Here is a 57,087-nt window from a genome sequence, read left to right as displayed (position 1 = left end):
TCCAGCCCCGCCCCGAGGCGCTGGTCTACGCCCAAGACAAGCTGCTGCAGCGGCGCCACCTCAGCGAGCTGGGCGCACCCGTGCCCGACTTCGCCGCCATCACCAGTATCGCCGACGCCCGAGAGTTCTTCTCCCGCGTCAACGGTGCGGTATGCCTCAAAGCGCGCCGCGGCGGCTATGACGGCAAGGGCGTGTGGTTTGTCGATAGCGAAGAGGAGCTGTGTGAACGCGTGGAGACACTGCTCGGCCAGGGCATTGACCTCATGGCCGAAACCAAGGTGGAGCTGCGCCGCGAGCTCTCGGCCATGGTGGCGCGCCGCCCCTCCGGCGAATGCGTGAGCTGGCCGGTGGTGGAGTCGGTACAAGAAAACGGGGTGTGTGCGCTGGCGGTTGCCCCGGCCCCTGGCCTCGATGAGAGCGTCGAGGCGCGCACCGCCGCGATGGCGCGCCGGGTGGCGGACACACTCGGAGTGACGGGGGTGCTGGCGGTGGAACTCTTTGAAACCACTGCGGGTGAGATTTTTGTCAACGAGTTGGCCATGCGCCCCCATAACACCGGGCACTGGACCCAGGATGGCTGTGTGACTAGCCAATTCGAGCAGCACCTGCGTGCGGTGCTGGATATGCCGCTGGGGGCGACAACCCCCACCGCCGGCTTTACGGTGATGGCCAATATCCTCGGCGGCGAGGAGGATCCCGGGCTCAGCTGGGCCGAGCGCCAGGTCGAGGTGTGGAAGCGCTATCCCCAGGCCAAGATTCATCTGTATGGCAAGGGCTATCGCCCAGGGCGCAAGATCGGGCACGTCAATCTCAGTGGCGAGGGCGATGTGGACGCCCTGCGCGCCGATGCGCGCGCCGCCGCCTATTTCATGGTTCATGCACACTGGCCCTCACAGTCGTGAGCGCCCGCGAGCGGATGATCGAAGGAGAAAAAGAATGCAGCCAGTAGTTGGAATTATCATGGGCTCGGACTCGGACTGGCCCACCGTGGAGCCTGCCGCGGAGATCCTCGCCGAGTTCGGGGTGCCTTTCGAGGTGGGCGTGGTCTCGGCGCACCGCACCCCGGAGCGGATGCTGGACTATGCCCGCGAGGCCCATACCCGCGGCCTGAAGTGCATCATCGCCTGCGCGGGCGGGGCCGCGCACCTGCCCGGCATGGTGGCTGCGGCCACTCCTTTGCCGGTGATCGGCATTCCGCGGGCACTGAAGGATCTCGATGGCATGGATTCGCTGCTGTCGATCGTGCAGATGCCCGGCGGCGTGCCGGTGGCCACCGTTTCTATCGGCGGGGCGAAAAACGCCGGCCTGCTCGCCGTGCGGGTGCTCTCTGCTGGCGATTCCTCCCTGCTGGAGAAGATGGTGGACTACCAGGAGAATATGAAAAACGAGGTCTTGGAAAAAGACCGCGCCCTGCAGAAGAAGCTGCTCGGGTGAGTCCCCAGCCGCGGCCTGTGGTGGTGCTGGGCGCCAGCGTGGAGCAGGCCCAGCCGCGCCGCCCCCTCGAGCGGCGGCTGCGTGCGGCCCTCGTCCCGGGCCGTGCAGCAATCGCCCGCGGGGACGTGGTGGTGGTGACCGGCCGCGATGAGGCGCCGGTGATGGCGCAGTGGCTGGCAGAGCACGGTATCGACCGCGCCTCGATCGTGCTGGAAGACCGTGCGGAATCCACCAATGAGAATCTGGAGCACGTGCGCGAGCTGCTACGGGAGCACTATGGGCGAGAGGACATCCGCTATGTGGTGGTCTCGAATCGCTTCCATCTGCCCCGCATCCGGCTGTGGGCGTGGCATCACGGCTATGCCGTAGAGACGATCGGGGCGCCCACTCCCTTCCCCGAGGTGCTGTGGTTATGCCTGCGGGAAGCGGGGGCGCTGGCGCATTCAGCGCTGCGTATCGTCTGGCGGAAGCTGAAACCTATTCTGGCCGCTGCGCCACAGGGTCACCGTGGCGATAACCAACACGAGGGCCAGTAGCGCCGGCCATACCTCCGGCTCGGGGCGGAGAATATTAGCCACCGCCTGCGCCACGGCGACTGCGGCGAAGGTGCCGCAGAACCCCACGAGCGCCTCCCACACCAATTTCTTGCGCCTCATCTCACTCGACTGCGACACAGCGGCGATCCTTCCTCGAGCAGTGGATGTGTCTATTCTCCGCAGCCCATCTTATCGGCCGGCGGTTTAGCCCTTCACGCCGCCGGCGGTGAGGCCGGCGACGATGCGGCGCTGGAATACCAGCACCATGATCACCAGTGGCACGGTCACCAATGCGCCGGCGGCCATGATGGCCGCGTAAGGGTACTCGAATGCCGAGGGGCCAGAGAAGCGGGCGATGGCGACCGTCACCGGCTCGGTGCTGGTGGTGGAGAGCTGCTTGGACAGCATGAACTCGTTCCAGGTGGCGATGAAGGCAAGGATCGCGGTGGTAAACAGAGCCGGCGCTGCCAGTGGCAAGAGCACGGTGCGGAAGGCCTGGCCGCGGCTGGCGCCGTCGACGCGGGCCGCCTCCTCGAGCTCCCAGGGCAGCTGCTGGAAGAAGGAGACGAGGGTGTAGATGGTCAGCGGCAGCGCAAAGGAGATATTCGGGATGATCAGCGCCCGGTAGGTGCCGATCCAGCCGAGATCGCCGAAGAGTTGGAAGAGCGGGGTCACCAACGCAATACCGGGAAACATGGAGGCGGCCAGCACGATACCGGTGACAAAGCCCTTGGCGGGAAAGTCGAGCCGCGCCAAGGCATAAGCGGTGAACACGCCCACCATCACGGCCAGCACGGTGGTGACGATGCCAATGAGCAAGGAATTGCCGATGGCGCCGAGGAAGTCATTGCCCTTATCGGTGGCTAGGGCGTCGCGGAAGTTATCTAAGGTGACGTGGGTGGGCCACGGGGTGGTGTCGAAGGTGTGGGAGCTATCGCGCAGCGCGGTCACGAGCATCCAGTAGAAGGGGGCCAGCCCCCACACCAGAATCAGGATCACGCCGATATAGTTGCGCAGTGCTTTCATCGCTGGGCCTCCTTCAGCTGCAGCGGGGCATCCACCGCGGGCAGGGCCACGGTAGACGAGGGGAGTGCATCATCGTCATCGGTTGTGCGTTCGTCCTGGGTGGCACTGCGATTGACGTCAGCGCCGAGGAAACGAATCATGATGAACGCGACGGCGAAGATGAGCAGGAAGATCAAGGTGGACAACGCCGAGGCGGAGTTGAAGTTATTTTGCCGCAGGTCCTCCACCACCAGTTGCGAGATCGTCGCGGTGGGGGAGTTGGAGGACGCCGAGATCATAATGACCGGCAGATCGTACATGCGCAGGGTGTCCAGGGTGCGGAAAAGCACCGCCACCATCAGCGCCGGCCGGACCAGCGGTAGGGTGATCTGGCGGAAAATCTGCCAGGAATTCGCGCCATCGACCTTGGCGGCCTCGTAGACCTCCTTCGGGATCATCTGCAGCCCAGCCAGGATCAGCAAGGCCATAAACGGGGTGGTTTTCCACACGTCGGCGACGATCACCGCGAAACGCGCCGCCCAGGGATCAGTGGTCCACGCGACATCGTGGCCCAGCAGGGAGTTAATCACCCCATGCGGGGCGAAGATGAACTGCCACAGCTTCGCGGTGACCGCCGTGGGGATCGCCCACGGGATGAGCACCGCGGCGCGCAGCAGGGCACGGCCCTTGAACTCGCGGTTCATCACGATCGCCATCCACATGCCCAGGACCACCTCGATGCTCACAGCCACCACGGTGAAAAAGAGCGTCACCCACACTGCCGGCCAGAAGTCGGAGGAGATCACGCCGGACGGGCAGGTGCTGATGGTGCCATCAGGCTGCATGCAGCGCTGGGTGAGCCAGTACAGGTAGTGATCGACACCGGCGAAGCCGCCATCAACGAACACGCCCGTGGTGGGATCGAGCTTTTTATCCTGCTGGAACGACAACCAGATGGCGCGCACGATCGGATAACCGATCACGATCGCCAGCACGGTCATGGCCGGCGCGATGAGAAACGCGGCCTGCCGCCGTTGCTTCAACCTTTCCATCAGCTGCTACTCGCTTCCTTGGTATCGGGTGCAGTGGAGCATTCTTTTTGTCTCTTCTCTCAATCTAGCGCCAGCGCTCTCTCAGTGAGGCGTGCTCGCCCCCGCTGGCAGGGAGGGCGGCGTCGATAAGCGCAGAAAACCCACTGCCCCGAGAAATAGGACAGTGGGTGCGCGATGGCGCAGCGCCAAGGACTAACGCGAAGCGTTGGTGATGGCGGCGGACATCGACTCGGTGGCCTCGTCTACCGTGACGTCACCCTTGAGGGCGGCGGTGGCGTTGTTCTGGATGGCCTTAGACACGGCGGTGTAGAAGGGGGTCACCGGGCGCGGCTTGGCGTTTTCCAAGGACTCCTTCAGCGCGGGCAGGTAGGGGAACTCCTCAACCAGGGCCTCGTCATCGTAGATGGAGGCCAGCACCGGCGGGAAGGACTGCGCGGCGAAGCTCTTCTGATTCTCCTCGGAGACGATGAACTCCATGAAGTCCTTCGCGGTGGCCTTGTGCTCGGAGTTGATGTTGATGGCGTTGTTGTAGCCGCCCAGCGCGGACACGCCCACGCCGTCCTTGCCCACCAGGGGCTGGACCTCGAACTTGCCGGAGGTGGCCTCCGAGTCCTCGGCGTTGCGGTACATGTACGGCCAGTTCACCGCGTAGGCGGTGGTGCCCTCGGTGAAGGCCAGGTTGGTCTCCTCCTCGGTGGTGGCCAGGGCGTTCTTGGCAATCACGCCATTCTTATAGGCGTCCACCATGGCCTGCAGGCCGGCGCGGGACTCTTCGGACTCCACTGCCGGGGTGCCGTCCTCGTTGAGCACCTCGCCGCCCCAGCCGTGAATGAACGCGGAGGTATTGACGGTCAGGCCCTCATACTCCTTGAGCTGGATCGTCAGGCACTCCTTGTCCGAGACCTCCTCGCAGGAATTGGCCAGATCCTCCCAGGTTTCCGGGGCGTCCTTGACCAGCTCGGTATTGCGGTAGAGCAGCTGCGCGTTGGTGTTCTGCGGCAAGGCGTAGAGAGTGCCGCCATAGGTGGCGGACTCGACGGTGGCCTCCAAGAGGCCATCGGTGTCTACCTCGAGGTCATCGGTGAGCGGAGCCAGCCACTGATTGGCGGCGAAGTCCGCGGTCCACACCACATCGAGGGCCATCACATCGAAATCCGAGTTGCCGGCTTGCAGCGACTGCACCAGGGTGTCGCGCTGCGCATCGGCCTCACCGGCCAGCTCAGAGAGGGTAACCTGCTCGTCCGGGTGCTCGGCATTCCACGCCTCGATAATGGGCGTGATCTTATCGGTGTCGTTTTTGCCCATCGCGAAGGTGATGGGGCCACGGCCATCGGCGTTGTCCACCTCGGGGGCTTCGGCGCTACCACCGTCGGAGGAACACGCGGTGAAAGCCAGCGCGGTTGCCGCGAGTACCGCGGCGGTGGACATGCGGGAAGTCGACATATAAAACTCCTTGCGTACTATGAACAACTTCCCTCAAATGTAGTGACCCGCAGACACCCTGCGGGAGACTTGTGTAGTCGATCACCCCTAAAGAGGGCTATGTGATGCGACCGCCAGTCTCTACATCGAAGTAGTGGGCCTTGGCGAGGTCGAGTTCCACGGTGATCTGCGTATCGCGGCCGATGGGCTCGCCATCGTGGCGTACCGCGAGCCGCACCTCGGGGCTGGAGATCAGATGCCCGTAGAGATAGGTGCTCGAGCCGAGCACCTCCACCAGATCCACCACGATCTCCACCGGGGCCCAGTGGCCTGGGCGCTGCTCACCCGGCACTGCGACGTGCGCATCCTCGGGGCGAATACCCAACATGACCCGCCCGCGCTGCGGATCGGAGATCTCGATGAGGTTCATTGAGGGCGAGCCAATAAACCCGGCCACAAAAGCATTAGCCGGCTCGCTATAGAGCTCCTGTGGGGTCGCGACCTGCTGCAAGATGCCCTCATTGAGCACCGCCACCCGATCGGCCATGGTCATGGCCTCCACCTGGTCATGGGTGACATACACGGTGGTGGTGCCGAGCGTGCGCTGCAGGGCAGAGAGCTGGCTGCGGGTCTGCACGCGCAGCTTGGCGTCGAGATTCGACAAAGGCTCATCCATGAGAAAGACCTGGGGCTCGCGCACGATGGCGCGGCCCATCGCCACCCGCTGGCGCTGGCCACCGGAGAGATCCTTGGGGCGGCGATCCAGCAGCCCATCCAGATCCAAAAGCTGTGCCGCGCGCTCCACCCGCTCGGTGATCTCCGCCTTGCTGTGCTTGGCGAGCTTCAGCGAAAAGCCCATATTCTCCCGCACGCTCATGGTGGGGTAGAGCGCATAGTTTTGAAAGACCATGGCGATATCGCGTTCCGCCGGATCCATGCTGCTCACATCCTGCTCCCCGATGAGGATGGAGCCGGAGCTAATCGCCTCCAACCCGGCCAAGGCCCGCAGGGTGGTGGACTTACCACAGCCCGAAGGGCCCACGAGCACCAAGAACTCGCCGTCGACGATCTCGAGGTCGAGATGACTCACCGAGGGCCGGGGCGCGCCGGGGTAGGTGATGGAGACATCGTTGAAACGCACAGAAGCCATGGCTTATATCCTAGGGCCTGCGCGCCCCGAAAAGGCAGGGCCTACAGAAGCGGGCCCACACAAGCGGGCCCACACCACGGAGGCTCAGGGCGCCTCGGGGGAATCGAGCAGCGCCTTCTCGGCGGCGGCGATCTCTGCCAGGCGCTCCGCGGGGGCGCCACCCGCTACGACGACGGCGCTGCCCCCGGCACCGATCGCCGCGAGGGCGCGGGCATCCGCAGCGGGGTCCTCGCCGCGCAGCAGGATGCGCGCGGCCGTGCCCTCGGGATAGAGCTGCGCCAAAGGCTGGGTGGGGTGCGGGAAGTGATCGCCGTGCAGGCGCACCTCCGCGCCGAGATCGAGGGCCTCGCCGATATCGATGCCGCATTCGGCGGCGGAGCGGCCGAAGCCATCGATGGTCACGGCAATAAGCTCGCGGTCCTCCGCGCTGTCCAGCCGCGTGGAGTCCTGGAAGAGCACCTCGCTCTCAGCATCTGCCGCATCCGCCACGGTGAGCTGGGCGGCCGCCGCCCCGAGCAGCACCACTAGGCGTTGCCATGAGCTATCGACGTCGATGGCGATGCTCTCTCCAGGGCTGAGATCCAGCTCCTCGATGAGGAAGTTTCCCATCTTGGCGGCCCAGTTATCGAGGGTGAGCGCCGAGAAATCCATGCGGAATCCGCGGGCTTCATCGTAGAAGGTCAATACGGGGGCGCTGGGGGCGTCGCGGTGCGCGTCGAAAAGCGTGAGCATGCACCCTAACCTAGTTGACGCAGCGCGGGCCGTCTCCGCCGGCATCGAGCGTGGGGGAGAGCTGAGAGTCCTCCAGCTCGGTGCCCGGCTCGCCGATGACCTCGGTGGACTCGCTTTCTACAGGGGCGTTTTCATCCTTCGGGCCGATGTAGTCATTGTGCACAACCACCACGACACTGCCCGGGTTGAGGGTGGGGGAGGAGGTCACGGGCACCCCGCCGAGCTTGTCGGCGAGGGCGAGGGCGGCCGGATTCTGCGGATCGGCGGCCACCACCTGGGAGTAGGTGTACAGCCCTGCCGGGGCATTGCCGATTTCGCCCAGGGTGTAGCCGTCATTCTTCAGCGCCCCACCCACCTGCGCGGCGAGGCCGGTGGTGGTGGTGGAGTTGAGGACGGTGACGTCCGTGATCGCGCTGGGGCCGGCGTTATCGGCAGCCGCGCCCTCGCTATCCTCGCGATCCTTCGGGCCGTCCGTGGACTCCTTGCCGTCCTGCTCATCGCGGTTGAGCAGGCGATCAAAGTATTCGTGCACCTCGTTGCGATCCACGGTCACCACCGACTCGCCATAGTCGCCCACACCGTCGATGCTGGTGACCGGGATGGTCTCAAACAGCACATTGCCGCCGGCCAGATCCTGCAGCTGGGTGGCGAAGCTCATGATGTCCCAGTCCTCGTCGATGATCACCGATCGGGTGACGGCATCGCCCATCTGGTTCAACTTGGAGGGGCTGGTAAGAGTGTTGGTTTTCAAAGCGGTCTGCACCAGCGAGGCCATATAGGCCTGCTGGCGCACAATGCGGTCGAGGTCGCCGCGGGGCAGGCCGTGGCGCTGACGCACGAAGGCTAGGGCCTCTTTGCCGCTGAGGGTTTGGCGGCCGGCGGGGAAATCCGCGCCGGAGAACTTGTCATAGGTGGCCTCGTTCAGACACACCTCCACGCCGCCGACAGCGTCGGTGAGCAGCACGAAGCCGAGCAGACCCACCTCCGCGTAGTGGTCGACGGTAATGCCGGTGAGATCCGCGATGGCGTCGATTAGCCCCTTGCGGCCGGCGTCTTTGGATTGGCGGGCAATCTGCTGCTGATCGGTCATGCCCTCGTTGTTAAGGCGGGTGACCTCCTTGGCCTTGTGCGCGGCAAAGACACCATTGATCTTGAGATTGCCGAACTCGTCATCATGAATATAGGTATCGCGCGGAATGGAGATAGCGGTGGCGGAGGAGCCATCGGAGGGCACGCGCACCACCATGATGGTGTCGGTATTGTCATTTTGCTCATCGCCGGCGTGCAGCATCTCGATCTCCTCGGGGGAGAGCGAGTTGCCCTGGGCGTCGGTGCGGGAGTCAGAGCCGACGAGCAAGATATCGGTGGCGCCATCGCTGGGGGCATTCGAGCCGAGGCCGAGCGAGAGATTGCCCGCGCTGGCCACATCCGAGCCGATACGCCCCACCGAGAAGTAGCCGAGGCCAGAAATGGTCAGCACCATCACCGACAGCACCGCAACCATGGCCCGCCACCCTTTGGGGCCGGCCTGCTGCAGCTCGACGCCCGCCTTGGGGGCGGGGCTGATGTCGCGAACATAGCGTTGACGGTTCGAGCCTGACACGGGTGCTACACGCTCCTGACTGTGGCGCAACAAGGATCTGCTCCGCACCCAGCGTGCCGCGTGCGGATTGTGCTGCGGGGCGCTACGGATACCCGCCGCGCCGACAGCATATGAGATTCTAGTGACAAAGCACCAACAATTCCTAGACGCCGCCCGCCAATCCCCAAGGACACTCATGCGTATTACCGTCACCGGCGCCGGGGGCCAGCTTGGCCGCGCCCTCCGTCTGACCTGCCCACCCGAGCGTCGCCAGCATCTCACCTGGCTCAGCCGCAGTGAGCTGGATATCACCTCCCCGCAGCAGTGTGCGCTTATCGACGCCGACCTCATCATCAACACCGCCGCCTTCACCGATGTGGACGGTGCGGAGACACAGCCCGCCGCGGCTGCGGCCAGCAATACCCGCGGCCCCCAGCTGCTCGCCGAGCATGCCGCCCGCACCGGGGCCTTCTTGGTGCATGTGAGCACCGATTATGTCATGGGTGCTGGGGCGGCGCCCGCCCCGCAGCCGGCGCCGGAGGATGCGCCCTGCCACCCAGAGACGGTGTATGGGCGGACCAAGCTCGCCGGGGAGCAGGCCATCGCCGCCAGTGGCGCCGCCGCCACGGTGGTCCGCACCGCGTGGGTGTACTCGGGGCAGGTGCTGCCCGAGGCCCGCGATTTCGTATCGACGATGCTGCGGCTAGAACGCGAGCATGACACGCTGACCGTGGTGGATGACCAATGGGGCAATCCCACCTTCGTTCTTGATCTGGCGCGAGGGCTGTGGGAGATCGTCGATAAGCATGAACAGGGCCAGCCCCTACCGCAGGTGCTGCATTGTGTGGGCGGCGGCGAGGCCGTGACATGGTGCACCCTAGCCCGCGAGATTGTCCGTGCCGTGGGGGCTGATCCGGCGCGGGTGAAGGCCGTGGACTCCAGCGCCTATCCGCGCCCGGCACGCCGGCCCCATAACTCGGCCTTGGGGACGCAGGCGTGGGAGCGCGCCGGGCTGACGCCGCTACCGGAGTGGCGCAGCGGGGTGCACCGTGCGGTGAGCGGTAGCATGGAGTGATTGTGGATACCAATGCTCTAGCCATCATCACCGTGACCTATTCTCCTGGCCGTCACCTGCGGGAGTTTCTCGATTCCCTCCCCGCGGCCACCTCCCGGCCGGTGCGCGTGGTCATGGCAGATAATGGCTCCCGCGATGGCGCGCCTGAGGCGGCCGAGCGGGACTATGACTGTGCGGAATTTCTACCCACCGGCGGCAATGTGGGCTATGGACATGCCATCAATATTGCTGCCCAGCACCTGCACGCCGCGCGGGCGGCGGGGGAGGTGGACCCGCGCTATCTGCTCGTGGTCAATCCCGATGTGGTGTTTGGCCCGGGCAGTATCGATACGCTCCTGAACACCGCGGACACGTGGCAGGGCTCGGTGGGCTCGGTAGGGCCGTATATTAAGGAGCCCGATGGCTCTGCCTATCCTTCCGCCCGCGCCGTGCCCACGCTCGGGCTGGGTATCGGGCACGCGCTACTCGGTGGGGTGTGGAAGAACAACCCGTGGTCCCGCCGCTACCGCAATGATGCGGATATGAGCACCGCCCACACCGCCGGCTGGCTCTCTGGTTCCTGCCTGCTGCTCAATTGGGAGGCCTTCGACGCTATCGGCGGCTTCGATGAACGCTATTTCATGTACATGGAAGATGTGGATCTCGGAGATCGTTTGGGTCGGGCCGGCTATGAGAATGTCTTTGCACCTGCCGCCGTGATCACCCACGCCAAGGGCCATGTGGCCGATCGGGACCCCGGCCGGCTGCTGCCCGCACACCACGAATCCGCCTATCGCTTCCAGGCGGATCGCTATCCCAAGGCCTATCACCTGCCGCTGCGCGTGGCCCTGAAAGTCGGGCTGAAGCTGCGGGAGATTCTCGCCGTGGCGCGGGCGCGCCGCAGCGCAGACTAGCCGCGCATGGCCGGGCGGAGGGCGGTGCCGCGCCCTGTGAACAGCACCACCGATATTTGCCGCGGCGCGTGGGCGTGCCGCGACCGACGCGGGCGCGGGCTGGGATAGATTACAAGGAAAGCACCACTGCTTTGGCTGCGGCTCACCCCTGCGTGCAGCCTGCGCCTCAGACGTGGGCGGGACTATTGAGATAAGTAAGGTACAAGCACTCGATGATGAGCTCACCCCAGACATTCGATCCGGCGTCGACGACCCTGGCCGAGGGTACCGAGGTACCGGCGCGCGAGGTAGATGCTGTGATCTTGGTCGGCGGCAAAGGTACGCGCCTGCGCCCGCTGACGGTGAACACACCGAAGCCCATGCTTCCCACCGCCGGCGTGCCCTTCCTGCAGCACCTGCTCGCCCGCATCAAGGCGGCCGGCATGACCCACATTGTTCTCTCCACCTCCTATAAGGCCGAGGTATTCGAGTCCTACTTCGGCGACGGCTCCGAGTTTGGGGTCGAGATCGACTACGTGGTGGAGGAAGAAGCCCTCGGCACCGGCGGCGGCATTCGTAACGTGCTGGAGAAGCTGCGCTATGACACCGCGCTCGTCTTCAACGGCGATGTGCTCGGCGGTGCGGATCTTGGGGCCCTCTTGGACACCCATGCCGCGAATGAGGCGGATGTGACCCTGCACTTGGTGCGCGTGGCCGATCCCCGCTCCTATGGCTGCGTCACGACCGATAGCGATGGGCGCGTGATGGAGTTTCTGGAAAAGACCCAGGACCCGCCCACTAATCAGATCAATGCCGGCGCCTATGTGTTTTCTCGCCCGGTAATCGAGACCATCCCCGCCAATCGCAATGTCTCCGTGGAGCGCGAAATTTTCCCGCGCCTGCTGGAGGAGGATTGCCGCGTGTTCTCCTATGTGGACAACTCCTATTGGCGCGATATGGGCACCCCGGAGGACTTCGTTCGTGGTTCTTCGGATCTGGTCCGCGGTATTGCCCCCTCGCCGCTGTTGGCAGGGTGCACCGGCGAGTCCGTGGTGGCTCCCTCCGCGGCGGTGCGCGATGGGGTGCTGCTGCTCGGCGGCACGGTGGTGGGCCGCGGCACCGAGATTGGCGCCGGCTCCCGCCTCGACGCCACCGTGGTTTTCGATGGCGCCACCATTGAGCCGGGGGCGATCATCTCCAATTCGATTATCGGTGCGGGGGTGCATATCGGCCCCAATACCCACATTCACGATGCAATCGTGGGCGATGGCGCCACCTTGGGGGCGCGCTGCGAGCTGCGCGGCGGGATGCGCGTGTGGCCGGGGGTGTCCATTCCGGATGGCGGCATTCGCTTTTCGACGGATGCCTAGCGGCCCGCGCTAGGCGCTGCCCGTAGCCGGCGCGCTGGCGGCGCGAGGGACGCGCTGCGGGCCCGTTGGCATATATGGCCGGCGACATCTATATGTAGTACCCCCACGCCTCACCCCCGAGGCTGGGGGTTTGTTAATTCTGTGACGAATGTGGCGATTATCCAGCAAATTCGCACATTTTCATCCAGGGATGGCCGAAGCGGCTTGACGATATCTAGGCCCGCGTGTGTAATCACAAGTGTGTAACTGGCTCGCATTCCCTCTCGCTAGCCGGAGTCAAAAATCCACCCCAGTGGTGGGTGAGGAGCGGACCATTCCTTGGTGAAAATCACACGGAATGTTCCACCCCGAATACTGTCGGACTGATCTAGTGAGAGATAGCAGTGCGGGCTGCGCGCGAGGCGCGCTGAGGAAGTAGCAAGAGATCACGCCGGCAAAGAAAGGGGGCTTGACGTGGAAAATAAGGCCGATCACCTCGTGATCAGCAGCGTCGAGGGTGACTACCCCGATACTGAGGCGCAGGATCACGGCGATGCCACCACCCGTTCCGCTGCGGCGGAATCCTCCTACGGTGAACTCAGTTTTGATGATCTCTTCGGAGCCGTCGAGCAGGAATGGCACGACCAGGCGCTATGCGCCCAGACTGACCCCGAGGCATTCTTTCCTGAAAAGGGCGGCTCCACCCGTGAGGCCAAGCGCATCTGCAAGGCCTGCGGTGTTCGTGATGAATGCTTGGAGTACGCCTTATTGCACGATGAGCGCTTCGGCATTTGGGGCGGACTCTCCGAGCGTGAGCGTCGCCGTCTGAAGAAGCAGCTCGGCTAATACGAGCCTTCCTCCTGCTCAGAGCAGCCTAGACCCGCGGGTCTAGGCTTTTTCTTTTTCTCCGGGCCTGAGTGCCGCCATTAGAGCTCGAAGCTGGGATCGATCACGGTGGGGGCCACGTTGAGGAATGAGGCCACCAGGGCCACGAGCACCGTATCGAGCAGCTCGGCTCGCTCCTGGGGGTTAGGGGCGCGCAGCTCGATGGGCTTGCGGAAGAGCACGATGCGCGGACGGGTGGGATTGCCATAGCGATCCACCCCGGCGGAGATGACGCGCCCCAGCGGCACCGGGCCGTCCGAGGCGATATCGTCCGGCAGGATCGTCAGATCGGTGCGCAGGCGCATGCGCGGGATCATGTCGATGGCAATATCGAGATGGTCCAACTCCGCGGCGAAGCGGGCCTGAATGGGGGCATAGGCCGCGAGGACGGCGCGATCAAAATCTTCGCTGCGGCTGACAAAGCGGGGCAAGGCCGCGGGCATCAGGGGCCCACGCACCCCGCGACCTCGACGATCGCGGGAACGGAGGCGGGCAGGAAGGGTGCTCATAGCTTCCCACTCTAAGTGGCCGCGGCGACCAGATGGGTGAGGCGCTACCGCCAAGGACTGTCTAAACCTTGACTAACAGTCTAGACTTTTGGGGCGTGAGCCAATTTCGTCGTTGTTCCCGTCCTGGCTGCGGCAAGCCTGCCGTGGCAACGCTGACTTATGCCTATGCGGAGTCCACTGCCGTGGTGGGGCCGCTCGCTGCCCGCAATGAGCCCCACAGCTGGGACTTATGCGCAGATCACGCCGCCCGCATCACCGCCCCCTTAGGCTGGGAAATGCTGCGCGTGGACGGCATCGATACGGGGCTGCAGGACGATGATGAGCACCTCACCGCCCTCGCCGAGGCCGTGCGTGAGGTGGGCAAGAATGCCTCCGGGCTCGTGCCGCGCTCGGCTCTAAGCGAACATGGCTCGAGCACCCGCGCCGACGCTCAGCAGCGCGCCCGCGATGCGGAGAACCGCCGCCACCCCGCGCGCAGCCGCCAGGATCGCCCCAAGGGCGCGGTGGGCAAGCGCCACCTCTATATCGTTCCTGCTGAGAACGAGGAATCCTAAGCGGCGGCCGCCGTGTCCGCGCGGCGGGCTATAGTTGTCGGTACGTTTTTAATCCAGTAGATCTACGTGCCTGCAAAGGAAAGAACTTTATGCGCTCGCCAGAGGCAGTCCATGCTGTAGTGAAGGCCTACGATATCCGCGGAGTCGTCGGAGAGAGTATCGACGCAGAATTCATGTACGACACCGGCGCCGCGTTCGGTCACCTGATCTATGGCGAGGGGTCCCGCCTGCTGGCCATTGGCCACGACATGCGCCCCAGCTCTCCGGAGCTCTCCCAAGCCTTCGCCGACGGTGCCGCCTCCCAGGGCGTGGACGTCATCCACCTGGGACTGGCCTCCACCGATGAGCTCTACTACGCCTCCGGGGTGCTCGAGTGCGCCGGGGCGATGTTCACCGCCAGCCACAACCCCGCCCAGTACAACGGCATCAAGCTCTGCCGCTCCGGGGCGAAGCCGGTGGGGCAGGAGACCGGGCTGGCCGATATCACCGAGATGCTCATCGAGGGCGTGCCGGTATTCGAGGGCGAGCCCGGCAGCACGGAAAGTCGCGATGTGCTCGAGGGCTATGTGGACTATCTCAACGAGCTGGTGGATATCTCCTCCATCCGGCCGCTGCGGGTAGCCATCGACGCCGCCAATGGCATGGCGGGGCTCACCGCCCCAGCGATGTTCGCCGATAGCCCCATCGAGGTCGCAGACCTCTACTTCGAACTCGACGGCACCTTCCCCAACCACGAGGCCAATCCGCTCGACCCGAAGAACCTGGTGGATCTCCAGAAGTTCGTGCTCGACACCGGCGCCGACGTCGGTTTGGCCTTCGATGGCGACGCCGACCGCTGCTTCGTGGTGGACGAGAAGGGCCAGCCGGTAAGCCCCTCGGCGATTTGTGCCCTCATTGCCGAACGCACCCTGCGCGAGCACCCCGGTGCGACGATCATCCACAATCTCATCACCTCCAAGAGCGTGCCGGAGATTATCGCCGAGCACGGCGGCACCGCCGAACGCACCCGCGTCGGCCACTCCTTCATTAAGAAGACGATGGCCGATACCGGGGCGAAATTCGGCGGCGAGCACTCCGCGCACTACTACTTCACCGACTTCTTCAACGCCGACTCCGGCATGCTGGCCGCGCTGCACGTCCTCGCCGCCCTCGGCGAGCAGGACGGCCCGCTCTCGGAGCTGATGGCCCGCTATAACCGCTATGCCGCCTCCGGCGAGATCAACTCTGTGCTGGAGAATGCGCAGCAACAAGAGGAGCGTCGCGAAGCAGTGGTCGAGGCCTTCGCCGACCGGGCGGAATCCATTGACCGCCTCGATGGCGTGACCGTGGAACTCGCCGGCACTCCCGCTTGGTTTAATGTCCGCGCCTCCAATACCGAGCCGCTGCTGCGACTCAACGTGGAGGCACCCACCGCCGCTGATGTGGAGGAGCTCGTGAACGAAATCCTCGGCATCATCCGCGCCTAATCCACCGCTAGGGGCCGCCAGCCATGATGAACCAGCAGGAACTCTTCGACCTGTCCCACGAGGGCGCCCAAATCCGCGCCATTGCCAGCGCCGTGCGCGACGGCGCCCTCGAGCTGAGTACCTCGCCACGGGCGATCATCGTGGTGGCCCCCGACTATCTCAATCGCTGCGTGGTGCGCGCGGGGCTGGCCCTGCTGCCCAATGCTGGGGTGCCGGTGGTGTGTGTGCCGGCGCTTCCGCGCTACGCAGGGGCGATGGATGTGGTGATCATCAGCGCCGATGAAGCCCACGAGCCCCAAGCCTATGCCGCCGCCAGCACCGCCCATGCGCGGGGATGCGTGAGCATCCTGCTCAGTCCCTTCGCCTCCTACACCGCCGAGGAAACCGGGGTGGCTGGGGTGCCGGCACTGCCCTCGGTGACGCAGAACTCGCCGGCGCGCACCATCGCCGCCCTCGCCGCCGCCGTGCTCGGCCTGCGCATGGACGCCGCCGGGGTAGCCGATACCCTCGACTCGATTGCCGATGAGGTGGATGAGGAACTAGCCGCCTGCCACCCTGATCGCGATAGCGTGGTCAATCCGGCGCGCTCCTTGGCCGAGTATGTCCAGGACTCGCCGGTGGTCCACGTGGCAGCCAGCGACGATAGCGAGGAGATCGCTACCCTCATTGCGGTACTCTTTAGCCGCGCCGGCGGCGTGCACACGGCGCTATCGGCCCAGGGGCATCGGCTCCACGATGAGTCCTCACCGAGCTCAGCTGAGGACATCTTCTATGACCCGTTCCTCGACGAACCGCCGACGATGCTATCCTCAAAGGTTGTTGTTTGGGCACTCGGCTCCGTAGCCGATCTTGTGATGCCTATTGAAGCGCGCTGCGAATACTGCGAGAATCATTCAGCAGACACAGCGGACGCGCTGCCACTCGGAGACGCGCACCCAGCCGACTCCGAGTCACTTGCACCAGGCTTAAGGCTCATTGCACGCGCGTGGGCAGCCAGCTGCGCCACTGCTTAAATGCGCAGTGCACTGGCTTCTTGTGTCATTGCATGAGCCGCTTTAAGGCGTGCGCCGCAAAGCGCAGGCCAAGGAGGTAATAGAAGTACATGCACCGTCTCGAGGGAATCGAGCGGGCCTATCCATGGGGTTCCCGCACCGCCATTCCACAGCTAAAAGGGGATCAGGCCCCCGCGCCGCATCCCATCGCCGAACTGTGGTTTGGGGCGCACCCGGCTTCCCCTTCCACGGTGGACGGCGAGCCGCTGAGCGAGCTCATTGCCCAGCAGCCCAGCGCTTGGCTGGGCGAGCGCATTGCCGATCGCTACCAGAACCGGCTGCCGTATTTGGTCAAGATTCTCGCCGCCGATGAGCCCTTGAGTCTCCAAGCCCATCCCTCGAAGCAGCAAGCCGAGGATGGTTGGGAGCGGGAGAATGCTCTCGGTATCCCGGTAGGCGGGGCGCAGCGCAACTACAAGGACGATAACCACAAGCCCGAGGTGCTGGTGGCGCTGTCCGAGTTTGAGGCCATGGCGGGATTCCGTCCTCTCGCGCAGACGATTCAGCTGCTGCGCCAGCTGAACTGCGCGGCCATGGAGCGCTACCTGCACATGATCGACGATGGCCAGGCGCTCGCGGAAAAGGAAGAGGAAAACCGGCTCCGGGCGCTGTTCACCACCTGGATCACCATTCCCACCGCCGCCCGGGCGGAGCTGATTCAGAACCTCATTGGCGCCATCGACGCCCTCGATGAGACACAGGTGGAGCCGTGGATCGCCCACACCGTGCACAATGTGCGCGCCATCAATGAGCGCTATCCCAATGACATCGGCGTGTTGGGTGCCCTGCTGCTCAACCACGTGCGTCTCGAGCCCGGCGAGGCAATCTATCTGCGCGCCGGCTCGCTCCACGCCTATCTGCACGGGGTGGGTGTGGAAGTGATGGCCAACTCGGACAATGTGCTGCGCGGTGGCCTCACCACCAAGCACGTGGACGTGCCCGAGCTGGTGAAGGTCTTGGGCTTCGCCCCGCTCGTTGATCCCTTCGTGACAACACAGAGCACCACACGGGCGGGGACCACCATCACCCGCTATCCCGTGCCGATCGAGGATTTCACGCTCTCCTGCGCGCATATCGACGCCGCGAACCCGCCACTCGATCTAGAGCTCAACGGCCCCACCATTCTGGTGGCCACCGCCGGCGAGCTGACGGTCACCGATGCAGCAGGGGAGCAGCTGACACTTCGCCCCACCGAGGCGGTGTGGGTGGATGAGCGCGATCGCGCTGTGAGCGTGGCCACCAGCGAGAGCGCCCACCTCTTCTGGGCGTTCGCCTAAACACCCCACGAACCCCACAAAACGGCCCCATCCTCAGGGAGGGGGCCGTTTCTGCTGTCCGGGAAAAGAGCTGTGGGTTAAGAGCTGGGAGTGTTTCGCGGCGAGCTCACTGTGGGGCCGGTGCTCGTAGCGTCGGCGCTGGCGTTCTCGCCCGCCGGAGAAGGCTGTACGGCGGAGCTGCTCGGAGCGGCGGGGGAGGGTGCCGGGCTGCTCTGTTGGGAGCTGCTCGGGGCCGTGCTCCTCGCACTCGGTTGGGTGCTGCTGCGTTCACCCGCAGAGCGCTCGCTGGGCTCTACAGTGGCGGAGCTGGACGGCTCGCTCGAGGGCGTGCCCGTAGTCGTGCTCTCCGCGGGTTCATCAGCGGGGCTGCTCGGCACGGGTTCGACGTCCCCAGTAGTCGGGGTGTAGGTGTCATCATCCTCCGGCGTCGTAGTCGTGCTGCTCTCCGAGGAGGTGCTAGAGGAATCACTCGTGCCCGGAGTGGAGGAGCTGCTGCTGATTGCCGGGGTGGAGGGCTCGCCTGTGCCAATGATCGGGGGAATGCTCGGGAGCAACGACGGCAGCTGCGAGCTTGTCGTCGCGGTTTCGCCGGTGGTCGGCAGGCGCAGCACCTTGGTGGGCGGGGCCGTGCTACTCATCGGCGCACCGAGGGACTGCGGGGTCGAGCCGCGGTTGGGGGCGAGGGGCGTCATGCGGGAAGGGCTGGCCTGGTACTCGGCCGAGCTGTCCTCATCCTCCCGGCGCTCCGGCTCGCTCGACGCCTCGGTGGAGGAGGAAGAAGAAACGCTCTCGGATTCATTGACCGAGACATAGCCGCCGCGGGTCTCCGTGGATCCTTCGCTGCGGCCAGTATTGGGGGCTGAGAGCCACCACGCGCCGACACCCACGATCAGTGCGATCGCCAAGCCGGCAGAGGTGAATAGGAAGAATCGCTTCAGGTCGGTATCAACCATCGCTCACCTCTCTTCCGCTCAGCGAGCGTTATGCACCGCTTATGAGCAAATATAACGAATCTATAACTCGCCAAGGACGATAACACGAATAGGGGACCCGTGAAAAGAGCGATAAGCCAGAAAAGTTGAGCGCTGCGGCGCTTGTGCTTGACAGCGGGGACATCAGACGTTAGCCGCGCTGTGCCCATTGGGCGGGTTCAGGAGCCCATTTCGCCGCGCGGCGCGCACTCCGGCTCCACGTGCCGGTGGGAACAAATATTGCGCCGAGGTAAGCCGTGGTAGATATGGGATAAACACGCGTCATCGCCCTCATACAGTCCATCGTCCTTCGGGCAGCTCCACTGTTGCTGTCCCGCCGCGGCGAAGGCGGACACCAGCGTAGCTCAGGGGTGCGACGGTGGCGCGGTCGGAGTGAATACTGAACAAGCACGGGAGTGAGGTCAGCATGAGTAGTTGGGATGAAAGCATTTTCACCGAGGACGTCAATGTGGAGTTTCTCGATGAGCTCTCCACCCTCGACGGCGAGGAGATCATCGAAGCTGTTGACGATGCCTGCACGCTAGCCCTGCGCCAGCCCGAGGTATCCGAGGCCGAGCTGCACAATGGGCTCGCCGCCGCCACCATCGCCGCCATTTGGGCTGGCGCGCCCTATAGCGCCGGTGCGGTCGTGGAGGACTATCCCTTCATTCGCGAGTTCAGTGGCTCGGGCTCCGAGGAGCTGCGCGAGACCGCGGCCGAGCTCTTGGAAACCTCGGTCGAGGACGCAGACATCGACGTCTTCCTCGAGGCGCTCAACTAATGCTGGTTGCCGTCGAAGGAATTGACGGGGCAGGAAAGAACACGCTCGTCACTGCCCTGCAGCAGCGCATCCCCAGCATGGAGGTGCTCGGCTTTCCCCGCTATGAGGACTCCGTGCACGCCCAGCTGGCAGATAAGGCCCTCAAGGGCGGCATGGGCGATCTCATCGACTCGATTCACGGCATGGCCACGCTCTTTGCTCTCGACCGTTTGGGGGCGCGGGAGCAGCTGGCCGCCGCTGCGGCTGATCCCACCCGAGTGCTGGTGCTCGATCGCTATGTGGCCTCCAATGCCGCCTATACCTCGGCGCGACTGTGCGATGACTCCGCAGCGCAGTGGGTGGCGGAGCTTGAGTTCACCACCTTTGCTCTGCCCGCGCCGGATGTGCAGGTGCTGCTGGATACGCCGGTGCAGATGGCGGCGGCGCGAGCGCAGCGTCGTGAAGCGCAGGATGCCACCCGCACCCGCGATGCCTATGAGCGCGACGCGGATCTGCAAACGCGCACGGCTTGTGCTTATCGACGCCTCGCCGCGGAAGAATGGGGCAGCCCGTGGATTGTGGCCGCCCCGGAGGATTCGCCGGCGAAGACAGCTGAACGCATCATGAATACATTAGGTATGGAATTATAAAACTATGGGTGCACCGAAAATTCTCGTCGTAGATGACGATCCCGCAATCTCTGAGATGCTGGTCCTCGTGCTGAAGACCGAGGGCCTGCAGGCGATCCCGGTTCTCGATGGCGCCGAGGCCGTGAGTGCTTTCGAGCAGCATCAGCCCGATCTCGTGCTGCTGGACCTCATGCTGCCCGGCATGAATGGCATCGATATTTGCCGTGTCATTCGCCAAAACTCCACCGTGCCGATCATCATGCTCACCGCCAAGACGGACACCGTGGACGTGGTGCTCGGGCTGGAGTCCGGGGCCGATGACTATGTGAATAAGCCCTTCAAGGTTCAAGAGCTCGTGGCGCGCATTCGGGCGCGTCTGCGCCGCGCCGATGATGAACCCGGCGAGCACTTCGAGATCGGTGGGCTAAAGATCGATGTGCCGAGCCACTCCGTCACCCGCGATGGGGAGGAAACCCAGCTCACCCCGATCGAGTTTGATCTGCTCACCGAGCTGGCCCGCAAGCCTGGCCAGGTGCTCTCCCGGGAGGAGCTGCTGGAGAAGGTCTGGGGCTATCACAATGCCTCCGATACCCGACTGGTGAATGTGCACATTCAGCGCCTGCGCGCCAAGATCGAGAAGAATCCCGAGAACCCGCAGATCGTATTGACCGTGCGCGGCGTCGGTTATAAGACCGGCGCAGTGTAGGGCGAGCCGGCTCATCGTTGTGACCATCCGCCAACTCAAATCCGAGGCGCGGCGACTGCGCTACACCGTCGCCCACAAGTGGAACACATCACTGCAGATCCGAGTGATCGGATCGATCTTCGTGGTGTGTGCCCTTGTCGTGCTCATTTTGGGTCTGTCCATGATCTCGATCACCACGCAACGGCTGGTGGACGCCAAGCTGGACATTGCCAATTCGGAAATCGATAGGGCGCGCCAGACCGTGGAGCAGCAAATCGCCTCCATCGATTCCGCCACCAGCTTGCAGCTGCAGGTGAACTCGGCGCGCTCGGCGCTGGCGGCGCGCGCCGGCGGGCCAGTGGCGGATAAGGCCGCGGTATACGAGCCGGTGGTGGTGGTCAATAGTGATAATGATGCCGATGTGATCAGCTCCCCCGAGGGCTATCAGATTCCGCCCCGCCTGCGCCGCTTTGTCAGCGAAGGGCAGGTCTCCTATCAGTTCACCGTGGTGGACAATGCGGATGGCAGCAGCGTGAAATCGCTGATCATTGGCACGCCCACTGATTCTGGGGTGCCGGATCTGCAGGTATATCTCGTGCTCTCGATGGAAAACGAAGAGCAAACCCTGGCGCTGATGCGCGGCCTCTTCGCCGCTGGTGGCGTGGTGCTGCTGGTGCTGCTGGTGGGAATCTCGTGGCTGCTCACCCAGCAGATCACGGGGCCGGTGCGCTCGGCCTCACGTATCGCCCAGCGCTTCGCCGATGGGCACTTCCGCGAGCGCATGGTGGTCGATGGCGAAGACGAGATGGCGCGCATGGCCATGAGCTTTAACTCCATGGCCGAGGAACTCTCCAAGCAGATCGACCAGCTCAAGGAATACGGTGATCTGCAGCGACAATTCACCTCCGATGTCTCCCATGAGCTCTCCACCCCGCTGACCTCGGTGCGTATGGCCGCCGAGTTGATCGCCAATCAGCGCGAGGAGTTGGATCCGCTCACCCAGCACGCCTCCGATGTGCTCATCCGCGAGCTCGACCGCTTCGAGGCCCTGCTCAAGGACCTCTTGGAGATCTCCAAACACGATGCCGGAGTGGCGACGCTATCCGCCTCCGAGGGCGATGTGCGCTCGGTGGTGACCTCCGTGTGGAAACAGGTCAAGCACTTGGCCGAAAAGGTGGGGGTCTCGGTGCGCTTCGACCTGCCGCAGGAGCCGGTGATGGCCACCGTGGATCCGCGGCGCGTCGAGAGAATCCTGCGCAATCTCGTGGCCAATGCCATCGACCACTCCGAAGGCAAACCGGTGCTGGTGCGCCTGCGCGGCAATGAACAGGCCGTGGCCCTGGCGGTTTGCGATAACGGTGTGGGGCTCAAGCCCAGCCAAGAGGAGCTGGTATTTGAACGCTTCTGGCGGGCCGATCCCTCCCGCAAGCGTCACTCGGGCGGCACCGGGCTGGGGCTGGCCATGTCCCGCGAGGATGCTCAGCTGCACGGCGGTCGCCTCGAAGCCGTCGGCGAGCCCGGCGTGGGCACCATGTTCCGCCTCACCCTGCCGCGCCACCCGCATGAGCACGTCGAGGAGTCGCCGCTGCCGCTGGATCTCATCGATACCTCAATCTCGGTAGGGGTGACCGAGCTGCCCACCGATGAATTCGAGGCCCAGGCAGCCGCCCCCGGCCCTGCTCTCGACGCAGCCGCGCCGGAATCTGAGACCACGGAGCCCGCGGCGGCAGCCACCGCTGGTGCCACTGCCGCGAGCGCTATGGCTGCGAGCGCCACCGAGCTATCGGAGGATGAGATCGCCGAGATCTCCGATGAAGAATGGGCCCGCGCTGAGTTCGGCGCCTTCGATGATCCCGCCGCAGCGGGGGAGAGCCACCCCAGTGCAGCTGCTGAGGAGACTGCGGGCGAGATGGATTCCACCGAGGCGTCGCAGGCGCGGCCGCCGCACCGGGACTACCTAGCCGATCTCATGGAAATCTCGGAAGAGGAACTCGCCGCCGCAGAGCTGGAAGATTTTGGTCCCCTCGAGGACTCCGAAGACCCCGACGATTCCGCGGACTCCACAGACTCCGACGGCGCAGCCGATGCCCCCGCCGCTGACTCGCACACGGAGCCGCCGATGCTGAAGGAGGACGATGATGACTGGCGCGAATAAACCCCGAGCCGCCGCCCGCCGCACCGTGGCGGCCGCAGTGCTGGCCACGGCGCTGCTCACCGCCGGCTGCACCAGCCTGCCCACCGATTCCGATCCGCAGGCGCTGCGCTCCTTCGAACCCGGGGCGGATGTGGGCGGAGAGCTCACCCCTGAGCCCGGGCGGGAACCGGACCTCCTGCTGCGCGATTTCTTTACTGCCTCGGCGAATCCCAGCAAAAACTACGCCAGCGCCCGCAACTTCATGACCTCCGAGGCCGCCGCCGCGTGGAAAGAAAGCCCCGAGTCCAGCACGGGGGCGATCATCGTCGATCGTGTGGATCTCAACGCCAAGGGAACCCCACGCGATGGCACAGTCGGCTACACGGTGCGCGGCGAGGTGGTGGGCTACCTCCGCGAGGGCGGGGTCTATCAGCCGGAACATGCGTCCTTTGAGGCAGAAATGTCGCTGAAAAGAGTGGACGGCGAGTGGCGGATCGCCTCGCTGCCCGATGGTGTCATCATCGAGATGAGCGAGCTGAGCAAGCAGTATCAGCCGCGCGATATCTACTTCTTTGATCCCAAGTTCCAAAGGCTGGTGGCGGATCGCCGCTGGGTCTATTCCGATCCGAATTCCCTCGACACCACGCTGCTGACGCTATTGGCGGCCGGTCCGCGGGAGGCGCTGCGCGAGGGCGTGAAATCGGCGCTGCCGCCGAATTCCACCTTCATTGGCGAGCAAAACTCGGCCTATGAGTTCACGGGGCTGCAAACCCTCAGCTCGGAAGAACGGCAGCTCTTTGCGGCCCAAGCCGCTTGGACCCTCGCCCGCTCCGATATCGCCGATCCCTACACCATCACCTCCGATGGCCTGCCGCTCACGGCGGGAGCGAATACCACCTCATTATCGGATGTGGCCGAGTTCAATCCCTTCGCCTCCGCAGCGGTGTCCTTGCCGCTCTATGCGGTGGCGCAGGGAGAGCTATATTCCATCGAAAATGACACCCCGGCGCGAGTCTCCACCCAAGGCGGGACCAAGGGCGTGATGCAATCGGCGGACGTGTTCGCCAGCTCGGACTCGGTGGCGGCGGTGTATTCCACCGATCCCAGCGAGGATGAGGACCCCGAGGTGTCTGCGGTGGATGAGTCGGTGAAGGACTCCACCCTCTACTACGGCGGTTTCGATGTGCCGATGAAAAAGGCGCTGGAGGGGCGCAGCATCACCCGCCCCACCTTCGCCGCCGATGGCCATGCCATCTGGAGCGTGGTGGATGGCACCACCGTGGTGCGCACCGCGCGTTCCACCTCCACGGGGGAAGTGGCCAATACTGAGGTGGACGTGGACGAGCTCTGGGACACGATCGACGTCGAGGAGGAATCGCGCCGCCCGCCGATCACGGCGCTGCGTCTGTCGCCGACGGGCGTGCGCGCCGCGTTCATCGTCGAAGGTGATGTGTATCTGGGCACGGTGGTCTCGGAGCAGTCGGGCGAGTATGCGCTGCACGCCATCCAAAATATTGCGCCCTCTCTGGGCAATCAGGCCACCACATTGGACTGGACGCCCACGGGCTCGTTGATCGTGGGCACCAAGAGCCAAGAAACCCCAGTGTGGCAGCTCTCCACCGATGGCTCCGAGGCGATCGCATTGCCCAATGGCAATATCACCGCCCCGGTGCGGGGAGTGGCGGCCGGCAACTCCAACTATGTGGTAGCCGATCAGCACTCGGTTCTGCAATTGCCCATCGGCGGTAATTCCACCTTCTGGCGCGAGGTCCCGGCCCTACAGGGAACCCGTGCGATCCCCGTGGTCGCGCGCTAAGCTGCGGGCACGAGACGGCGTGGAATCGCCCTGAAAAGAGGGCGCGCCGCTAGGGCCCACACGGGGGAGGCTTGCCATGAGCGGGGCGTGGGAATGGGTGCTGCCGGTACGCTGCGCGGGATGTCACGCGCCGGGAGTGCGCATATGTCCGCGGTGTGCGCGGGCGTTGGCGCAGCCGCCGGAACTGGTTATGCCCACTGTGGAGCTGGATATTCCGGTATGGGCCTGCGGCCCCTATGGCGGGCCGCATCGCCAGATCATCGTGGAGATGAAAGAGCGCGGACGGGTGGATGTGATCCCGCACGCGGCGGCGGTGCTGCGGGCGGCGCTGGAGTTTATGGCCGCGCGCGGGGAGCTGCCGGAGCCGCAGCGGCTGAGCCTCGTTCCGGCGCCCACCACCCGGCGCAATGCGCGTCGTCGCGGCGGCGATCATGTGACCGCGCTGTGCCGCCACACCCGCATCCCTACCTCTGAGCTGCTCTTCCGCACGCCCAGCGCCCGCGATTCGGTGGGTTTGAGTGCGGCGGAGCGGCGGCGCAGCCTAAGCGGCTCGGTGCGGGTGCGGCGGGCCCCGCGGCCACGGTTTCCCGCTGTGCTTGTCGACGACGTCCTCACGACAGGATCCACTCTGGCCGCGAGCCGGGCCGCGCTGGCGTATGCGGGGGTAAGGGTGATCGGTGCCATAACCTTAGCGGCGGCTTAGAGAAATCCACGTTGCTGGGCTAATGCGGACTCGTCCTGTCCGCTAAGGGCGAACATCGTTGAGAACCCTAGAAGATTGGTCATAACCAGATGTATTCTTGAGGTGCAAGACATCATCGTCACCGCAGACCGCGGAGGAGCAATCCAGCCCTTCCGTTGGTGGTGGCCAACCCCGGGAGGTACACGCACGTGACTACACCTGCTGACAACACCGAGACTCTGCGCCCAGAAGCACAGGTTCGCATTACTGGACGTAACGTTGAGGTTCCCGAGCACTTCGCTGAGCGTGTCAATACTAAGCTCTCCAAGATCGAGCGCCTCGATCCCACTCTCACCTTCTTCCACGTCGAGCTGCAGCATGAGCCGAATCCGCGCCGTGCCGATCGCGCCGATCGTATTCAGATCACCGCCACCGGTAAGGGCCACCTGGCTCGCGCCGAGGCGAAGGAGGATAGCTTCTACGCCGCGCTGGAGACCGCGCTAGCCAAGATGGAGCGCTCGCTGCGCAAGGTGAAGGCCCGCCGCACCATCAGCCGTTCTGGTCACCGCGCCCCGCTGTCCACCGGCGAGATCGCCCGCGAGCTCGTGGATGAGGCAAAGGCCGCCCGCGAGGAGGAAGATGATCGTTATGCAGACACCTACGCCGACAAGGTGGAGGATGTTATGCCCGGCCAGGTCGTTCGTCGCAAGGAGCACACCGCTACTCCGATGAGCGTGGACGATGCTCTGTCTGAGATGGAGCTTGTGGGCCACGATTTCTACCTCTTCATCGATGAGGAGACCAACCGCCCGTCTGTGGTGTACCGCCGCCACGCTTTCGACTACGGCCTGATCGCCCTGACGGAGGACGAGGAGAGCTAATCCCTCGACCGCCACGGCGGGAATGCCATTCGACCCGCCCGGAGCAGAGAAGCTCGGGGCGGGTCGCTGCTGTGTCCGGCCCACCCAGCTCGGGCGGGTTAGCTGCACCCCCCAGCCAGCCGGCGGGGCTGTGCTCTTAGGGCATGCTGCATCGTCTGGGTGCTGGGGTGCGTACAATAGGCACAGACTTGTGGCAGCTGCGCCTTATCTTCATCTTCGATAGTGCGTTATGCTGCACGAAGCAAAAGCTTGAACGTGGGTGTGTCGTGCGCCGCGCCGATGAAGAGCGCGGCGGCGGCGCGTCGCTCCGGTTGTCGATCATATAAGGAAAAGTAGAGCCTGTGCTAGGACTGTCAAAGCTACTCCGGATGGGTGAGGGGCGCGCTGTGAAGCGTCTGCGTCACCTCGCTGATCAGGTCATCGCAGTGGAATCGGATTACGAAAAGCTCAGCGATGATGAGCTGCGTGCAAAGACCGACGAGTTCAAAAAGCGCCTCGAGGACGGCGAAACCGTCGATGACCTCGTGGTTGAAGCATTCGCGGTGGCACGCGAGGCGTCGTGGCGCGTGCTCGGCCAGAAGCACTACCCAGTGCAGATCATGGGCGGCGGCGCCCTGCACTTCGGCAATGTGGCCGAAATGAAGACCGGTGAGGGTAAGACGCTCACATGTGTGCTGCCCGCCTATCTCAATGCCCTCGAGGGCAAGGGTGTGCACGTGGTCACCGTGAACGACTACCTGGCTAAGCGTGACTCCGAGTGGATGGGTCGTGTCCACCGCTTCTTGGGGCTGCGTACCGACGTGATTCTGGCTACCAAAACCCCAGCGCAGCGTCGTGAAGCCTATGCTGCCGACATCACGTATGGCACCAATAATGAGTTCGGTTTCGACTATCTGCGAGACAATATGGCGCGCTCGCTCAACGATTTGGTGCAGCGCGGCCACCACTACGCCATCGTGGACGAGGTGGACTCCATCCTCATCGACGAGGCCCGCACCCCGCTGATTATTTCTGGCGCCGTGGAGGGAACCTCGCAGTGGTACACCGCCTTCTCGCAGATCGCGCCGCGCATGAAGAAGGACATCCACTATGAAGTGGACGTGCGCAAGCGCACCATCGGGGTGAAGGAAGAGGGCGTCTCCTTCGTCGAGGACCAGCTCGGCATTGACAATCTTTATGCCCCCGAGCACTCGCAGCTGGTCAGCTACCTGAACAATGCGCTCAAGGCCAAGGAGCTGTTCACCCGCGATAAGGACTACATCGTGCGCAACGGTGAAGTCATGATCGTGGATGAGTTCACCGGACGTGTGCTTTCTGGTCGCCGCTATAACGAGGGCATGCACCAGGCCATTGAGGCCAAGGAGCAGGTGGAGATCAAAAACGAGAACCAGACTCTCGCGACCATCACCCTGCAGAACTACTTCCGCCTCTACGACAAGCTCGCCGGCATGACCGGTACCGCCGAGACCGAGGCCGCCGAGCTGCACCAAATCTATAAACTCGACGTGATCGCGGTGCCGCCGAACCGCCCCAACCAGCGCAGCGACGAGCCCGACTTGATCTACAAGACGCAGGAGGCGAAGTTCGCGGCCGTGGCCGATGACATCGCCGAGCGTGTGGAGAAGGGCCAGCCGGTGCTGGTGGGTACCACCTCCGTGGAGCGTTCCGAGTACCTATCCACCCTGCTGCAACGCCGCGGCATCAAGCACAATGTGCTCAATGCCAAGCACCACGAGCAAGAGGCCCAGTATGTGGCCCAGGCGGGCTTGCCGGGCAATGTCACCGTGGCTACCAACATGGCCGGCCGTGGTACGGACATCGTGTTGGGCGGCAACCCCGATATCCTCGCGGACCTCGCCTTGCGTGAGCGCGGCTTGGATCCGGTGGAGAAGCCGGAGGAGTACGAGGAGGCCTGGGACGAGGCCATCGCCGAGGCCAAGAAGCGCTCCGAGAAATACGCCGAGCAGGTGCGCGAGGCCGGTGGCCTCTATGTGCTGGGTACCGAGCGTCACGAGTCCCGCCGCATCGATAATCAGCTGCGTGGCCGTTCCGGCCGCCAGGGTGATCCGGGCGAGACCCGCTTCTACCTCTCGCTGCGCGATGAGCTCATGGTGCGTTTCCGCGGCCAGGCCATCGAGTCCATGATGAACCGCCTGAATGTGCCGGACGATGTGCCGATCGAAGCGAAGATGGTGTCTAACTCCATCAAGACCGCGCAGTCGCAGGTGGAGAACCAGAACTTCGAGGCGCGCAAGAACGTGCTCAAGTACGACGAAGTGATGAACGAGCAGCGCAAGGTGGTCTACGGCGAGCGCCGCGAGATCCTCGAGGGCATGGACGTCGAGCCCTTCGTGAAGAACATGATCGACGAAACCCTCTCGGCCTATGTCGCCGCCGCCACCGAGGTCGGCTACGTCGAGGACTGGGATCTCACTGAGCTGTGGAACGCCCTCGAGGCGCTCTATGGCCCCAGCTTCGAGTACCAGGAGCTCATCGACGGCACCGAGTATGGTGCGGCCGGCGAGCTCTCCGCCGAGGAGCTGCGCCAGGCGCTGATCGACGACGCCCGCTCCTGCTATGCCCAGCTGGAGGAGGCCGTGACCTCGCTCGGCGGCGAGGAGCAGATGCGCAACTTGGAGCGCACCATCATCTTGTCCATCGTGGACCAGAAGTGGCGCGAGCACCTCTATGAGATGGACTATCTCAAGGAGGGCATCGGCCTGCGCGCCATGGCACAGCGCGATCCGCTGGTGGAATACCAGAAGGAGGGCGGCGACATGTTCAATGCCATGAAGGACGGCATCAAGGAAGAAACTGTCCGCCAGCTCTTCCTGCTGCGCCAGCAGTTTGTGCCCAAGATGGAAGAGGCCGGCACCGCCGACATCAACAACGATGGCAAGATCGACGCCGAGGACATCGGCGGGGATGTAGCCAAGGTGCGCGAGGCCGAGTCCAAGCGCACCTACCGTGGGCCCGCCGAGAGCTAAACTCGCCCGCCCCGCCGCCCGCAGGACACCAGCTGCGGGCGGCGCCGCTTAAAACACCCGCAGCGTGTGAACACACCACACCCTGCGGGTTGTTTTATGCGCGTGCAGCTGCATGGCCCCGGCCATGAAGCGGTGGTGGCTCACCGCGCCCAGTGGCTGGCCGAGGCGCACCACAAAGTCGAAGCGGTCCCGGCGGTAGACATCCGGGATCACCCGCAGCTCAGCGATAGGTGGGGGAGTGGAATCCGGCGCGACTTTCTGGGCGGCGATGAGCCGACGCATCATGGCCACATGAGCGCGAACCTGCAGGGCGAAGCGGGCAGGAGCGAGGGTGCTGGGCTCCGCGGCCCCGCTCATCACCGCCAGCATTCTGCTCACTGGAGGTTGGGCGATGCTGTGCAGATCCGAAAGCCGGCGGGGCTGGCGCGCTCTGGGGGCGGTGCCGGGCTGGGCGCCGGAGTGTGCCGCGGATGGTGCCGCCCCGCCGCCGAGATGGCGCCGCGACTCTGCAGGGGAGAGTGCCGATTCGGCGGCGGCGGATAGCGCCGCGGCTGGGGGCAGCTTTTTCAGATGGGTGCTACCGGCGATGGAGATAAAAGGCGAGCTCTGGGCGCTCATGGCTCTCATAGGGCCTTCCTGCGCGGGAGGTGCGCGATCGCGGAAAGCAGCCCGCGGCCGCGTGGCGGCTTGTGGCCCGTGGAATCCCCCTGTGTCCCGCGTATAGTATGGCATGGTTAGCAGCGCGGCGCCCGCCGTGCCTGCATAGATGCGCCCCTGGGGCGATAGCAACAACACAAGGAGAACAATGCGCGGACTGGTAGTGGATTATGTGGGAGTGCTCGATGGCTCAGAAGAAGTGCAGCGTCGCTGGCGTAACTTCTTCTCGGCGCTGCGGAAGAAGGGCGCACCGATCGCCATTTTGTCCAATGATCCCGGCGGCCCCGGTGCGGATGAGATCCGCGAGTGGGAGTTCCGCGGCATCGTCGATGCGGTGCTTCTCTCCGGCGAGATCGGCGCGGAAAAGCCCACCGTGGAGGCCTTCCAATTCGCGGCCGACACCTTGGAACTGGAGCGCAAGGACCTGGTGATGGTGGATGATTCCATCGTGAACGTGCGCGGCGCTGTGGAGGCCGGTCTGATCGGCGTGTACTTCCAGCAATTTGATCGCGCCATCGTGGAGATCGCCGGCGTCTTCGAGATCGAAGGGGAATTCTAAGACGATGCGCGTCTATCTTCCGGCCACCTTTCCCATGCTTGAGCAGCTGCACAGCGAGAGCGTGATCCACGCCCGCAATGGGTGGGCTTTTGCCCTCACCCCGGCGCTGCGCGAGTTCTACACCAGCGGCGATGATGAGGAGCTCTCCGAGGTCGCCTTCGACGATGCGGCGCTGGCCTCCATCCGGCTTTTGGCTATTGATAGCGAGCAGCGTTTCCCCCATCGCCGCGTGGTGATCAGCGCGGATGTGGACGATGACGCCGTGGAATTCCAGCCGGAGATGGGCGAGTCGGTGGTGCGGCTCAGCCCTGCCGAGGTGGCGCTGCGCGATGTGGCCGCGCTGCATATCGATCTCGAGGACGCGGAAGCCGATATCGAGCGCGCCCTCGCCGTATTGGATGCCGCGGAGCTGGGGGACGAGGATGCGCAATTGGCGGTGGGGGACGCCGCCGAGCACTTCTTGGCATGGTACGACCCCACCGAACTGCCCTTTGTAGTGGAGTTACTCTAGCTGGCTGAGATTTCGGGGGTAAAACTAGACAGGTGGGGTGGTCGGGGCTAAGGTACGCTAACGTAATAGTTATTTCTTGGAGAGAAAATATTTTGGAGGCCTAGCTGTGGCCACCCCACCTGCCGATACCCCGCGTAGCCGCCGCTTCAGCCCGGACCGGCTACGGAAGTTCCGTCGCGCTCTCGGCGCGATCACTCACCCCCTGCTTCCCGATGACTACACCGCGTTGCTCAACCACCGGTGGTCGACGCGCGAGCTGCGCGGCGAGATTACTCGGATTGAAGCACTCAACGAGCGCACCGTCAGCCTGGAGATCGCTCCCGGCTGGGGAGTGCCCTTGGACTTTCAAGCGGGGCAGTTCATCGGTATTGGCCTGCCCATCGATGGCCGTTTCGTCTGGCGCAGCTATTCGCTGACCAACGCCCCGGTGCAGGGCAGCGACTCTATCTTCCACATCACCGTGCGCGCGATCGACGGCGGCATGGTCTCGCAGCATCTCATCTCCCACGCCCGCGCCGGGATGGCGATTCGCCTCGCCGCGCCCGCAGGAGATTTTCACCTCACCGATCCCGTGGCCGATCACCTGCTCTTTATCTCCGCCGGCACGGGCATTACCCCCATCATCAGCATGCTGCGGTATATCGCGGATACCGGCGCCATCGAAGACACCACCATTGTGATCGCCCATTCGGTGCGGGAACGCTCCGATCTGCTCTTTGCCGAGGAGCTCGAGCATCTCGGCACGCATCCGAATGTTCGCCTGCTGCTGACTATTACCAGCGAGCAGGGGCGGATGACTATGCAGTCGCTTATCGACGCCATCCCGGAGATATCCAGCTACGCCGTCTATGTCTGTGGCCCCGAGGAGATGATCCGCGCCGCAGAGGACGAGCTGGGTGCCGTGCTGGATGATCCCAGCCAGATCCGCAGCGAGCGCTTCACCTTGGACCGCTCGAAGGCGGGGTCCAACCCGGGCGGTGTGGTGAGCATTGGAAGCAATGCCTCGGTGGAAGTCGATGGCGCCACCACGGTGCTGGAGGCTGCGGAAAGCATCGGGGTGGCCCTGCCACATGGCTGCCGCATGGGTATCTGCCATACCTGCGTCCAAGAGATCAAGGAGGGCCAAGTTATGGATTTGACCACCGGCCAAACCTGCGGCCCAGGGGAGCGAGTGCGCGTGTGTAACTCGGTGCCCTGCGGGGACGTCAGTATCTAAAACCAGCACAATAACTGCACAATCGCTGCAACGCGAAGGAGAGACACAGAGACATGGCTATCGATAACATTCGCGCTTATTCGCATCTCACGGACGAGGACATCGCCGCCATCGGAGCTCGCTTCGACGCAATCAAGCAAGAGGTGGAGTCTGATCTGGGAGAGCGCGATGCGCGCTATATTACGAACCTGATTCGGGTGCAGCGCGGCTGCGAAATTGCCGGCCGCGCGGCGCTGTTCTTCGGCAAGAACAAGGCGGCCTTTGCCACCGGCACCGGGCTATTGGCGCTGTCGAAGGTCCTCGAGAACCTCGAAATCGGCCACAATGTGATGCACGGCCAGTGGGACTGGATGAACGATCCCACGGTGCACTCCACCACGTGGGAATGGGACAATAACTGCCCCTCGGAGCAGTGGATGCACTCGCATAACTACATCCACCACACCTTCACCAACGTCCTCGGCATGGACAATGACGTGGGATATGGCGTGTTGCGCGTGACCCGCGACCGCAAGTGGCAGCCCTATCACCTGGCGCAGCCGCTGACCAACACCATCTTGGCCACCTTCTTCCAGTGGGCGGTGGCATTCTACGATGTGGAGCTGGGAAAGATTCCCGCCGGCAAGGCCACCTGGGAGGAGACCAAGCCGAAGCTCTGGCAGACCATTGCTAAGGTGCGCAATCAGATGGCCAAGGACTACGCCATCTTCCCGCTCGTGGCGCTTCCCTTCGGCTTGGGCGGCACGATGCTCAAGGGCAATATGCTCGCCAACTTGATCCGTAACCTATGGGCCTATTCGGTGATCTTCTGCGGGCACTTCCCAGATGAGACCGAAACCTTCACCAAGAAGCAGCACGCCACCGAGGACCACAACCAGTGGTACCTGCGCCAGATGCTGGGCTCGGCCAACTTCCGCGGCGGTTTCCTGCTGAGCGTGCTCTCCGGCAACCTCAACTACCAGATCGAGCACCACCTCTTTCCCACCATGCCCTCCAACCGCCTGGCCGAGGTGGGCAAGAAGGTGGAGAAGGTCGCCCGCGACTATGACCTGCCCTATCACACCGGTTCCTTCCCGGAGCAGTTCTTCAAGGTGCAAAAGACCCTGCTCAAGCTGAGCCTGCCGCCGCGCTTCATGGTGGCCGATAAGGACAACGCCCCGGAGGTGCGCTCCAATGCGGCCTTCAGCGATAAGTTCCCGGTGGAGCAGTATCTCCACGTGGGCGAGGGTGAGAACGGGGTGCGCCGCGGCCTGGCCACGGGGCTGATCATGCTGAAGAAGATCCGCCCCGGGGTGAAAGAAGTGATGCTGAACTTCTCCGGCCGTACCCCGCTGCGTCGCTAATTAGGGCCGGTTCCACGGCATCGTCACGTTCAGCGGGATCTTCATGGTCTCGCTGGCGGCGCGTCCCGCGAGGGAGGCGGTGGCGGCGGCCAAGAACAGCGCGAGATAGGCGCTGGAGGTTTGGCCGGTGAACTCGATGGTGACGATCACCGCGAATAGCGGTGCGGCCATGGAGGTAGAGAGGAAGCTGGCGCAGCCCAACAGCGCGAAGTCCGAGGCCGGCAGCCCCGGCATGAAGGGCTGGAGGAACACGCCGATGCAATAGCCGGCGAGCGCACCGATGGCGAAGCCCGGGGTGAGCACACCGCCGACCGCGCCGGAACGCAAGGTGACAAACACGGCGATGCCCTTGGCCACCAACAGGGCAGCAGCGAAGGTGAGGGCCGGTCGCCCCACAAGCACCTCGGTGGCGGCGAGACGGCCATTGCCGAGCACAGTGGGCAGATAGATAGACATCAGCCCCACCAGAATGAAGGCCGCGGGGATGGTCCACATCATGGCTGCGCCGTGGGTCTTATTGCTCTCTGCGCGAGAAATAGCGCTGCGAAATACCACGCCCAGCAAGCCGCAGAGTGCGCCCACGATGATCGCGGCCCCCAGATTGCCCCAGCCCTCAGAGAGCGGAATGGTGGCATAGAGCGGATCATTGCCCACCACGATGCCGGAGGTCACTGTGGCCACCGCGGAGCAGGCCAGCACGGTCATCATCGCGCGAATGGTGATGGATCCGAGGAGGATCTCCACGGCGAAGATCGCCCCAGCGAGGGGGATGTGATAGATCGCGCCCAAGCCGGCACCGGCCGCGGCCGCTACCAGAATACGGCGGGTTTCCGAATCCAATTCCAGCCGGTGCGAGAGCTGGCTGGACATCATGGCGCCGAGTTCGCGGGGAGCGTTCTCGCGGCCCACCGAGGCGCCGGCGGCCACGGTGATCATCTGCAAAAAGGCGTTGATGAGGGTCGATAGCACGGGCATGGGCTTGCCCTTCATGCCCTCGGTCACCGAGCGGATCGGCTTGCCCTTGGTTTGCAGCAGATAGTAGGCCACACCGGCCAAAAGACCGGCGATGGTAATACCCCAGAAGCGTTGGGCGGCGGTGGTGCCGGCGGTGAGGTGGGCCGTCATCCCTTCGTGGCGGCCATAGACCAGCATTTCCACCATCTGCATCGTTTTCACCAGCGCCGCGGCCCCGAGGCCAGTGCCCACACCCACAATGAGCGTGTAGATACACAGCAAGGCGAGGCGCTTGAGTCGGGCCTGCGGGGTGGCTGCGCCGGTGCCCTTGCGGCCGCGGGCGCCGGTATCGCCACTATCCGCCGGGGCGCGATCGGAGCTGGCGCGTGCCGTGGTATCCGTGGCCCCGCCGCTGGTCGCACCGCCGCTGGCCGCGGCGGTGTCCTCGCTGGCTGCCTCGCTATCCTCTGCTGGGCGCTGGGTACTGCTCACAGGTTCTTCATCTCCCATTCATCATTGGAGTGCAAAGAGGTGAGCAGCAGGCGCACCGCCTCGGCGCGGCGAGCTGAGGGGCCGTCCAAATCGTCTAATCCGCACTCAGGATCGGCAGGAGGCCCGAGGTGGGTGCAGCCGCGCGAACACGTCTCGGCGGCGGCCGCGAGATCATCAAACACCGCGATCACGTTCTCTGGGGTGACATGGGCCAGCCCGAAGGAGCGAATACCTGGGGTGTCAATAATCCAGCCGCTGCCGGAGTCGAGGGGCAGCGCCACCGATTGGGTGGAGGTGTGGCGTCCCTTGCCCACGCCCGAGACTTCACCGGTCGCGCGATCCGCATCCGCCACAATGCGGTTGACCAAGGTGGATTTCCCCACCCCGGAATGACCGATGAGCGCGGAGACCTGGCCGTCGATGAGGGCATTGAGCTCATCGAGGGGATCGTTAATCCCGCACACCACCACCGGCACCTCGAGGGCGGCGAACTCGGCGGCAAAGGCAGAAGGATCGGCCAGATCGGATTTGGTCAAGCACAGTACCGGCGAGAGATTACCCACATAGGCCGCCACCAGAGCACGTTCCACGAAGCCGGCCCGGGGCGGGGGATCGGCCACGGCGCACACAATGAGTAGCTTCTGGGCATTGGCCACCACGATCCGCTCATAGGGGTCGGTATCGTCGGCGGTGCGGCGCAGCACCGAGGAGCGCTCGCTGAGTTTCACAATGCGCGCCAAGGTGCCGGGCTTGCCGCTGGTATCGCCCACCACGCCCACGCGATCGCCCACCTCGATGGCGGTGCGACCCAGCTCCCGGGCGCGCATGCAGGTCACGGTGTCCGCAGGGGCGCGGCCATCTAAGGCGACGCCCCAGCGGCCGCGGTCTTTGCTAATCACCATGCCAAACTCGGCGTCTTTGTGCTTGGGGCGGTGTTTCGTGCGCGGCCGCGAGCCCCGAGAGGGGCGGATTTTTACATCGGATTCATCAAAATCGCGCCGGGATCTACTCACTGTCTCACCTCACTCGTGCTGTGTCGGGGCGGCGGGTTGTGCGCCGTCGATCATCTGCGCCCACATGGTGTCGAAACCGGGCAGGGTTTTGGCGGTGGTGTCGATATTTTCCACCTGTACCCCCTCGGTGACGAGGCCGATAATGGCCCCCGCGGTGGCCATACGGTGATCGTGGTAGCTGTGCCATACCCCGCCGTGCAGCGGCGCTGGGGTGATGGTGAGCCCGTCTGCGTGTGCCTCGCAGCGCCCGCCAAGCCGGGTGATCTCGGTGCTTAATGCCTCGAGGCGATCGGTTTCATGCCCGCGCAAATGCGCGATACCGCGCAGGAACGAGCGGGAATCAGCCAGGGTGGCCAGGGCGGCCACGGTGGGGGTGAGCTCGCCGATATCGCTCATCTCGATATCGATGCCGCGCAGCCGGCCATCGCTGGGGCCGGTGACCACGAGGTCGTGGCTATCGCCGCGCGAGTGCAGCTCGGCCTGTGCGCCCATGCGGGTGAGGATGGAGCGAATCTCGTCCCCGGGCTGGGTGGTGGTGTGCGGCCAGTGGGGGATGGTCACCTCGCCGCCGGTGACCGCGGCCGCCGCAAGGAAGGGAGTGGCATTGGAGAGATCGGGTTCGATAGCCCAGTGCCGGCCCCGGATGGTGCCAGGGCGTACCCGCCACACGTGGCGCTCGGAGGTGTCCACCTCCACGCCGGCCTCGCGCAGCATGTCGATGGTCATATCGATATGTGGTTGGGAGGGCAGCACGGTGCCGGTGTGGCGCAGCTCGATGCCCTTATCGAAGCGGGCAGCGGCAAGCAGCAGGCCGGATACGAATTGGGAGGAGCCGGAGGCGTCGATAGCGATCGTGCCTCCCTCCAGGCTGCCGGTGCCGTGCACCGCGAAGGGCAGCCGAGTGCCGTTGATATCCGCGCCCAGCCCGCGCAGGCCGTTGAGCACCGCGCTCATGGGGCGGGTGCGGGCTTGGGCATCGCCGTCGAAGAACACAGTGCCATCGGCGAGTGCTGCCACCGAGGGCAGGAAACGCATGAGGGTACCGGCCAGTCCGCAATCGATGGTGGTGCCCGACAGCGGCTGGGGTTGCACGCGCAATTCAATATTGGGGCTGCCATGGGAGGGGGAGATATCGCTGATAGAGACACCCAGGGCTTTGAGGGCGCCGATCATCAGGTCGGTATCGCGGCTGCGCAGCGCCCCGGAGATGGTGGAGGGCCCGTCGGCGAGCGCGGCTAAGATGAGCGCGCGGTTCGTCATCGACTTCGATCCGGGGATGTGTACGCGGGCGCGCACAGGGTCCGTCACAAATGGGCTGTCCCACAGGGGCATGCGTGCTGAATCCATACCTCGATTCTAGGGCTAGGTCCCGGTGGCGTCGTCGATTCGCCCTAAAACCGCAGGTGATTGTGAGCATACGGGGGATGCGTGGCCAGGCTGCTGGCACAATGGGCACTATGTGTGGTCGTTTTGTTTTATTCACCACTGAGCAGGAGCTGCTGCGCCATGCCCAGCGGGTACTCGGGGTGGCGGAGATCGACGCGCCCCAGGGCTGCCCGCCGCCGCGCTACAATATCGCCCCCACCCACGCGGTGCCGGTGTTTATTGCTACCGAGCTGCTTCAGGATGCCGCTACACAGGCCCCGCTGAGCCTGCGGGCTGCGCGGTGGGGCTTGCTGCCGCATTGGAAGAAGGACAGCACCGGTCCCGTGCTCTTTAATGCCCGGGCTGAAACCGTCGCTACCAAGCCCTCTTTTCGCGACGCCTTCGCCCGTTCCCGCTGCGTGATTCCCATGGATGGCTATTACGAGTGGAAGGATAAGCAGCCGCACTTTGTCCACCGGGAGGACGGCGAGCTGCTGTGGGCTGCGGGCGTGGTCGCCACCGGGCTGGGGCAGCTGTCCACCACGATCATCACCACCGCCAGTGCTCAGCCGATTGCGTGGCTGCATGATCGCATGCCGCGCCTGCTCACCGCCGAGGAGGCCCAGGCGTGGCTCACCCAGGATCAGCAGGCGGCGGAGGCCATCGTCTCTGGGCCGTCGCCGGAGTCCCTGCGCGCGAGTATCATCACCACCCCGGCCGATAGGGCCGTGGGCCGGGTGGGCAATGATTATCCCGAGCTGATCTCCTAGCTGCGCGCTTATCGACGCTCACCTGCTGCCGCGCCCCTGGTGGCCTAGGGTGCGGCGAGATCGCTGAATTCAGCGCCGAGGACGGCGGCCATATCGCTGGCGCGGAGCTGGATATCGAGCCCGCGCTTGCCGCCGGAGACATAGATGGTCGGATGCGCCGTGGCGCTGGCGTCGATACGCGTGGGCAGGAGTTTCTTCTGCCCCAGTGGGGAGATCCCGCCGGTGATATAGCCGGAGGACTTTTCGGCGTCATGCGGATCCGCCATGCTCACCTTGGATACGCCGAAGGCGTGAGCGGCCTTCTTCAACGACAGCGAGCCGGTGACCGGTACGCAGCACACCGCGAGGCTGCGGCGGGGCCCGCGGCCGGCGCTTAAGTCCACCACGAGGGTTTTGAAGATGGCCGCGGCCGCGACGCCCTCGCTCTCGCCGAGTGCTGCGGCAGCCTGCTGGCCGAAGTGATCGTGGCCGGCGTCGAACTCGTGAACCTGGTGCTCGATTCCGGCCGCGCGCAGCATCGCCAGGGCGGGGGTGGCGGCACCCGCGGCGCCCTTTTTCTTTTTCTTTGCCATAACGAGGACACTATAACGCTGGATCGCCCTAGCGCCGCAGCGATCAAACGCTAGGCTTAGAGAGTATGGATACGCCTGTACCTTCCATCACTGATCTGCCAGTGCGCACCCAGGATTACTTGAAGAACATTTTTGATATTTGCGAGCGGACGCAGGCGCCGGCGTCGTTGAAAGAGCTCGCCACCACGATGGGGCAGAAGGCCCCCACGGCCTCTGAGGCGGTGAAAAGGCTGGCGCAGAATGGCTATATTCACCGCGAACCCTATCGCGGCATCACCCTCACCGCGCAGGGGCGGCAGCTGGCCCTGGCGATGGTGCGGCGGCACCGGCTGGTGGAAAGCTTTTTGGTGGAAACGCTGAACTATGGCTGGGACGAGGTACACGAGGAGGCCGAGCTACTCGAGCACGCCATCTCTGATCGCCTGCTCGGCCGGATTGATAGCTTTCTCGGTTTCCCCAGCCGCGACCCGCATGGGGATCCGATTCCCAGCGCGAGTGGGGAGATCGACACCGTGGGTGGGCAGTCGCTGGCAGCCGTTGCGCCCGGCACAGACACGGTGGTGGAGCGCATCCACGATCACAGCGTGGACATCCTGCGCTATCTGAACGATAACGGCATCGTGCCGGGGGCGCGTATCAGAGTGGAGCAGCCGCCTTTCGACGGCATGGCGGCACTCTATGTCGCTGCAGCTGACGGCACCTGGTCGGCCGAGCCGGTGCTGCTCAATGAGGAGGCGGTGCGGTGTGTGGATGTGGCGGCCCCTAAAATAAATGAGGACGACTAGGACGCACGGCGCACACCGCGACTATAGAGGCAGGAGCCACGGGGATAAGCATGGTGGACACACCTGAGGACGCACAGGCCACGAGCCGAGCGCGCGCAGGCGAGGACGAGCGCAGCCTTGAGCAGCGTTTCGAAGACGACGCCCTGCCGCTGCTGGATCAGCTCTATGGTGGCGCGCTGCGCATGACGCGCAACCCGGCGGATGCCGAGGATCTCGTGCAGGAAACCTATTTCAAGGCCTATCAGGCCTTCTCCTCTTTTCAACCGGGCACCAATCTCAAGGCGTGGCTGTACCGGATCATGACCAACACCTATATCAACAGCTATCGCAAGAAAAAGCGCCGGCCGCAGCAGCTGCCCACCGAGGAGATCACCGATCATCAGCTGATGAATACCTCCACCCACGATTCCACCGGGCTGGAATCCGCCGAGGTGGAGGCATTGAAGCTGCTGCCGAATACTCAGATTGCGGATGCGATGAACCAGCTCAGCGAGGACTATCGCATGGTGGTCTACTACGCAGACGTGGAGGGGCTGGCCTATAAGGAGATCGCGGAGATCATGGGCACTCCCCTCGGAACGGTGATGAGTCGGCTGCATCGGGGAAGAAGACAGCTGCGCGATGCGTTGAGAGAAGTAGCTGCCGATCATGGCATCGGCGTGGAGCCCGAGACTGACAGCACCGAGCAGGCCACAACAACGCGGAAGGTGAGCCAATGAGAGACTGCGGACGCAAGCATGAATGCTCCGAAAGCTGCGAGCGCGCCTATGCCTCTCTCGCTCGGCTGCTGGAAGGGGATTGCAGCCCCGTCGAGCGGGAACAGCTGCGCCGGCATGTCCAGGCCTGCCCAGAGTGTTTCGAGCGGCTCGGAATAGAGGAGCAGGTACGTGAGCTTCTGCGGCAGTGCTGCTGCCAAAAAGCCCCCACCCGGCTGCGCGAAACCATCCGCTTTAAGATGCGCGTGGAGTGGACTATCGGCTAGCCGCAAGGGTGGGGAACAAGAGAAAACCCAGCGTGGTTCTGAAAAGAAACCAGGCTGGGTTTTGCTGCGCTAGGGCCTAGGCCAGTGGCTTAGGCGTTGGGGCGCTTACCGTGGTTAGCGCCCTTCTTACGACGGTCCTTACGCTTGCGACCACGCTTGCTCATAGTGGTCTCCTTCCTAGAGGTGGGTATGAATGAAAAGAAAGTTTGAGTGCCCAGTGTATCGTCTCACTGACGGCGAGAACAATTCACTGCGGCACTCATGCTTCCTAGACGGTGGCGCGGGAGCGCTGGCGCGCTAGCGCCTTATTACGGCGCTTCAGGGCGCGGCGCTCGTCCTCGCTCATGCCACCCCACACGCCGGCATCTTGGCCGGACTCGAGGGCCCACTTGAGGCAGTGGTTGGTTACTGGGCAGCGGTTGCACACCAGCTTTGCCCGGGCGATCTGTGCCAGGGCGGGCCCGGAATTTCCTACAGGGAAGAAGAGCTCGGGGTCCTCGTCGCGGCAAACTGCGTTGTGGCGCCAGTCCATGGTGTACTCCTTAAAGTTAAGCTAAAGCTTTTGTGCATCTATTGGGGTGAATTATCGGTTTCGGGTGAAGGCAGGGTACGCATCGGATGATCCGGATGGGGGCGTTCTTCTCGTCGCAGTTCTGACATCCTACGGCTAGTAGAGGGCACGAGCGACTCCCAAGATAATGGGGGCCGTGCTTGCTAGCTACAGTGAAGCCAGTGGAGAGAAAAATTAACGCCCGCCGCTTAAGCTTTCCGTCTCAGCTGCGGGTTTAACGTATGGTTAATCTCTGCTTCTACCGAAGTTCGGCAAAGGGTTGCGCTTTCTTTGCCTTCGCTGAAGTGAATTCTTGCACGACTATGTCTGTTTGGCTAGAGCTTTCGCCAAATTAGTGACATATCTCACGAAAAATGAGCGCTCTCAGGGGCGATCACGTCGATCACATCGGGGACAGAAACGATATCGATGCGATCTGTCTCGCCCATAAACTCGCCGTCTAGCTGCCACTTCGTCTTCTCTGTCAGGGTGAGTGTAAGTGCGTTGATATCGTCAACTTGGATTTCTCCGGTATCCACGGGCAAAGCAGACCAGAATCGGACATTCGAGCCCACCGTCTTCATCAACGCCGCTAGGCCACCGGCGCCTTCGGCGCTGGTGAGAGCGAAGATTGAGAGGCCGCCTTCCGTTCGGGCATCGGGGTTGGTCACAACCGGAACGGGGCCGGCAAATGTCCAGGGATTGGTATTGGATACCACCACCAAGGGCAGCTCCTTTTCCTCCCGCACGGTGCCGGCGGTCTCCGCCCGGAAAGAGATATGCGGCGGATGTGCCCGCAGGCGACGCCAGGCGCGTGCCGCAATAAGCGCGTATTTGCCGGGGGTGGCCGAGATACCGCGCTTGCGGGCCTGCTCCATCGAGTGAATCACGGCGGCATCAATGCCGATACCCAAGTTCACGCAGAGCCAGCGCTTGGACTCATCATCGTCCGGATCTGTCTCTGCCGAACCCACATTATGGGCCATGGCCAGAGGCAGGCGCCGCACCGTGCCCTCGCGGAGCAGCTCCGCGATCTCGGCGGCGGCCTCCGTGGGATCATTGGGCAGGCCGAGGGCGCGGGCATAGACATTGGCGGAGCCGGTGGGAATGATCACCAGCCGCGGCAGCTCGGCAGCATCGGGGCGGGCATCGACATCCTTGCCCAGCAAGCCGTTGATCACCTCGCCGACAGTGCCATCGCCGCCGAGAATAATGATGGCGTCATAATCAGAGCGCCGCAGCCCAGCGCAGATCTCCTCGGCATGCTGCGGATAGGCCGTATGGACAGCCTTGATGGACGTCACTGGCGCGAGCGCGCTCACAACATCGCGGACAATGGCATGGCTGACGCTCGTGGAGTTCGGGTTCATCAAAAGTAGGCTTCGCACGATTCCCCAGTGTAAAGGATTCCGCTCCCGCGACGGCGCGCCGCATCGCCGCGGGATGTCTAGGGCGCAGCCACCGGCATTGTATAGACTCATGTTCTGTGAGCAGAGCAGAAAAATCCCGCCGCAGCCCCGAGTCCACGCAGCCTGCAGAGCAGGCCGCATCCGCCGTTCCCGCCCCCATTCGCTGGGCGGCGATACTCGGCGGGGTAGAGGGGCTCCTCGGTATCGCGTATGGCATCTTTCTCATGGCCCGTGACCTGCTGGGTTATCGCGATGCCTCCGCCGTTTTCGAAGATGAGCTGCGCGCCGATCTGCTCGGCTTCGGCACCGGCGTGGTCTTTCTCATCTTCTTCGGCACGGTCTGCGTGGCCGCCCTATTCCTCGCCCGCGGCAAGCGCTGGGGTCGTGCGCCCGTGCTCATGCTCAACATGCTGCTTATTCCCATTGCCTTCTATATTCACAGCGCCGGGCACACCCCCTCGGCCATTGCGGTGGGCATTGTGGGCCTGCTCGGCCTGGGCCTGCTCTTCAACGGGGTCGCCGTGCGCTGGGCGGCAGCGCAGTACTAGTCGAGAATATGCCTGCAGGGTGGCGTCGATAAGCGATTATCGACGCCACCCTGTGATCGTTGAGCCCTGTTGGGCGATGATCGTATCCCCAGAAAGGCGCAGGTTAATCGGGGTCGAATCGGCGCCATCGTCGATGGAGGCGCGGACATGGTCGATCCGCTTGCCTCGGTGCCACTCGGCGAGGGCGAGGCCATCTCGGACGGGATAGGCCACGGCATCGGTGCCCATCGCCACCCCGGAGCCGATGGCATCGGAGAAGATGTGCTCCACGGCGAGGGTCGTGGGGTGGAAGAGGATGAGGCCGCGATCGGTGTAGACCGTGATGTGGTGGGGAAGATCGGCGTGAATGACGTTGCGCGGATCAAAAAGCGGCGCTATGCCGCGCTCACTTAGCACCTCGCCATTGCTGCCATAGGAGACAATGCGGCCCTGGATGCGCAGGTCTTGGGGCGGGTAGTACACCGCGGCGGCGTCCTCAGCGACGGCCAGAAGCTGGGCGTCCGGCTGCTCGAGCTCGATGCTTGTCTCCGGTTCCGGTTTGCGGGAATCCTCGGGGTTGCGGTCGAAAAAGTGCAGCCGCGCCACAGGGGCGCCGCTGTCATTTCCGGCTTGCTCAGGAGCGCAGATATCGATGAGGGCCAGGGTGCTCAAACGAGTCAAAGCGGAGCCAATGCGGCAATAATCGCGGCCCAGCTGTTCGCGCTCCTGCGGGGCGGGATCCTTACCCACCTGGATGGTGCGCACCAGATCCGAGCGCCACAGCACCACCAACTCATCGTTGTACACCCCCGCGGCATCATTGGAGCGCAGCGAGTGCACGGGCTCTTCGGTGAGCACCGCGCGGGTGCTCTTATAGCGGCCGGTATCGGCATCGATGGCGGTGGTTTCACCGCAGCCGAAGCCCGTAGAGAAAGACACCATCACCTGCGAAAAAGCCAAAGATAGTGCGCAGACGGTGGCATCGCTGCGCTCATAGGACCAGCGCTCGGTCTCGGTGGCGGGGTCGAAGGCGAATACCCGGTGCTCCTCCGCGGCGATCACCAGCCCGTCGATCACATAGGTATCCCGCTGGTGCAGCGGGGAATCGGTGGTGAACGTCCACTGCTTGTGCATGGACTCCGGGAAGGAGGTGACGATGCTCGGCACCTGCGGCGGCTGCTCCTCCGGGCCGATGGAGCTGCGCAGATGCGCGTGACGGGCCGGGGCGCTGATATATGTGAGCACGCAGACGAGCGCCACCAGCAGCGCGAGCACAGCCCAGCCCGCAGCGGGGGTGAGGCGGCGCCGAGCAGGGGTGGCAGCACCAGCCGCACCGCTATCGCGTGAACTCATGAGGCTGAAGGATACCGCACTTTCTAGTTACGGCGCCCGCGCCCTCCGCGGCCGCCCTGCTGACCGCGGCCCTGGCTGCGGCCCGCGCCCCGCGGGCGACTACCGCGACCACGCAGGCTCGAGGCACCCCCGCCGAAGACGGGGCGGGCATCGCCGATGGAATCCGTGGCGCCCTCGGGAATATCGAGGGCCTCGAATAGCTCGGGGGAGGTAGAGAACCACTGGGGTGGTTCCGGCTGATCGAGCTTGAGCTCATCATTGATCAGCGCCCACTTGTGCAGCTCATCAAAGCCCACCAGGGTGACGGCCGTTCCGGTGTGACCGGCGCGGCCGGTGCGGCCAATGCGGTGCACATAGGTCATCGGATCGTCCGGGGTCTGATAGTTGATCACATGGGTGACATCATCGATGTCGATACCGCGGGCGGCCACATCGGTGGCCACCAGGATCGTGATGCGTCCCTCGCGGAACGCACTGAGCGAGCGCTCGCGGGCCGATTGGCCCATATCGCCGTGCACTGCTCCCACCGCAAAGCCATGGGCGGCGAGGTTTTCGGCCAAGGTCGCCGAGGAACGCTTCGTGCGGGTGAAGATGATGGTGCGGCCGCGGCCGGGAGCCTGCAGAATGCGGGAGATAATGGCCGTTTTATCCATCTGGTGCGCCTGCATCACCACTTGGCGGGTAGAGGCGTGTGTCTGCGAGGACTCCGCCGACTCGGCCCGAATATGCACCGGCTTGTGCATAAAACCCCGGGCCAAGGTGATGATGGGGCCGGGCATGGTGGCCGAGAACAACATGGTCTGGTGCGCGTGGGTGAGCATGGCCATGAGCTTTTCAATATCGGGCAAAAAGCCCAGATCGAGCATCTCATCGGCCTCGTCGAGAACTAGGATCGCCACCTCGTTGAGTCGCAGCGCCCCGCGCTGGGCGAGATCAAGGAGCCGTCCCGGGGTGCCCACGACCACGTCCACGCCGCGTTCGAGCGCCGAAATTTGGTCCTCATAGGGAGTGCCACCGTAGATCGCCAGTACCCGCACCGGCAGGCGGGCTGCGGCAGTGGCGAGATCCTCACTCACCTGCACCGCCAGCTCGCGGGTGGGGCAGACAATCAGGGCGCGCGGGGTGCCATCGAGCTCCGCGACATCGGCGGCATCAAAGACGCGATCGAGAAGCGGCACGCCGAAACCGAGGGTCTTGCCCATGCCGGTGCGGGCCTGGCCGATGATATCGGCGCCATCGAGTGCTAAGGGCAGCGTGAGCTCTTGGATGGCGAAGGTGTGGGTGATGCCCTTGTTGGCCAAGGCCTCCACGATCTCCACGGCGACGCCCAGCTCCGCGAAAGTCGGCGTGGTGGCATCCTTTGTGGCGGCTGTACTGCGAGAAGGTGGCGCCGCGGCGGGCGCGGCAGCGGCCTCTCTATCAGCAGGAGGAGCAGTCGCCGCAGCCTTCTCGGAAGGTGCCGGTGCGGCCTCAGCTACCTGCTGGCGCGTGGTGTGGCGACGCACTCGGCGGCGGGAACGCCTCGAACCGGCAGAGCGAGGCTGATCGTGGGCGGTGGAAGATCCTTGGTCAGACACATCTATAGATACTAACTGTCCTGCCACTAGTATTGGAGACTGCCTCAGTGCACGGTGGCAGAGAACTACTATCCTCACTGTGCATATGAGACGATAACCGTTAATTCATACGCACCGGCGCGGCAGCCTAGGCAGGTGCCGCGCCATCGTCACAGACATGAAAAGAGGGCATCTTTATGGACATCAAAATTGGTTTCAATGACAGCCCACGCGAGCTTGTTATCTCCACCGATCGCGCCCAGGATGAGGTGCTCGCGCAGGTGCAGCAGGCACTCGCTAGCGCAGAGCCGAGCTCTGTGACTCTGGATGATGACAAGGGCCGAAAGTATGTGGTCCGTAGTAGCTCGATCGCTTATGTGGAAGTCGGTTCCACACACGCTCATCCAGTGGGCTTTATCAACTAACGCAGCCGACAGGCGCAGCGCGCACGAGTACGAGGCAGAAGGAGTAGCGAGTCATCGACGAGAGAAGATATCTACGCGGCCAGGACGGGGAGGACCGCCCCGACCGCTATAAAGCGTGGAATAGCGACGATGACATCGCTGCCCCGCGCCACCACAGGCCGGAGCCGGACCCCTCGCCGGGGCGGCATGAAGCAGCGGGGGAGCGTCGAGAAGCAGAAGAGTCCAATGACTCCTTCTTCGTGCGTTTTGCCCGCGACTATGGCTGGCGGGCCTATGCCATTCCGGTGCTGGCGATCATCACCGTGTGGGTGCTCGTCGACATCATCCACCAGCCCGCCGATACCACACCCCCTACCGCCTCCTCTGTCCCACCGGCAGCCACGAGCACAGGTCGCGACGAGGGGCGACCGCCGGTGCCTAATCCCGCGGATCTCGCGTTTGTGACCGAAGGCGGGCAGCTACCCGCAGGCGGGCCCTATACCGAAGACGGGCGCGGCACTTACCGCATGGTGGGTGCCCCTGGTGCCGAAGCCGGGGCGGGACGCCCGCGCACCGTCACCTATGTGATCGAAGTGGAAGAGGGGCTCAACCCCGCCCACTATGGCGGCGATGATGGCTTTGCCGCGATGGTGGATGCCACCCTGACCAATCCCAAGGGTTGGACCGCCGATCCCGAGTTTGGCTTCAAGCGCATCGACAATCCGGACAAGGCCGATCTACGCATCCAGCTGAGCAGCGTGAACACCACGCATAAGAGCTGCGGTGCCAATCTGGGCATGGAGACCTCCTGCTTTACCTCCGACGGCAATCGCGTGGTGCTCAACGAATCCCGCTGGGTGCGTGGCGCCCGGCCTTTCGCTGGCGATCTCGGCGCCTATCGCCAATACCTCATCAACCACGAGGTAGGACACGGTATCGGCTATGCGCAGCATGTGCCCTGCGGCCGCGATGGCGCCCTCGCGCCGATCATGATGCAGCAAACCCTCAGCCTCTCCAATTCGGAGCTGAACAAGATCGACCCCAACGAGATCTACCCCGACGATAACGCCACCTGCAGCTATAACGCGTGGCCCTATCCGAACGGCAAGAAGGAATAAATTCGGTGACTCTCACACCGCGGCCGCTGCCCCCTGGGGCGACGGCACGTTATGCCCGCCATCTCTCCCTGCCCGGAATCGGGCTGCAGGGGCAGCAGAAACTCCACGGAGCCTCGGTGTTGGCGATTGGCGCCGGCGGGCTCGGCAGCCCGGTGATTGAATACTTAGCCGCAGCCGGGGTGGGGTGTCTGGGCATTATCGACGCCGACGAGGTGGACCTGTCCAACCTGCAGCGCCAGGTGGTGCACCGCACCAGCGATATCGGTACACCGAAGGTGCAGTCCGCGGCGCGCTTTGCCCGCGAGCTCAACCCCGAGGTGGAGGTGCGCACCCACCACTGCGCACTCACGGCCACTAATGCCCTCGAGATCCTCCGTGCCTACGACATCGTGGTGGATGGCTCCGATAACTTTGCCACCCGTTACCTGGTGGCCGATCACTGTGCCGAGCAGTCCATCCCGCTGGTGTGGGGCAGCATTCAGCAATTCGGCGGCCAGCTATCTGTCTTCGCCGAGGGCTATACCCTGCGCGATATTTTCCCCACCCCGCCGCCGCCCGGTAGTGCCCCCAACTGCGCCGAGGCCGGTGTCTTTGGCGTGCTGCCCGGGGTGATCGGCACCATGATGGCCACCGAGGTAATCAAGCTCATCACGGGATTCGGTACCCCGCTCATCGGCCGCCTCGCCACCTGGGATGCGGCGAATAACAACTTCAAAACCTTCTCCTTTTCCCCGCACCCGGAATCGGCGGCGCTGCGGCACCGCCCCGTGGTCGAGGCATGCGGGTGGGGAGACGGCGCAGCAGCTTCGACAGCTGCTGCTGCCGTGGATGCGGCCATCCGCGATAGCACCGATGCTGAGGAAGGACACACGATGGACCCCGAGAAGACACCCCGCGACGCCGATGCCCCCAAGGAGCCGGAACACCGCTCGATGGAGGAGCTGCCCGCCCTGCTCGAGGAGGGCATGATCTCGGTGGATGTGCGCGAACCCATCGAATGGGAAGGGGGAGTGCTGGGAGAGAGCCTGCTCGCCCCGCTCTCGCGGCTGCGCGCCGGGGACCTCGGCCAGGTCGCCGAGCTGGATCGCGCCCAGCCGGTGGCGCTGTATTGCAAAGCGGGAGTCCGCTCCGAAGAGGCCGCCCGGATCCTGCTCGCCCATGGTTTCGAGCGCGTTATCACCCTCGATGGGGGCATCATGTACTGGTGGATGAACCAGTAGAAGGCGCAGCTGGGAACGTAATCTCGCCTGTGGCCGTGGTGTGCGCGCCGGGCGGGTGGGGTGCAACGCTAATCTAGGGGCTATGACTGACACCACCGACTCGACACCCGTGGGCTCGGTACCGGGGCACGTTTTTGAGGCTTTCCGAGTGCCCACCCATCACATCGCCGCCGCAGAGCGACTCGGCGCGGCGTGGGATAACGGCATCAAATGCGGAAACGTGGTGATTTCCCGCGCCCCCTCGGCGTCTTTTGCCGCATGGTCGGCCAAGCTGCGCGATAGCCTCAACCCCCGTGGTGTGCGCCTGGTGCGGCCGGTGCGCTCCACCGATGGGCGCGTGGTGATCTCGGGATTCCGGGCGAACGCCTATGTGGTGGGCGAACCAGCGCAGCGCGTCGATGAAACCGTGGGCGCGGCCCTGCTCCTCGCCGATGCTCTCGCCGAGGTGCCGGTGCCCCAGTGGGTGGGCCGCGATATGCAGCAGGTCGACGATGAAGCGAGCATCTTTCAGCTGGCTGATCGTGCCGCGTGGGCAGAACAGCCGGCCGAGCTATTGGCCCGCGCTTTTGAGGGCGATCGCCCCGCCAGCGGCCACGAGGTGGAGGCGCTGAGCGCCGCCGCGGAGCTGCATCGGCGGGTGCCCGAGATTCCCCTCGAGGTGCAGCTGGGCCACGCGGACATGCTGGGTACCACCATCTTCTCCGGGAGCCAGGCGCCGATCGTGACCGAGATCGTGCCCGTGGCGCATCCGCATGCGTATACCGCGGCGCTGACGATGGTCGATGGCATCATCGCCGATGCCGTCGATATCGGGGTGCTGGATCGTTTCTCGCATCTGCGTTATCTCGACGCCCTGGCCGCCCGCGGGGTGCTCTATCGCCTCTATGTGCACGCGCTGCACCCAGCGAGCCGCCCCGCACACAGCCGCCGCATTGTGGCGTTGGCCCGCGAACTTGGCGAGCGTCTCGACGCCGACTCCTAGCCCAAATTTCCCACCCGCATTCTTCGAATGTGTGTTCTTAGTTGTTGAGGGGCAATTCGCTGTGAGTGTCCACTACCTCTGCAAGAATGATGGGCATGAATAGCACCCCGCAGATGGCCCCACCGCCGAACCCTACGGTGACAGTCACCTACCCCGGTCCGCGAGATACCCCTCGCAGGACGTGGTCTGCGGCCGTGCACGAGCTGGTGCACGCTGAGCTGACAGGCACCGTGAAGCTCATCGGCGCCGCCAACACGGGTGTGAGTTCCGCTCTGAGCGATACGGTGGTGGGTTTGATCAATGCGGGGGTGGATCCGGCGGAGATTGCGCTGATCACCACCGCCAAGGAGACGGCAAGTTATCACCGCAGCGAGCTCTCTTCTCTGTTGGGCGGACGCGCTGAGGGCTTTGCCTCCGCCGGAACGCTCGTGCGCTCTATTCACTCCCTGGCTTTCGCCATTGTCCGGGCCGCGCGCCAGCGCGATATCGGCACCTCGCCCCGCATGATTACCGGCGCCGAGCAGGATGCCGTGATCCGCGAGCTTCTCGACGGCCACCGCGAGCGCGGCGGCGCCTATTGGCCGGAGGAGCAGCACGAGGCACTCGAGCTCGTCGGATTCGCCCGCGGCCTGCGTGACTTCCTGCTGCGTGCCCAAGAGCGCGGTTTAGGTGCCGCGGACCTCGAGCAGCTCGGCGAGGACTGGGACCGCCCCCTCTGGACTGCTGCGGGGCAGTTTTTGCGGGAGTATCACCACACCATGGCACTGTCTGGCCAGGACTCGCTCAACGCCTCCGAGCTGCTGGCCGAGGCTCACCGCCTCATCGCTGATGATGAGCAGCTCGCCCAACAGGTGGCCCGCTCAGCGCGGTATCTGCTGGTTGATGACGCACAGAATCTCGATCCCAAGGCAGCTGGGTTGATCGAGGCGCTCACCCCGCACACCACGCTCATGGTGCTCGGCGGCAACCCCGAGCACTCCGTATTCCACTTCCGTGGCGCGGATCCCGACTTCTTCCTCGACTACCACGCCGAGCACACCATCGAGCTGACAGAGCCTCAGGTGCAGGCGCGCTCGCAGTATGTGGTGGCCGCCGATGCCCGCAGCCACCACGACTTCATCGCGGACCGAGTACGCCGCGCTGGGCTGCTCGACTCGGTGGCGTGGCGCGATATCGCAGTGATCGTGCGCAGCTCTGGGGAGATCGGTAGCCTGCAGCGGGCGCTCTTGATCGCCGGTGTGCCCGTGCACGTGGACAACTCGGCGATGGTACTCAAGGAACAGCGGGTGGTATCGAGCCTGCTCATCGCCGCGCGGAGCCTGCTGAGCCGTATCAGCAGCACCGAGCTGAGCGAGCTCATTCTCGGCCCCGTCGGTGGCGCCGATCCGGTCACCTATCGCCGCCTGCTGCGCGGTGTGCGTGCCGCAGAAAAACGCCATGGCGGTAGCCGCCGGGCCATCGAGGTACTCGAGGATCTCCTGCTTCCCCAGGCACCGGGCTATACCGCCCCAGAAAACGCCGAGATTCGCGATAGCCTCACCGAGCGGGAAACCCAGATTTTGCAGCGCACCACCGAGGTGCTTGAGGCGGGGCGGGCGGCCTATGAACGCGGCGAGTCCGTTGAGGCGGTGCTATGGGCGTTGTGGGAGGCGACCGGCCTCGCCCAGCATCTGCAGGCGGTCTCGCTTCGCGGCGGAGCGTCCGGCTCCCAGGCGGATCAGGATCTCGACGCCGCCATGGCCTTATTTGATACCGCCGGCGACTACACCGAGCGTCGCCCCGGGGCCTCCTTTTCCAGCTTCATCTCCTATATCGACAGCCTCGATGTTCCTTCGCTCACCCGTGAGCGGCGCGGCGCCAAAACCGATGCCGTCACCATTCTTACCGCCCACTCGGTCGTGGGCATGCACTTTCGCCTCGTGATCGTTGCAGGAGTTAATGAAGGTGCATGGCCGCAGCTGGGAGAAACGGGCACCCTATTCGGCCAGGAAGAGTTAATCAATCACACAGACGAGGACATCGACCCTGGGGTGTATGTGACCCACACGGCCGAGCGGGAAGCAGAAGAACGCCGTCTGCTCAGCTTGGCCTGCTCCCGAGCGACCGAACAGCTCTACATCATGGCGATCGATGACACGGAGAGCGAAGATGGAACCACCGAGCCCTCCCGTTTCCTCGCTGCCACACCGGTGAGCATGCGGGTGTATAGCGCCGAGACTGCCGCCGGCACATCTGAGGAGGCCGGGGCGGTGCGCGCTATTCATCCGCGTATGCTGTCTACCTCGAGTGTGATCGCGGAACTGCGGCGCACCCTGGAAAATCCGCACGCTCCCGCAGCGGATCGCGAGCATGCCGCATATCATCTCGCACGGTTAGCGGAGGCCGGCGTGCTGGGGGCCAGCCCGCAGGAGTGGTGGGGCATGCGTGCGGCCTCTACTACTGAGCCTCTGGTGCGCGCCGGGGAGACCATCCGTTTATCCCCCTCCGCCATCGAAAAGAGCCTTGATTGCCCCCTCAACGGCACCGTGGCGAAGTTCGCTGACTCCGCCAGTGGCAGCCCCCAAATCACCGGCACGCTCGTGCACGCCTTTGCCGAAGCCATTGATAATGGCGCCGAGGAGAGCGTGGCGCGCGAGTTGGTGGAGCATGCCTTTGCTCAGCAGCTCGATGATGCAGCGTGGAGAGAGGATGCGGAGATCGCTCGGTTTAGCACCATGCTCGATAAAACAGTGTCGTGGATCCACTCTGCTAATGCCGCGACCACCTTGGTGGGTACCGAGCGGCAGGCGTGGGTGCGCGTCGGCCATCTCACAGAGGGCGAGCATGATGTGATGATCTCCGGCCGGCTGGATCGTATCGACCGCAGCGGCGATAGCCTGCGGGTGGTGGATTATAAGTCCTCCGCCCAGGCCATTGCCCAGAAAGAGGCCGCCGATCATGCGCAGCTCTCGGCCTACCAGGTGGCCGTGGCGCATGCCCGCCTCGATGCGGAAGGGAATCTCGCCACCCGCCGCCCCGAGGACCCTGAACTCGAGCGGGAAGGAGCCGTGCTGGTCTATCCCGGCACCAGCACGAAGAAGATCACCACCCGCGAGCAAGCACGGCTCGATGAAGAGCAACTCGCTGCTTTTGAGGACACGCTCATGGCGCTGGCGCGGGAGAAAGCACAGCCGCGGGTGCGGGCTCAACTCAATGAGAAACAGTGCACGTATTGCACGTTGAAGGCGGTATGCCCGGCACAGGATCAGGGAAGGAGCATCTTCAATGCCTAAGCAGAACAATCCGCGACTGTCTCCCCGTGAGCTCTCGGAGCGACTGCAGCAGCCCTATGCACCGACCGAGCAGCAGGCAGCGGTAATCGGCGCGGAACAAGGATCACTGCTGGTGGTGGCCGGTGCCGGCGCCGGTAAAACCGAAACCATGGCGGCGCGCGTGGTCTGGCTGGTGGCCAATGGGCTGGTGCGCCCCGATCAGGTTCTGGGACTCACCTTCACCCGCAAGGCCGCCGGCCAGCTGGAACAGCGCATCCGCCGGAACCTCGCCACGCTGAAAAACACCCTCGGGCTCGCCGTGGATGAGCAGGGCCGTGAGCTCAGTATCGAACCGAAGGTAGCCACCTACGATTCCTACTGTGGGGATCTTGTGGCCGAGTACGGCCTCTTGCTGCCCATCGAAACATCTGCGCGCCTGATCACCGAGACCGAGCTTTACCAGTACTGCTATGAGGTGGTGCGGGAGCACTCCACCGCGATCGCCAGCGATCCCAGCGTCAGCTCGGCTATCGACTCCACCCTGGCGTTGATGTCCGCACTCGACTCCCACCTCGTCGATCCCGCGGATCTGCAGGAGGCGCAGGACGACTATATTTCGCTCATCGACGGGCTCGAGATCAGCTCGCGGCAGAAAAAGACGTACAAGTCGGGGAATGTCGAAAACCTTGTCACGGCGATGACGAAGCGCCAGGACTATCTGCCGCTGGTGCAGGAACTGCGGCGGCGCATGAAGCGCGATAATGTGGCCACCTTCGCGCAGAAGCTTTCTGCGGCGGCCCGCATTGCCCAGAAATATCCCCAGGTGGGCTATCGCGAACGCCGGAAATTCCGGGTGATCATGCTCGATGAGTACCAGGACACCTCCAATGCCCAGCGGGTGCTGTTGTCCCATCTTTTTGGCAATACCGACCGCGCGCTGAGCATTACCGCTGTGGGCGATCCCATGCAGGCCATCTACGGCTGGCGTGGCGCCACCTCCACCAATCTGGACCAATTCGCCACAGACTTTCCCCGCATCGCCGAGGATGGCAGCACCTCGCCGGCGCCGAAGAGCCAGCTCACGACCTCCTGGCGCAACCCGAGTAGGGTGCTCGAGCTGGCCAATGCCGTCTCCGCCTCCGTTTTGGAGCGTGATGGGCAGCAGCGCAGCGTCGAAAAGCTCAGTTCCCGGCCACAGGCCGCGGCGGGCGATATCGCCCTCGGATGGTTTCGCACCTATGAGGAGGAAGTCGAGTATGTCGCTGGGCGTCTTGCCGAACGCTTCCAGGACAAGCAGGAGGCGGGAGAGCGCTTCACCGGCGCCGTTCTGGTGCGCAAGAACCACCACATTGCCGCGATGGCGGCAGCCCTGGCCCAGCGCGGTATCCCCTATGAGATCGTTGGCCTCGGCGGGCTGCTGGAGGTTCCGGAGGTAGCGGATGTGCTCGCCATCGCCACCATGCTCGTCTCCCCAGAGAATAATGAGGCCGCGGTTCGCGTGCTGTGTGGCCCGCTGGTGAATCTCGGGGTGCAGGATCTCAAGGCGCTCCACCGCCGCACCGAGAATATTGCCGGCCGGGTGAACTCCAGCGGCGAGCTAGAAGAGGATGAACGGCTCGACTCGCCCGATCCGCTGGAGCGACTCCGCGCCGCCATCGACCAAGCGCTCAGCGATGAACCCGATGCCCATGTGGGGCTTGTCGACGCCATCGCGGACCTCGGAGAACCGGAGCGCTATAGCGAGGAGGGCTATCAACGGCTCGCCGAGCTCGCCTCGAAGCTGCGCTATCTGCGCTCCTATTCGCTCTCCAAACCGCTGACGGACATTATCGCCGATATCGAGCGGGTATTTTCCATCCGTACCGAAGCGCTCGTGCGCCGCGATCCGAACAGCGATGGCAGCGCCGGGGTGGCGCATCTGAACCAGCTCGCCGAGAAGGTGGCCGAGTTTAGCCGCACGCCTGGGGCCTCCTTGCAGTCCATGCTGAGCTACTTTGAGCTGGCGAAAGAGCATGAGCGTGGGTTTGACCGCGCCGAGATCGCCGTCCACAGCGACCGCGTGCAGCTGCTCACCGTGCACAAAGCCAAGGGCTTGGAATGGGATACCGTCGCGGTGCTGCACTGCGATAACAGCACCTACAACGATGGGGAAACCAGGCAGAAAAGGTTTGATAACTGGCTCAACTCGGTCGGGGAGCTGCCCCCCGTGCTGCGCGGCGATGCCGTGATGACCGATATCGCCGGGGTGGAGAACCCCAATGGCGTGCCGGTGCTGGACCTCGAGGGAGTCACCACCCAGAACGAGGCGGACGCGGCGATCACCGAACACCGCGATGAATTATGGCGGGGCTATCTCGATGAGGTGGTGCGCCTGTTCTACGTGGCCATCACCCGCACCGAAAACACGCTGATCGTCAGCGGGGCGGCGCACGCCGATCCGGCAAGCAGGGAGACCACGCCCTTCGAGCACTTCACGGCGCTAAAAGAACTCGCCCCCGAGTCTGTGGTGCACTGGTACGACAGCGCTGAGAGCGAGGAGGCTGATCCTGCCGCCGCCACCGCCGAAGAGAGCACCACCCCAGCGGCCGAGGCGACGGATCTGCGCTTCCCGCGGCTGTGGAAGGAAGAAAAGGCCCAAGCGCTGGCGCTCAACCACGGCATCGCCAGCTATAGCGAGGACATTCTCGATGCGGCGGCCACGGCCGTGGAAGCAGCCCGCCACCGCCGCTGGGAGGATCTTCCCGCCAACTCCAGTGAGCTCAGCCAGTTGTGGCAGCAGGAGGTGGAGGCGCTCATCGCCGAACACGAGGCCGCCGCTCGGCCGGTGGTGGAGGTAGAGCTCAGCCATGAGCTCTCCACCTCTGATCTGGTGTCGCTGAAGTCCAGCCCCGAGGATTTCGCTCGCCGCCAGCACCGCCCGGTGCCCTTCAAACCCAATGCCTATGCCAAGCGGGGCACGGCGCTGCACCAGTGGATCGAGGATCGCTTCGGCGCCACCTCGCTGCTCGATGATGAGCAACTGCCCGGGGCAGGGGAGGAGATCGATCCCCAGGGCGTGGAGCTCGAGCAGTTGAAGGAGAAATTCCTCGCCAGCGAGTGGGCGGAGCGCACCCCCACCTATGTGGAATACCCCTTCGAGATCTCACTCGGCGGCAGCATGGTGCGCGGGCGCATCGACGCCATCTTCCACTTCGGTACGGACGAGGAGTCAGGCTGGTGTGTGGTGGACTGGAAGACAGGTCGCCCGCCCACAGGCGCGGACATGCAGGCAGCGCAGATCCAGCTGGCCGTGTACCGGCTGGCGTGGGCGCGGCTGCTGTCGCGGCGATATGGTCGAGAGATCGATCCGGACTCGGTGCGTGCAGCCTTCCACTACATCGCCTACGATCACACTCTCGAACCGAGTAAGCTACCCGATGAGAATGAGCTCGCCGCGCTGGTGCACACTGACGGTATCGGCACGACAGACTGAGCGTGTGCAGCCGGCGAGTGCCCACCACTGATGACCCCCGCAACCAAGCAGCAAGGATATAGCCGTGGCGAGAATGCGTAAAAGGTTCGGATCCCGAGCCCGCGCGAGGCAACCCGTGGTACGCCGCCCCACCGAGCTGGATGATCTGCCGGACTATGCACTGCTGAATATCATCCGCATCCCGGAGGACAGGCGCTCCTCGCCGTGGCTGCTCATTGCCCGCCGCGTGGTGTATGCCATCGTGCTCATCCTCACGGTGACGGTGATCGTGTACTTCGATAGCGGCGGCTATACCGAGCCGCTGTCCTTTCTCGATGCGCTGTACTACTCGGTGGTGTCGCTCTCTACCACCGGCTACGGTGATATCGCCCCGGTGACCGACCGGGCCCGCCTCCTCAACGTCATTGTGGTCACCCCGCTGCGTATCGCCTTCCTGATCCTCTTGGTGGGTACGACGCTGGCGGTGCTCACCGAGGAATCCCGCCGCACCCTACAAATCCAACGATGGAGGAAGCGCTTGCGCAATCAC

54 protein-coding genes (2 of these 54 running past the window's edge) are annotated in these 57,087 nt (G+C 64.2%); 35 read left to right on the top strand and 19 right to left on the bottom strand.

Annotated elements, in window-relative coordinates; genetic code table 11:
* The 3 genes in view from KR227_RS10275 to KR227_RS10265 are tightly spaced (at most 34 nt apart) and all read left to right on the top strand, a layout consistent with a single transcriptional unit that may run on beyond the window.
* A protein-coding gene (locus KR227_RS10275; RefSeq protein WP_218365307.1) for a 5-(carboxyamino)imidazole ribonucleotide synthase crosses the window boundary here: on the top strand, window positions 1-902 show its 3' portion. The gene continues 283 nt to the left of window position 1, outside the view; only the last 902 of its 1,185 coding nucleotides appear in the window; its start codon lies beyond the left edge, outside the window; it ends in the stop codon at window positions 900-902.
* 34 nt (window positions 903-936) lie between these two features.
* The gene (purE, locus tag KR227_RS10270; protein WP_151550079.1) at window positions 937-1,434 is read left to right on the top strand and encodes a 5-(carboxyamino)imidazole ribonucleotide mutase; all 498 of its coding nucleotides are present in this window, start codon (window positions 937-939) and stop codon (window positions 1,432-1,434) included.
* A complete protein-coding gene (locus tag KR227_RS10265) occupies window positions 1,431-1,970 on the top strand; it encodes a YdcF family protein (RefSeq protein ID WP_218365239.1) in 540 nt (179 codons plus the stop codon). The genes purE and KR227_RS10265 overlap by 4 nt, the downstream gene beginning before the upstream one ends.
* Here KR227_RS10265 and KR227_RS10830 read toward each other — a convergent pair.
* From KR227_RS10830 to KR227_RS10235, 7 genes are all read right to left on the bottom strand, one after another.
* Window positions 1,878-2,090 (bottom strand): hypothetical protein, encoded by a 213-nt coding sequence (locus KR227_RS10830; protein ID WP_255549308.1) that lies wholly within the window; start codon window positions 2,088-2,090, stop codon window positions 1,878-1,880. The two genes, KR227_RS10265 and KR227_RS10830, sit on opposite strands and share 93 nt — an antisense overlap.
* Window positions 2,091-2,174: 84 nt before the next feature.
* Window positions 2,175-2,996, bottom strand: a complete 822-nt coding sequence (locus KR227_RS10260) for a carbohydrate ABC transporter permease (RefSeq protein ID WP_151529508.1) — start codon at window positions 2,994-2,996, stop codon at window positions 2,175-2,177.
* Window positions 2,993-4,027 (bottom strand): carbohydrate ABC transporter permease, encoded by a 1,035-nt coding sequence (locus KR227_RS10255; RefSeq protein WP_218365238.1) that lies wholly within the window; start codon window positions 4,025-4,027, stop codon window positions 2,993-2,995. The genes KR227_RS10260 and KR227_RS10255 overlap by 4 nt, the downstream gene beginning before the upstream one ends.
* 192 nt (window positions 4,028-4,219) lie before the next feature.
* Window positions 4,220-5,470 carry an ABC transporter substrate-binding protein gene (locus tag KR227_RS10250; RefSeq protein ID WP_151529505.1) on the bottom strand — a complete coding sequence of 417 codons (1,251 nt, stop codon included), beginning with the start codon at window positions 5,468-5,470 and terminating at the stop codon, window positions 4,220-4,222.
* A gap of 97 nt (window positions 5,471-5,567) precedes the next feature.
* On the bottom strand, window positions 5,568-6,599 hold the full coding sequence (locus KR227_RS10245; protein WP_151529503.1) for an ABC transporter ATP-binding protein: 1,032 nt from the start codon (window positions 6,597-6,599) through the stop codon (window positions 5,568-5,570).
* A gap of 84 nt (window positions 6,600-6,683) precedes the next feature.
* Window positions 6,684-7,331, bottom strand: coding sequence for a TIGR03089 family protein (locus KR227_RS10240; RefSeq protein ID WP_218365237.1), 648 nt, complete (start codon window positions 7,329-7,331; stop codon window positions 6,684-6,686).
* 10 nt (window positions 7,332-7,341) lie between these two features.
* Window positions 7,342-8,835, bottom strand: coding sequence for an LCP family protein (locus KR227_RS10235; RefSeq protein WP_218365306.1), 1,494 nt, complete (start codon window positions 8,833-8,835; stop codon window positions 7,342-7,344).
* 274 nt (window positions 8,836-9,109) lie between these two features.
* Here KR227_RS10235 and rfbD point away from each other — a divergent pair, with 274 nt between their 5' ends.
* The 4 genes from rfbD (at window position 9,110) to KR227_RS10940 (ending at window position 13,055) form a co-directional block, all read left to right on the top strand.
* On the top strand, window positions 9,110-9,988 hold the full coding sequence (gene rfbD / locus KR227_RS10230; protein WP_218365236.1) for a dTDP-4-dehydrorhamnose reductase: 879 nt from the start codon (window positions 9,110-9,112) through the stop codon (window positions 9,986-9,988).
* Window positions 9,985-10,881 (top strand): glycosyltransferase family 2 protein, encoded by an 897-nt coding sequence (locus KR227_RS10225; protein WP_218365235.1) that lies wholly within the window; start codon window positions 9,985-9,987, stop codon window positions 10,879-10,881. Before rfbD ends, KR227_RS10225 begins: the two co-directional genes overlap by 4 nt.
* 215 nt (window positions 10,882-11,096) lie before the next feature.
* Complete coding sequence (locus tag KR227_RS10220) at window positions 11,097-12,230, top strand: sugar phosphate nucleotidyltransferase (protein ID WP_370625237.1); 1,134 nt, start codon at window positions 11,097-11,099, stop codon at window positions 12,228-12,230.
* Window positions 12,231-12,710: 480 nt separating this feature from the next.
* The gene (locus KR227_RS10940) at window positions 12,711-13,055 is read left to right on the top strand and encodes a WhiB family transcriptional regulator (protein WP_370625236.1); all 345 of its coding nucleotides are present in this window, start codon (window positions 12,711-12,713) and stop codon (window positions 13,053-13,055) included.
* A gap of 80 nt (window positions 13,056-13,135) precedes the next feature.
* Here KR227_RS10940 and KR227_RS10210 read toward each other — a convergent pair whose 3' ends face one another.
* A complete protein-coding gene (locus KR227_RS10210) occupies window positions 13,136-13,603 on the bottom strand; it encodes a metallopeptidase family protein (protein WP_151529496.1) in 468 nt (155 codons plus the stop codon).
* 95 nt (window positions 13,604-13,698) lie between these two features.
* Here KR227_RS10210 and KR227_RS10205 point away from each other — a divergent pair, with 95 nt between their 5' ends.
* From KR227_RS10205 to manA, 4 genes are all read left to right on the top strand, one after another.
* Entirely contained in the window at window positions 13,699-14,157 is a 459-nt protein-coding gene (locus KR227_RS10205) for a DUF3499 domain-containing protein (RefSeq protein ID WP_151529494.1), read from the top strand.
* An 89-nt stretch (window positions 14,158-14,246) separates the two neighbouring features.
* Window positions 14,247-15,623 carry a phosphomannomutase/phosphoglucomutase gene (locus tag KR227_RS10200; RefSeq protein ID WP_218365233.1) on the top strand — a complete coding sequence of 459 codons (1,377 nt, stop codon included), beginning with the start codon at window positions 14,247-14,249 and terminating at the stop codon, window positions 15,621-15,623.
* A 23-nt stretch (window positions 15,624-15,646) separates the two neighbouring features.
* Window positions 15,647-16,636 (top strand): hypothetical protein, encoded by a 990-nt coding sequence (locus KR227_RS10195; protein WP_218365232.1) that lies wholly within the window; start codon window positions 15,647-15,649, stop codon window positions 16,634-16,636.
* An 89-nt stretch (window positions 16,637-16,725) separates the two neighbouring features.
* The gene (gene manA / locus KR227_RS10190) at window positions 16,726-17,952 is read left to right on the top strand and encodes a mannose-6-phosphate isomerase, class I (RefSeq protein ID WP_218365231.1); all 1,227 of its coding nucleotides are present in this window, start codon (window positions 16,726-16,728) and stop codon (window positions 17,950-17,952) included.
* 77 nt (window positions 17,953-18,029) lie between these two features.
* On the opposite strand, the gene KR227_RS10185 is transcribed toward manA, so the two are convergent.
* Window positions 18,030-18,905: a hypothetical protein gene (locus KR227_RS10185; RefSeq protein ID WP_218365230.1), complete on the bottom strand. Its 876-nt coding sequence runs from the start codon at window positions 18,903-18,905 to the stop codon at window positions 18,030-18,032.
* Window positions 18,906-19,350: 445 nt separating this feature from the next.
* On the opposite strand from KR227_RS10185, the gene KR227_RS10180 reads away from it, so the two are divergent.
* From KR227_RS10180 to secA, 8 genes are all read left to right on the top strand, one after another.
* Complete coding sequence (locus KR227_RS10180; RefSeq protein ID WP_218365229.1) at window positions 19,351-19,704, top strand: DUF4259 domain-containing protein; 354 nt, start codon at window positions 19,351-19,353, stop codon at window positions 19,702-19,704.
* On the top strand, window positions 19,704-20,333 hold the full coding sequence (locus KR227_RS10175; protein ID WP_218365228.1) for a dTMP kinase: 630 nt from the start codon (window positions 19,704-19,706) through the stop codon (window positions 20,331-20,333). Before KR227_RS10180 ends, KR227_RS10175 begins: the two co-directional genes overlap by 1 nt.
* A gap of 4 nt (window positions 20,334-20,337) precedes the next feature.
* Window positions 20,338-21,018 (top strand): MtrAB system response regulator MtrA, encoded by a 681-nt coding sequence (gene mtrA, locus KR227_RS10170; RefSeq protein WP_218365227.1) that lies wholly within the window; start codon window positions 20,338-20,340, stop codon window positions 21,016-21,018.
* 19 nt (window positions 21,019-21,037) lie between these two features.
* The gene (gene mtrB / locus KR227_RS10165) at window positions 21,038-23,152 is read left to right on the top strand and encodes an MtrAB system histidine kinase MtrB (RefSeq protein ID WP_370625227.1); all 2,115 of its coding nucleotides are present in this window, start codon (window positions 21,038-21,040) and stop codon (window positions 23,150-23,152) included.
* Window positions 23,133-24,947 carry an LpqB family beta-propeller domain-containing protein gene (locus tag KR227_RS10160; RefSeq protein WP_218365226.1) on the top strand — a complete coding sequence of 605 codons (1,815 nt, stop codon included), beginning with the start codon at window positions 23,133-23,135 and terminating at the stop codon, window positions 24,945-24,947. Before mtrB ends, KR227_RS10160 begins: the two co-directional genes overlap by 20 nt.
* A 190-nt stretch (window positions 24,948-25,137) precedes the next feature.
* A complete protein-coding gene (locus KR227_RS10155) occupies window positions 25,138-25,650 on the top strand; it encodes a ComF family protein (protein ID WP_255549290.1) in 513 nt (170 codons plus the stop codon).
* Between the two features lie 188 nt (window positions 25,651-25,838).
* Complete coding sequence (gene hpf, locus KR227_RS10150; protein ID WP_218365224.1) at window positions 25,839-26,510, top strand: ribosome hibernation-promoting factor, HPF/YfiA family; 672 nt, start codon at window positions 25,839-25,841, stop codon at window positions 26,508-26,510.
* Window positions 26,511-26,878: 368 nt separating this feature from the next.
* Window positions 26,879-29,497 carry a preprotein translocase subunit SecA gene (secA, locus tag KR227_RS10145; RefSeq protein ID WP_370625235.1) on the top strand — a complete coding sequence of 873 codons (2,619 nt, stop codon included), beginning with the start codon at window positions 26,879-26,881 and terminating at the stop codon, window positions 29,495-29,497.
* Window positions 29,498-29,545: 48 nt separating this feature from the next.
* On the opposite strand, the gene KR227_RS10140 is transcribed toward secA, so the two are convergent.
* Window positions 29,546-30,115, bottom strand: a complete 570-nt coding sequence (locus KR227_RS10140) for a hypothetical protein (protein WP_218365222.1) — start codon at window positions 30,113-30,115, stop codon at window positions 29,546-29,548.
* Window positions 30,116-30,302: 187 nt separating this feature from the next.
* Between KR227_RS10140 and KR227_RS10135 the strand changes: the two genes are divergently transcribed.
* The 4 genes from KR227_RS10135 (at window position 30,303) to KR227_RS10120 (ending at window position 33,783) form a co-directional block, all read left to right on the top strand.
* Window positions 30,303-30,713 carry an HAD family hydrolase gene (locus KR227_RS10135; RefSeq protein ID WP_151550060.1) on the top strand — a complete coding sequence of 137 codons (411 nt, stop codon included), beginning with the start codon at window positions 30,303-30,305 and terminating at the stop codon, window positions 30,711-30,713.
* 4 nt (window positions 30,714-30,717) lie between these two features.
* Window positions 30,718-31,224 carry a hypothetical protein gene (locus tag KR227_RS10130; protein ID WP_218365221.1) on the top strand — a complete coding sequence of 169 codons (507 nt, stop codon included), beginning with the start codon at window positions 30,718-30,720 and terminating at the stop codon, window positions 31,222-31,224.
* Window positions 31,225-31,330: 106 nt separating this feature from the next.
* A complete protein-coding gene (locus tag KR227_RS10125; RefSeq protein ID WP_218365220.1) occupies window positions 31,331-32,440 on the top strand; it encodes an iron-sulfur cluster-binding domain-containing protein in 1,110 nt (369 codons plus the stop codon).
* Window positions 32,441-32,493: 53 nt separating this feature from the next.
* Window positions 32,494-33,783 carry a fatty acid desaturase gene (locus KR227_RS10120; protein WP_218365219.1) on the top strand — a complete coding sequence of 430 codons (1,290 nt, stop codon included), beginning with the start codon at window positions 32,494-32,496 and terminating at the stop codon, window positions 33,781-33,783.
* On the opposite strand, the gene KR227_RS10115 is transcribed toward KR227_RS10120, so the two are convergent.
* Genes KR227_RS10115 through aroA form a run of 3 tightly spaced genes read right to left on the bottom strand, consistent with a single transcriptional unit; the run spans window position 33,784 to window position 37,589 of the window.
* Window positions 33,784-35,229: a chloride channel protein gene (locus KR227_RS10115; RefSeq protein WP_370625226.1), complete on the bottom strand. Its 1,446-nt coding sequence runs from the start codon at window positions 35,227-35,229 to the stop codon at window positions 33,784-33,786.
* Window positions 35,226-36,242 (bottom strand): ribosome small subunit-dependent GTPase A, encoded by a 1,017-nt coding sequence (gene rsgA, locus KR227_RS10110; protein WP_218365218.1) that lies wholly within the window; start codon window positions 36,240-36,242, stop codon window positions 35,226-35,228. Before rsgA ends, KR227_RS10115 begins: the two co-directional genes overlap by 4 nt.
* A gap of 9 nt (window positions 36,243-36,251) precedes the next feature.
* The gene (aroA, locus tag KR227_RS10105) at window positions 36,252-37,589 is read right to left on the bottom strand and encodes a 3-phosphoshikimate 1-carboxyvinyltransferase (protein WP_218365217.1); all 1,338 of its coding nucleotides are present in this window, start codon (window positions 37,587-37,589) and stop codon (window positions 36,252-36,254) included.
* A 110-nt stretch (window positions 37,590-37,699) separates the two neighbouring features.
* Here aroA and KR227_RS10100 point away from each other — a divergent pair, with 110 nt between their 5' ends.
* Window positions 37,700-38,377: an SOS response-associated peptidase gene (locus tag KR227_RS10100; RefSeq protein WP_218365216.1), complete on the top strand. Its 678-nt coding sequence runs from the start codon at window positions 37,700-37,702 to the stop codon at window positions 38,375-38,377.
* A gap of 44 nt (window positions 38,378-38,421) precedes the next feature.
* On the opposite strand, the gene ybaK is transcribed toward KR227_RS10100, so the two are convergent.
* Entirely contained in the window at window positions 38,422-38,949 is a 528-nt protein-coding gene (gene ybaK / locus KR227_RS10095) for a Cys-tRNA(Pro) deacylase (protein WP_218365215.1), read from the bottom strand.
* Window positions 38,950-39,014: 65 nt separating this feature from the next.
* On the opposite strand from ybaK, the gene KR227_RS10090 reads away from it, so the two are divergent.
* The 3 genes from KR227_RS10090 to rsrA are packed head-to-tail and all read left to right on the top strand — an operon-like array spanning window position 39,015 to window position 40,716.
* On the top strand, window positions 39,015-39,734 hold the full coding sequence (locus tag KR227_RS10090) for a metal-dependent transcriptional regulator (protein ID WP_218365214.1): 720 nt from the start codon (window positions 39,015-39,017) through the stop codon (window positions 39,732-39,734).
* 50 nt (window positions 39,735-39,784) lie between these two features.
* Complete coding sequence (locus KR227_RS10085) at window positions 39,785-40,453, top strand: sigma-70 family RNA polymerase sigma factor (protein ID WP_151550052.1); 669 nt, start codon at window positions 39,785-39,787, stop codon at window positions 40,451-40,453.
* Window positions 40,450-40,716, top strand: a complete 267-nt coding sequence (gene rsrA / locus KR227_RS10080) for a mycothiol system anti-sigma-R factor (protein WP_218365213.1) — start codon at window positions 40,450-40,452, stop codon at window positions 40,714-40,716. Before KR227_RS10085 ends, rsrA begins: the two co-directional genes overlap by 4 nt.
* A gap of 89 nt (window positions 40,717-40,805) precedes the next feature.
* Here rsrA and KR227_RS10935 read toward each other — a convergent pair whose 3' ends face one another.
* The 3 genes from KR227_RS10935 to KR227_RS10070 all read right to left on the bottom strand — a co-directional run bounded on the left by KR227_RS10935 (window position 40,806) and on the right by KR227_RS10070 (window position 42,654).
* Complete coding sequence (locus KR227_RS10935; protein WP_370513275.1) at window positions 40,806-40,880, bottom strand: 50S ribosomal protein bL37; 75 nt, start codon at window positions 40,878-40,880, stop codon at window positions 40,806-40,808.
* A gap of 104 nt (window positions 40,881-40,984) precedes the next feature.
* Complete coding sequence (locus KR227_RS10075) at window positions 40,985-41,248, bottom strand: WhiB family transcriptional regulator (RefSeq protein WP_151529467.1); 264 nt, start codon at window positions 41,246-41,248, stop codon at window positions 40,985-40,987.
* Between the two features lie 383 nt (window positions 41,249-41,631).
* The gene (locus tag KR227_RS10070; protein ID WP_218365212.1) at window positions 41,632-42,654 is read right to left on the bottom strand and encodes a diacylglycerol kinase family protein; all 1,023 of its coding nucleotides are present in this window, start codon (window positions 42,652-42,654) and stop codon (window positions 41,632-41,634) included.
* 98 nt (window positions 42,655-42,752) lie between these two features.
* Between KR227_RS10070 and KR227_RS10065 the strand changes: the two genes are divergently transcribed.
* Window positions 42,753-43,223, top strand: coding sequence for a hypothetical protein (locus KR227_RS10065; RefSeq protein ID WP_218365211.1), 471 nt, complete (start codon window positions 42,753-42,755; stop codon window positions 43,221-43,223).
* Between the two features lie 36 nt (window positions 43,224-43,259).
* On the opposite strand, the gene KR227_RS10060 is transcribed toward KR227_RS10065, so the two are convergent.
* Together KR227_RS10060 and KR227_RS10055 are read right to left on the bottom strand one after the other, a co-directional pair.
* Window positions 43,260-44,555: a hypothetical protein gene (locus KR227_RS10060; protein ID WP_218365210.1), complete on the bottom strand. Its 1,296-nt coding sequence runs from the start codon at window positions 44,553-44,555 to the stop codon at window positions 43,260-43,262.
* A gap of 23 nt (window positions 44,556-44,578) precedes the next feature.
* Entirely contained in the window at window positions 44,579-45,886 is a 1,308-nt protein-coding gene (locus KR227_RS10055) for a DEAD/DEAH box helicase (RefSeq protein ID WP_218365303.1), read from the bottom strand.
* A gap of 422 nt (window positions 45,887-46,308) precedes the next feature.
* Here KR227_RS10055 and KR227_RS10050 point away from each other — a divergent pair, with 422 nt between their 5' ends.
* The 7 genes from KR227_RS10050 to KR227_RS10020 form a co-directional block, all read left to right on the top strand.
* Window positions 46,309-46,536, top strand: coding sequence for a DUF3107 domain-containing protein (locus tag KR227_RS10050; protein WP_218365209.1), 228 nt, complete (start codon window positions 46,309-46,311; stop codon window positions 46,534-46,536).
* A gap of 239 nt (window positions 46,537-46,775) precedes the next feature.
* On the top strand, window positions 46,776-47,633 hold the full coding sequence (locus KR227_RS10045) for a DUF3152 domain-containing protein (protein ID WP_218365208.1): 858 nt from the start codon (window positions 46,776-46,778) through the stop codon (window positions 47,631-47,633).
* A gap of 5 nt (window positions 47,634-47,638) precedes the next feature.
* Entirely contained in the window at window positions 47,639-48,853 is a 1,215-nt protein-coding gene (locus tag KR227_RS10040; protein ID WP_370625225.1) for a ThiF family adenylyltransferase, read from the top strand.
* A gap of 82 nt (window positions 48,854-48,935) precedes the next feature.
* Window positions 48,936-49,835, top strand: a complete 900-nt coding sequence (locus KR227_RS10035) for a TIGR02569 family protein (protein WP_218365206.1) — start codon at window positions 48,936-48,938, stop codon at window positions 49,833-49,835.
* 95 nt (window positions 49,836-49,930) lie between these two features.
* On the top strand, window positions 49,931-53,107 hold the full coding sequence (locus tag KR227_RS10030) for an ATP-dependent DNA helicase (protein WP_218365205.1): 3,177 nt from the start codon (window positions 49,931-49,933) through the stop codon (window positions 53,105-53,107).
* Complete coding sequence (locus tag KR227_RS10025) at window positions 53,100-56,558, top strand: UvrD-helicase domain-containing protein (RefSeq protein WP_218365204.1); 3,459 nt, start codon at window positions 53,100-53,102, stop codon at window positions 56,556-56,558. The genes KR227_RS10030 and KR227_RS10025 overlap by 8 nt, the downstream gene beginning before the upstream one ends.
* 73 nt (window positions 56,559-56,631) lie before the next feature.
* On the top strand, window positions 56,632-57,087 hold the 5' portion of the coding sequence (locus KR227_RS10020) for a TrkA family potassium uptake protein (RefSeq protein ID WP_151529602.1). Its footprint extends 666 nt past the window's final position; 456 of the gene's 1,122 nt are visible here — the first part of the coding sequence; its start codon is at window positions 56,632-56,634; its stop codon lies beyond the right edge, outside the window.

This window comes from Corynebacterium sp. TAE3-ERU30, from assembly GCF_019209925.1.
Lineage (GTDB): Bacteria > Actinomycetota > Actinomycetes > Mycobacteriales > Mycobacteriaceae > Corynebacterium > Corynebacterium megadyptis.
This window is presented reverse-complemented; position numbering and strand designations above follow the sequence as displayed.

Bases quoted from the DNA above. Each gene is read 5' to 3' on its own strand.
- KR227_RS10135 (WP_151550060.1), top strand. From the start codon at position 30,303: ATGCGCGGACTGGTAGTGGATTATGTGGGAGTGCTCGATGGCTCAGAA.
- KR227_RS10175 (WP_218365228.1), top strand. From the start codon at position 19,704: ATGCTGGTTGCCGTCGAAGGAATTGACGGGGCAGGAAAGAACACGCTC.
- secA (WP_370625235.1), top strand. From the start codon at position 26,879: ATGGGTGAGGGGCGCGCTGTGAAGCGTCTGCGTCACCTCGCTGATCAG.
- KR227_RS10185 (WP_218365230.1), bottom strand. From the start codon at position 18,905: ATGGTTGATACCGACCTGAAGCGATTCTTCCTATTCACCTCTGCCGGC.
- KR227_RS10050 (WP_218365209.1), top strand. From the start codon at position 46,309: ATGGACATCAAAATTGGTTTCAATGACAGCCCACGCGAGCTTGTTATC.
- KR227_RS10090 (WP_218365214.1), top strand. From the start codon at position 39,015: ATGGATACGCCTGTACCTTCCATCACTGATCTGCCAGTGCGCACCCAG.
- KR227_RS10160 (WP_218365226.1), top strand. From the start codon at position 23,133: ATGATGACTGGCGCGAATAAACCCCGAGCCGCCGCCCGCCGCACCGTG.
- KR227_RS10200 (WP_218365233.1), top strand. From the start codon at position 14,247: ATGCGCTCGCCAGAGGCAGTCCATGCTGTAGTGAAGGCCTACGATATC.
- KR227_RS10120 (WP_218365219.1), top strand. From the start codon at position 32,494: ATGGCTATCGATAACATTCGCGCTTATTCGCATCTCACGGACGAGGAC.
- KR227_RS10830 (WP_255549308.1), bottom strand. From the start codon at position 2,090: ATGAGGCGCAAGAAATTGGTGTGGGAGGCGCTCGTGGGGTTCTGCGGC.
- KR227_RS10235 (WP_218365306.1), bottom strand. From the start codon at position 8,835: ATGGTTGCGGTGCTGTCGGTGATGGTGCTGACCATTTCTGGCCTCGGC.
- KR227_RS10155 (WP_255549290.1), top strand. From the start codon at position 25,138: ATGCCCACTGTGGAGCTGGATATTCCGGTATGGGCCTGCGGCCCCTAT.
- KR227_RS10195 (WP_218365232.1), top strand. From the start codon at position 15,647: ATGATGAACCAGCAGGAACTCTTCGACCTGTCCCACGAGGGCGCCCAA.
- KR227_RS10250 (WP_151529505.1), bottom strand. From the start codon at position 5,470: ATGTCGACTTCCCGCATGTCCACCGCCGCGGTACTCGCGGCAACCGCG.
- manA (WP_218365231.1), top strand. From the start codon at position 16,726: ATGCACCGTCTCGAGGGAATCGAGCGGGCCTATCCATGGGGTTCCCGC.
- KR227_RS10210 (WP_151529496.1), bottom strand. From the start codon at position 13,603: ATGAGCACCCTTCCTGCCCGCCTCCGTTCCCGCGATCGTCGAGGTCGC.
- ybaK (WP_218365215.1), bottom strand. From the start codon at position 38,949: ATGGCAAAGAAAAAGAAAAAGGGCGCCGCGGGTGCCGCCACCCCCGCC.
- KR227_RS10245 (WP_151529503.1), bottom strand. From the start codon at position 6,599: ATGGCTTCTGTGCGTTTCAACGATGTCTCCATCACCTACCCCGGCGCG.
- KR227_RS10180 (WP_218365229.1), top strand. From the start codon at position 19,351: ATGAGTAGTTGGGATGAAAGCATTTTCACCGAGGACGTCAATGTGGAG.
- KR227_RS10025 (WP_218365204.1), top strand. From the start codon at position 53,100: ATGCCTAAGCAGAACAATCCGCGACTGTCTCCCCGTGAGCTCTCGGAG.
- KR227_RS10075 (WP_151529467.1), bottom strand. From the start codon at position 41,248: ATGGACTGGCGCCACAACGCAGTTTGCCGCGACGAGGACCCCGAGCTC.
- KR227_RS10060 (WP_218365210.1), bottom strand. From the start codon at position 44,555: ATGAGTTCACGCGATAGCGGTGCGGCTGGTGCTGCCACCCCTGCTCGG.
- KR227_RS10140 (WP_218365222.1), bottom strand. From the start codon at position 30,115: ATGAGCGCCCAGAGCTCGCCTTTTATCTCCATCGCCGGTAGCACCCAT.
- purE (WP_151550079.1), top strand. From the start codon at position 937: ATGCAGCCAGTAGTTGGAATTATCATGGGCTCGGACTCGGACTGGCCC.
- rsrA (WP_218365213.1), top strand. From the start codon at position 40,450: ATGAGAGACTGCGGACGCAAGCATGAATGCTCCGAAAGCTGCGAGCGC.
- KR227_RS10085 (WP_151550052.1), top strand. From the start codon at position 39,785: ATGGTGGACACACCTGAGGACGCACAGGCCACGAGCCGAGCGCGCGCA.
- KR227_RS10100 (WP_218365216.1), top strand. From the start codon at position 37,700: ATGTGTGGTCGTTTTGTTTTATTCACCACTGAGCAGGAGCTGCTGCGC.
- KR227_RS10255 (WP_218365238.1), bottom strand. From the start codon at position 4,027: ATGGAAAGGTTGAAGCAACGGCGGCAGGCCGCGTTTCTCATCGCGCCG.
- KR227_RS10035 (WP_218365206.1), top strand. From the start codon at position 48,936: ATGACTGACACCACCGACTCGACACCCGTGGGCTCGGTACCGGGGCAC.
- KR227_RS10240 (WP_218365237.1), bottom strand. From the start codon at position 7,331: ATGCTCACGCTTTTCGACGCGCACCGCGACGCCCCCAGCGCCCCCGTA.
- KR227_RS10130 (WP_218365221.1), top strand. From the start codon at position 30,718: ATGCGCGTCTATCTTCCGGCCACCTTTCCCATGCTTGAGCAGCTGCAC.
- KR227_RS10220 (WP_370625237.1), top strand. From the start codon at position 11,097: ATGAGCTCACCCCAGACATTCGATCCGGCGTCGACGACCCTGGCCGAG.
- rfbD (WP_218365236.1), top strand. From the start codon at position 9,110: ATGCGTATTACCGTCACCGGCGCCGGGGGCCAGCTTGGCCGCGCCCTC.
- aroA (WP_218365217.1), bottom strand. From the start codon at position 37,589: ATGGATTCAGCACGCATGCCCCTGTGGGACAGCCCATTTGTGACGGAC.
- KR227_RS10030 (WP_218365205.1), top strand. From the start codon at position 49,931: ATGAATAGCACCCCGCAGATGGCCCCACCGCCGAACCCTACGGTGACA.
- mtrA (WP_218365227.1), top strand. From the start codon at position 20,338: ATGGGTGCACCGAAAATTCTCGTCGTAGATGACGATCCCGCAATCTCT.
- KR227_RS10260 (WP_151529508.1), bottom strand. From the start codon at position 2,996: ATGAAAGCACTGCGCAACTATATCGGCGTGATCCTGATTCTGGTGTGG.